The following is a 57671-nucleotide window of genomic DNA, read 5'->3' as shown; positions in this document are numbered from 1 at the left end:
CAATAAGCTATCCCTAGCTACTATGTTAGGTGTTTTAGCAGTATCACCTGGTGTTTATTCTGCAGATGCACCTGATATTTCCGGATCCTATAAATGCTCCTATCATGATCCCTTTACCACTCCCAATGACGGAACAGAAACTGTAGTTTTCAAAAAAAATGGCGATGTTTACAAAATTTCAGGCATTCCTACTGGAAGCGTATTTCCCTATTACATTGGTAAGGGCATAATGAATAAAAATGTTCCTAATGCGATTGGTTATATTTTTTGGCAACCCAAATCTCCAACTGTAACGACAATCCAGATTTTTACAATTAAACCGGATGGCTCTCTGGATGGGGTTTTTGCAGAAAGCAACAAGGATAAGGGTGGCACTGAAACCTGCACCAAATCGGCACAACAATAGAATTTACTCTAATAAAAGGTGATGATGAGAAAAGGAATTTATTATGAAAACTGCGATTAAGAATGTCTATTTAGTTACTGCATTATCTCTATCAACTTTATCAGCGTATGCGGATAACCCAAGCAGTTCCACAACCAATACGAGCACCACAAGTACGGAAACAAGTAGCACGACCAGTGGTACCTCATCTGTTCTGGGGAATTACCAATGCCAAAGAGCCGATGCTTCAAATAATACAGCTTCCTATCCTATGAGCATAACCAAGACAGGCGATACATATACTTTAGAATGGGATAGTAGTGCTGGAGATCCTGTTCTCTATGGCACAGGGGTTATGCATCCTAATGCGACTAATGTTATTGCTGCATCCTTCTGGGATCCCAGAAAGCCGGACACAATTGGAATTCAAATGATTGAAGTTAAATCAGATGGTTCTTTACAATCCAACTGGGTGTTGCAATCAGATAACCAAATAGGAACAGAGACTTGTACTAAAAGCAAATAAAAATATTTATCTGGAAGGTTACTTATCAAGGTAACCTTCCTGCTGAATTTGCTTTATATCAAAATATAAACTGGCTTTACTATTCATAATTGATTTCTCACCTTATAGTACATAATGGCAAGTGGTTCTTTCAGGAAATAACGCGACAGGTATTTATGTTTCGTCCAGCATATACTTTTTGTTGCTGGGGAACTTACCGCTTCAAGCCCAAATTTTTTTGCTACTAACAGAGCTCTGGGAGCATGGAAAGGTTCCGTAACTATAATAATGCGCTTATATTTTTTAGCCTGGAATATTTTTTCAGAAAAAAGCAGGTTTTCATAGGTAGTAGTGGAGGCGGATTCAAGAAGGATATCCTTGGCAGGCACCCCTAAAGACAGGGCAATTTTTTTCATTGTCAGGGCTTCATTTGCTCCATCTTCTATATCGGTCCCCCCTGAAAAAAGAAGATTGGGGGCATAATGGGCCTTATATAAATTCACTGCATGTTTCACCCGGGCGACGAGACATGGGTTGTATGAGTTTTCACGATAAGCTTTTGCACCAAGAACCAGAATCACATCCGCTTGTTTTTTCTCATCAGTCTCGGCATTTTTTATAACATAAATAGCCAAAGATGAATAAACAAGAAGTGATATGACAAAGAAAAAAACACCTAATTGCAGAAACAGTTTCATAAGCCGTTTATTTACCTTTGATTGTTAAGAGGTAAAATTCTAGCAGATTATCTTTATATATATGAGGCCAAAAAGGGTTTAAGGTTGATCTCATTCATTTGCGATGGACATTGAAGCTCTCCGTTCGCGGGGAGCTTCAAAATGGTAGCAAAGCGGGATTAAAAAATTTGTGAAGATTGTTCAGGTACATCCCTTGAGTTTTTACGCATGTAATTGATAAAAGTGCATGAAGGTAACGATTAATAATGTTGATGATATCGTGGGTAGGGTGTTCCATTTTCTACTACAATATAATCTCTGGGGGGGATCCACCGATGAATATTTTTCCATCTTGAATGATGGTGGTGGCGGAAATATTTGAACCGTGGATAATCATCATGGGTATGATAATAAGCAAAACCTGCGTTGGAAAATAAGGCAGCTGCACCTAATATAGTGCTCACCAAAATTTTTTTAAACATCTTGTATTCCCCTCTGATTGTGTTCTTTGAGGCTTAGTTTAATTATTAAATGTAACAGGGATATATCAAGAGCTTTTGAAATTGTAACAAGATTGTTACATAAGAAAGGATATGAGTGTGCAGCAGAGCCGAAGAGGAATACAAAAGTTTTTCAATTTCCGAAATAAGCTGCACGCGATCCCTTCAATGACCGTCTTTTTATACAGATAAAAAGCCTCGCTGGTGATTTGATTCAATGTCAGCTAACTCTTTTTCCAAATCAATAGGCTCATTGCGTACTCGAGGGGCGGCGCAGTGTGCCATTGCTTTTGACAAATAATGAGTTGCAAAGGGACTAAAACAAGCCATAACCATAATAGTAGCAGGCATTGTAGCGAGAAAAGTAATGCTTGTTGATGAGGAAACACCACTTGCTTTCATAATATAATAAATACTCATATGGACACCAGCACTTAAAGCTATCAGCGCCAAATAGGTACATTTTCTAAAACACTCGTTTTCATCAAGACGGGAAGTATAATTGGCAATTTTCCGTTTTCGTTTCTCTACGTTGGACAAATAAATTTTTTCCCGCTCATCAATCAGTTTTTGTATTGTGGGATTCACATATTTATTTTCTATTTCAGGAAGGATTTGTTTACTCTTGTAGAAAGAAAAAAAAAGGTGAGGTTTGTGTTCATAGAGCACCTGTGCTGCCAGAGTAATTAATTTAGGAACTTCCTTGGGTTGATTGATAAATGGCATTTAAGAACCTCTATTGTTTAAAAAGGAATTCCATTATATAACAATAACTTAGTGTGTCATTATTTTGAGCAAAAATTTTTAATAAATACCAATAGAATTCCTTGTTCATAATGAATTAAGCTAAGAGGTTGAAGCTATCTGATTATTTTGGAAACGAGGTTGAGGATCAAAGATGAGGAATTTTTTTCTTGGGATGCTTTATCCACTAAAAGGCATCAAATACCTGCTTACTCCAGGATTAAAGCGATTTATCCTTTTACCTCTAGCATTTAATTTGATGATGTTTGTAGGCCTGTTCTATCTTGTCCAGCATTTTGTACTCCCTTATGCTTATTACTACCTGGATAAATTGCCTTCCTGGTTAAGTTTTCTCAGCAGTGTCTTGTTTATCATTTTTGTTCTGAGTTATTTCTTGATGTTCTTGTCCCTGTTCACGGTATTTTTTAATCTGGCTGCCGCTCCTTTTAATGGACTTCTCTCTGAGCGCACACAAAATTTACTTTTTCAAAGTACGATTCCCCCCATACCGTTTCATAAGATGGTGATCCGCAGTATAAAACGGCAAGGTGAATTTCTTGGTTATTTTTTACCAAGATTCCTGATTATGGGTATTTTATTCTTTATACCTTTGCTGCAACCAATTTATCCTTTTTTATGGTTTCTTTTTAATGCCTGGATACTTAGCATTCAATACCAGGATTTTGCGATGGATAATAATTTGGTCAGCTTTAAAGACATGCGGAGAAAAGTGGCTGGAAATAAAATGCGCTCACTGGGATTTGGTTTTTCTATCAATTTGATCAGTTTTATACCCCTTTTAAATTTATTGACCATGCCTACAGCGGTTATCGCAGGCACCTTACTTTACTTTAGGGGCAATGATCATTTGCTCGAAAAACAAAATCCAAACCATAAAAAAATTACATCAAGCCCCACTTATTAAGAGACCAGGCAGAAGGTTCTAGTTTGGCTTTATCAAAGATAGAACCCTCTGGCTTAATGGTTCCAAGAGTAAAGCATCCTAAGGCCTGGTACCGCCGAGGTCTTGTGGAAGAGCCAGCCCTTTAATAAGCTTGCACCACAATTTTTCCTACTGCTTTCCCTGACTCCCATAAGGAATGAGCTTTTTCAATATTTTCAAAATAGAAGAGATGGGGATCAATAAGGGGTTTTAAATAACCTTCATCTGTTAAATTAGCAATTTCGCTTAAAATTTTGCCATGTCGTTCGCGTTGTTCATTACGCAATAAAGGCAATAACATAAAAACAGCATGCAAGCTGGCTGATTGGGCGTGTAATGGCGCAAGATCATGGGTTGAATTAGCCTGAATACTGACCACATTTCCGTATGGGGCAACCGCAGCTAACGATTTATCAAGATTTTCTCCCCCAATAGTATCAAATACTACATCAAATCCTAAGCCTTTGGTAAAGCGATTAACGTAATCCTGGACTGATTCAATACGGTAATTGATCGCTTCTTTGGCTCCAAGGGATTTCGCAATGTCTGCTTTATCGGAAGAAGAAACAGTGGTATATACTTCAGCTCCAGCCCATTTTGCCAATTGAATTGCGATATGACCAACACCGCCTGTGCCGGCATGTATTAATACTTTTTGTCCTGGTTTAATCTGTGCCTTATCGAACAATGCTTCCCATGCAGTGATAGAAACCAGAGGTAATGCCGCTGCTTCAACCATACTTAACTCATTAGGTTTTTTGGCGATCAATCGAGCATCGGCAAGCATAAACTCAGCAAGTGCGCCGCTTTCATTGAGAAAACCACCCGCACACCCATAGACTTCATCACCTACTGAAAAATCAGCAACGTTTTCACCAATTTCTTCGATAATACCTGCTACATCACTGTGCAAAATAGCCGGAAAAGGGGGAGAAATATGGCTGTATTTGCCAGAGCGAACTTTACAGTCAACAGGATTTACGCTGGTTGCTACAACTCGGATGAGCACATAGCCAGGTTTAATTTTAGGTTTGGGAAGTTCAATCGTTTTAAAGACTGAAGAATCACCAAAAGATGATATTGCTTGTGCTTTCATGGCGTCCTCCTAACTTGATGCAGCAGATTTTTATTAAAAAAAGTGATGAGGTAAACTTTACCTTCCAAAAATTAATATATTAAGAAAATCATAGACTAATTTCCAGAACTGTCGATTCGCTTTTTTCGCAGATACCCCAAAGAGCATAACAGATCTGCTCCTAAATACACTATGGTTTTCCTTGACCATTGAGTTTATGATGAATGAAGTTGAGAAAGGATAAGAATATGTGGCAATCAAATCTGGCTGCAAAAATAAGGATAAAATACCCGATTATTCAAGCACCCATGGCAGGCGGGGCCACTACTCCTGAGTTAGTCGCTGCGGTGTCTAATGCAGGTGGTTTAGGCTCATTAGGCGCTGGGTATATGAATCCTTCTGAAATTCGGGAGGCCATAAAAAAAATTCGCGAATTAACCAGCAAGCCTTTTGCCGTTAATCTTTTTATTCCTGGAAAATACAATGCCTCACCAGCCCAGATTCACAAAGCATGTAAAGATATTGAACGCTCCTGCCAGGAGTTAAACATGGACATTGAACCGCTTTCTGAACCTTATGCGCCATCTTTTAATGAGCAAGTAAATGTTCTGATTGAGGAAAAAATACCTGTTTTCAGTTATGCATTTGGTGTATTGGATTGGGGTTGGATCTCCCAATTTAAAAATAACTCCACCTTTTTGATTGGCACGGCGACGTCTCAGGCGGAAGCAAGGGTGCTTGCAGAATCGGGAATTGACGCCCTGGTTGCCCAAGGCAGCGAAGCAGGAGGCCATAGAGGAACTTTTATTGGTAAAGAGGAAGACGGCTTGCTGGGTTTATTCAGTTTGATCCCCCAATTGGTGGATCAAATAAAAATACCCATTATTGCTGCGGGTGGAATTATGGATGGCCGGGGGATTATTGCTGCACGTGCTTTAGGTGCTGAAGGAGTTCAAATGGGAACGGCTTTTCTCAGTTGTTTTGAAGCGGGAATTCCTGATGTATACAAACATACCTTGCGTACTCAAAAACAGGATAACACCGTACTCACGCGCGCATTTTCTGGAAAATTGGCACGAGGCATACGTAATCAATTTATTGAAAGAATGAGTAATAAAACAAGTATTTTGCCCTATCCTGTTCAGAATGCTTTAACAGGCAAGATGCGAAAAAAAGCAAAAGAAAAAAATAATATTGATTTTATGTCTATGTGGGCCGGGCAATCAGCCCCATTATGCAGGAATGTGCATGCCAGTGAGTTAATCAGTGCTTTGGTGCGTGAAACAGAGGCGTTTACATGTGACTTCGAAGATTAGCGGCTTTCTTTTATTTTTCCAGAAATATAGTTGTAAAATGTAGGTAAAGCAGCTTCCATAGTGGGTTGATAGGGACCTGTCTGATTTTCCCCTTGCTCGTAAAGGGCTTTTCTCCCTTGGTGGATTTTTATGCATATTTCTTCATCTTCTAAAGCTGTTTCCAGATAAGCTGCTTGTGCTGCTGCGCATAAGTCGGGGTTAGATAGCAAAATATCCTTGGGATGAAAAAACTCCACGCTATTGATGCATTGATCGATTCCTGTAGGCGATACCATACTAATGACTAGCATAAAAGGAAAGCACTCAATCATAATATTGGGATAATAAGCGAACCAAACTGCACCATACTGAGGTAAATCACCATTAGTTTGCGCCAATAACGCATCCTGGTATAATTTAAAGCAAGCAGAACCCGATTTTGATAAATCGGATTGGATCCCCACATATTGAACGGAGTACTTATCATTGAGGGTCCATTCGAGTTGGCGCACATCTACCAACCGTCTCAATCCATTATGAAAGAAAGGTATATGATAATCATCAAGATATACCTCCATAAATATTTTCCAGTTGAACAAATAGTGTTGGTATTTTGCTTCGGTGAATACATAATCAGAAAAATCAAACACGCTACTTGCCTTGGCATCAAAGACATTTGCTTCTATTTTATTGTTACCTCTGAAAAGAAGCCCATTCCATTCACTTACCACATCTTTTTTTAAATTAAAGCATGGTTTGGGGTCAAATTGCGGTGCATGAATCAATTCACCTTGAGTAGTATAAGACCAACTGTGAATCGGGCAGCGGATTCTTTTCACATTTCCTGAATCGGATAAAATGATTGCCTGACGGTGGCGGCAAATATTAGAGAGTACGCTGATTCCCTCCTCATGATGAATTAACATTTCTTTATCATTACTGCGTTTCAGGACATAGTAATCGTTTAGATTCGGTACCATGAGCTGATGTCCTACATATTCAGGACTGTGCTGAAAAATATATTCTTTTTCAAGCTGATAAATCGAGGGATCAAAATACCAATTGATTGGAATGGGATGATATCGACTGATCATAGAATAGCTCCTCTCCCTATAAATAACGGGCGCATGGTTCGATTCCCTTATAACGCAAAGGATCAATTCTGTTTATAAGATTATAGCCTTAACTGAACCTATTTTGAAAACCATAGTAGACAAATCTGCAGCACGTAATTTGGAGCAATTGTTAGGTTCTCGAATACATTTTGCCAGGATTATCCTGAATGCCGCAGTGGCGTGTGTACAGGCTGCGGCATTCAGGATATATGTTCACAGATTTAGTGTGTATTCATCGTCTTTCATTTCAAAGTCATTATCCATAGCTTGGGAGAAAAATCCCATTCCAGTCTGGCTGACAGGGACTTGGTTCAAGGGCGAACTTGCTTGATGAGTATTTGGTTTTCTTTGTAAATACTCAATTTGTTGCTGCAGATGATTCATTATTTGACCGTCACTTGTCTGGGGATCCTTGATGGCTTCAAGAACTTTAATGACTTGTTTGTAGGTTTCAATAGTTTCCCTGATGAATTGGTTTTGAACCAGGTTTTTTGCTCGTGACAACAGTTGCATTGCCATACTCCGATAAGCCGCATCGCTCGGTGTTTTATCGAGTAAAACAGGATTAAAAGGATTTTTTTCAGCTGCCAGTGACAATTGACTTAGCATTCCTTCAATACTTGTATCAATTTGTTGTATTTCCTTAAGGGATATCGTTTCGAATTGTTCCAGTAGGGCTTCTTGTTGTCTTACCAGTTGTCCTTCACTCAATAAATACTCATGGTTTGCAAATTTGGATGATTCAAGATAGGTATCTGTTGAAAGTTCTCTTTCATAAAAGTCATGGAATTGTTTGAAATTAATTACCGGATCGCCGATTTTCTGCTCCTCGGGAGTTTTATTTTGAATCAGACCAAATGCTTTTATGGCATTTGTCATGGCTTCATTTCCTGCATGCTGTTTCATCGACTCATAACATGCATCGGATAAATTAATATACAATTCTGTTAGTTTTCTATAACTGTCATCATTTAATTTTGTATGGAGCAGATTTTTGATGCCCTCCAGATAACATTCTCCTGCTTTAACATATTCCTTAAGATTAAAATAGAAGGTAGCAAGACTGTAGTAAGCTTCCGTAAGGGCATGCAAATCGTCGGGTGTTTTCTCGCTAATTTGCAAATAAATAGTGATTCCCTGTCCATATTCTTCAATTATTTTTTCTTTTGCTGCCTGCTTCCTTTCCAACTGGTGAGCTCTTTTAATTTTTAATTTGGCAAGTTCTCTCTTTTCTTCCATATGCTGTTCTCCCTTTAATGTGTTCCATTGAATCTATCATCACAGTACCATCAGGAAGTATTAAAACACAATTGGCGTATTCTGGGGTAAAAAGAGGTATCACCCGTATTATGCTGCGCTAATACGGGCATTAATGGAGTATCTTACTTGAGAAGTTTTTTTATGAATTACTCAACGGTAATCAGTGTTGATAATTCCCTCAGGGCAATAAAGAATATCGTGTAATCAATACTCGAACTGCTAAGGAGCATTTCCAGTAATTTTTCCCATCGTTGATGAATAAAACGGTTTTTGGAAAACCAATAGTCAATTAATTTATCTGAATCCAGTTTTTTTTGATCTTTAATTAAAATGACAATGGTTAAACGGCGTTGCAAGTTATCCAGTTCATCCCGCAGGGATAATCGTGCCAGGCTGTTCCAATGACCTTCACGAGAATCATTACCAATTTGATCACGGAACCACACCAGACTAAATTTACTGCCTACTTTAAAATAAACTTCAGCAGTACGGGCCAGATCAAATTTATTTTGTGTCGCTACTTCCACCACATTTAATACAGTATACATAGCGCGAGTTGCGGCAATTTTTTTGGCAGCCTCTTCAGATAATCCAATGCCCATGAACTGGGTGACAATCTTGTCAAGATATTCTTTGGTGACTCCTGCCATTAAATCTGGAATTGATTTTTCGAGCTTGCCAATTGATTGACTGTAATGAGCAATATTATTGGCAATCCCGCCTTCAAGACGTTTATGGTGTAAAAACCATCGTGTTGCCAGATTCATTAATTGCCTTACATGATGAAGCAGCTCATATTGAGTTTGTACCGATACTTTATAATTAAGTGAATCAATTAACTGGTGCAGGTCCTCTATTTTGTAAGCCTTGGCGGCAATAATATAGGCACGGGCAATATCTGATACTGATTGTCCCGTTTCCATTTGCATGCGGTACATAAAGGTAATACCCATGCTGTTAACAATCTGGTTACTCAATTGGGTGGCAATAATCTCTCGTCGCAAGCGATGACTTTGCATTGATTTAGCATAATTTTTTATCAGCAGCGAAGGAAAACCAGTTTGCAGTATGGTTGCAAAATAGGGATCATCAGGCAGATCAGATTTTAATAATTCCCCGGTGATGTACATTTTGGTATAAGCCATAATGATGGATAATTCAGGACGCGTGAGTCCCTGGCCTGCTGCTTTACGTTCCAGAAGATGTTTGTCGTCAGGAAGGAATTCCACACTTCTATCCAAATGGACTACGCTTTCCAATTCTTTGATATAAGCCTGGTATAAACCGCTATAGGGCAGGGAGTTCATGGCAGAAAAGCCTAAAACCAGCGCCTGGTTGTAATTATCTTGTAAGACAAGCTGGGCGACTTCCTCAGTCATTTTTGTCAGTAATTGATTGCGTTTTTTCTCCGTGAGTTTCCCTTGGTTCATTTCCTTATTCAGGAGAATTTTAATATTCACTTCATGGTCTGAGCAATTAACACCTGCCGAATTATCAATAGAATCGGTATTAATCAACCCTCCTGTTAATGCATATTCAACCCTCCCCAGTTGCGTAAAACCAAGATTACCGCCTTCACCTGCAATTTTACAGCGTAACTCATTCCCATTGACCCGGCAAAATTCATTGGTTTTGTCGCCCACATCGGCATGGGATTCGGTTGATGCTTTCACATAAGTACCAATCCCTCCGTTAAATAATAAATCAACTGGTGCTTTTAAGATGGCACGAATCAGCTCGTTAGGGGTAAGGGAGTCATCAGTAATATCCAGGACTTTTTTTACTTCCGGAGTGATGGTAATCGCTTTGCTTGAACGTTTATAGATGCCGCCGCCTTTGGAAATTAATTGAGGATTGAAGTCTTCCCATGATGAAGCGGGCAAATGAAATAAACGCTGGCGTTCCTCAAATGATTGGCGTCCATTAGGATGGGGATCGATAAATATATGGCGATGATCAAATGCTGCAATTAAAAGGGCATGGTGCGTGTAGGTTAATCCGTTTCCGAATACATCCCCGCTCATGTCACCAATCCCCACAACGGTAAAATCCTGTTCTTCAATATTTATGTCGAGTTCACGGAAATGCCGTTTGATGGATTCCCAAGCACCACGAGCAGTAATGGCCATTTTTTTATGATCATATCCAGCAGAGCCACCTGAGGCAAAGGCATCTCCGAGCCAGAATTTGTATTCCTTGGCAATTCCATTGGCAAGATCTGAGAAGGTCGCTGTTCCTTTGTCTGCTGCGACTACCAGATAGGGGTCTGCTTCATCATAACAAACAGTATTTTTGGGGGCGACAACACGATCATCTACCAGATTGTCGGTAAGATCTAATAATCCTCTGATAAAAGATTGATAACAGTGGATTACTTCCTGCTTTATCTGCTCACGATCGAGAAGATAAACTGGTTTTTTTAAAATAAAACCACCTTTGGCCCCGGAAGGTACAATCACTGAGTTTTTTACTTTTTGCGCTTTCATAAGACCCAGAATTTCGGTACGAAAATCTTCTGGGCGATCAGACCAGCGAATGCCTCCACGCGCTACTTTGGCGCTTCGCAGGTGTATGCCTTCAAACTCGGTTGAATATACAAAAATTTCATAAAGAGGCTGCCCAGGGGGTAAATCAGGCACTTTTGCCGTATGGAGTTTAAAGGACAAATAGTTTTTGGGCTCGCCATCTGAATTTAATTGAAAATAGTTGGTGCGTAGTGTGGCTTTGATTAAAGACCAGAAATAACGGATGATATGATCTTCATCCAGGCTGGTGATTGCATCAATGTCAGCCCGAATTTCGTGATCCAGTTCCGCCATTTTGTTTTTAGTAGTTGCATTTTGTTTCAGATTGAATTTTAAATAAAAAAGCTCAATCAGTTTTTTGGCTATTATGGAATATCCTGCGATGGTTTTTTCTATATATTGTTGGCTGAAGCGAAAACCAATTTGTTGCATGTATTTGGCATAGGCACGAATGACTGCGATTTCCCGCCAGGATAATCCTGCTCCCAAAACCAGCTTATTGAAACCGTCGTTTTCACAAGCTCCAACATGAATTTTTATCAACGCCTCATTAAAAAGACTATCTACCTGCTCGAGAGTGAGTAAATTGGGATGGGCGTAGGAAACATTAAAATCGCCAATCCAGACAAATTGATTAGGCTCGAGAGCAATTTTGTAGGGTCTCTCTGTATAGGTTCGTAATCCCATGTTTTCGATCATGGGTAAGATATCGGATAAGGGAATTGAACTGCCGAAGCGATACAGTTTGATGTGCAGAGGATGTTCTCCACGAGATGATTCGTAAAAAACAATTGCTAATGGGTTTTCTGGCGAAAGATTATCTATCTGCAAGAGATCCCCTATTGCCTCTTCCAGGGTGTGTTGCTCACAGTAACTCATTGACAATGCGGGGAGGTATTTCTCCGCCAGTTTTTTTCCCCGTTTAGGACCCAACTGTTTTATCAGTGCCTGATGCAAGTGATCTTTCCATGAGTTTTCCATATTAAAGTCTCGCAAAAGTCGGTGTTATTATTCAATAAGTATAGGACAGGAAATGGAAATTCTCTTGTTTTGACGCAGGGGGAATTAATTGTTCGATAAACTGGTTTTCATACTCCTACTGTATTTATTTCCGGAGAAGTTCATTCCTTCCTTTATTGTTATCCCTTGCAGAGATGTGTTGAAGATTTTGTATTTGCGCTTTTCTCATGTTGGACCTATTTATTGAGTATCGACATATCACCTTAAGCAAGGATCAAATAATACCTCTTTAGTGATTCCATGCGGAAAGGCGCTTGAATGGACTTTACGTTTTTAGCTTATAATGGCGAAAAAACTACTCTCTTGAGATTCATCAACTCTTTTTGGTTTTATATAATTAACTATTTTCCCGAAAAGTCCAAAATTTATGGCCCAAATAGGAGGTGAAAACTGGAAAAATCAGTCCCATTACATGTCCTATTTCCCGGGAGAATTGATGAATATCGAGGGCGGGTAATACATAAAAAACTAACAGTAAACTGACAAGCCAGGTTTGCAGCATCCCAATGCAGTTAACTAATATAAAAAAAATAAGGGATTGGACTAAAGTTTGTCCGCTTTGTTTAAAGACGAATAATTTTCCAAGAATAAAAGCAGTGATCATTCCAGTAATATAAGCCAGAAAAATGGATGTTGAAAAACTGAATGACTCGTTATAGAGAATTCTGCTACAGAAATTGACGGTAAAAGAGATAAATCCTGCAATCAAAAAGGCAATAAACTGTTTGGATTTAAAGTGTTGGATCACAACGCATCTCTTTTGCTTTTTAACCGTCTCAGCAGAATTTCGGTTTATAAGATATCTACTGCATTTTTCATGCCTTCCTGGCTGTGGTGACTGAAAAATAAATAAAATAATCTCTTACTATTTGCCAAAGCCAGAAAGTTTTTTTAAGTTAGGTTTTATTGGATGCACCTAATCTTCGTTTACCTCTGATTAAAACTTTTCCAGATTTTTTTTCCAACCCAAAGGATTACCAAAACAATACAAGCCCATAATAAAATCAAGGGTAAAAAATACACGAAAAATGCGATTAAACCGTAAGTAACATTGCGTAATTGATCTACCAGAGCATGATAAGAGTCAATAAACGTTTCTGTAATTTTCCATTGTTTTTGTTGGTTTGTTTGAATCAAAGGATTCATGCTTAAATTAATATTGATTAACGAAAAAGCGACAGATTCCTTGTAATATTTTATGCGTCCTTGCAGCACATCGATTTGCCCCTGGATGTCATTTAACTGTTTGAATACACTTAAAACATCCGAGGTTTTTGTTGCGCTGGCCATGATTTTTGTTAATTGTTCCTTGGCGGTTTGCAGATTAGTAAGTTGACTTTGTAAATCCACAAATTGTTGGGTAATGTCTTCACCGGTTACTGACTCCTGGATGACTTGTGTCGCCAGTGATTTCAAAGCACTTAATGCATTATTTAGCCCTTGAGCAGGTACCCTTATACTGATATTTGCAGTGGTATTACTGGCGTTGTTATTATCCTGTACTAAATTGGAGTTTACTACATAGCCCCCGGAACTCTCTGCTAATTGCGTGATTTTTTCCATGGTCGAATTAATGTTATTGACCTGTAAGGAAATGTCTGCATTGCGAATAATCATCCCCCGCATCACGTTATCTGGAGTCTGGCTCGAATTAGTCTGCACCTTATCACGCATCATTGCTATGGGACCGCCAGCGTAATTAGGGCCTCCCACTACGGCTTGCATGGGGACAGGAGAAGCTTCATACATTGTCGTACCGGCCCGGTTAAACCATTGAGAAATTATGAATAAAATAGCGAGTACACCAATGAATGCTAAAAAATAAAGAAGAATTTTTTTCATTATTATTTCTGCTCTGCGTAAGTCTCAATTAAAGTGTGGCAAAGGTTTTTTAAATTGTAAAATAAATAGACTCAATGTTTGAATTGAAAAGCAGGATTTGAGGTTTGCATGAAATCATTATACCGTGGTACTGAGAGCTATATCTACCACTCCATTGGGTGCAAACATATCGATAAAATGGTGATAGGTTTGAACGTCATTTCTGTTTTCTGATGCTCGCGAAAAAAATTGCTGAGTATAAATAACAATATCTTCTAGAATGCGTTCACAGCGGTAAAAGGTTAAAAGCATGGGATCGATCTCGGTCTTACCATAACCTTGATAAAAAAGATCTTCCTGATAGGGCAAATTCCAAACATTAGCTACACCACCACCGATAAACATCAAATCCCGTTCTTTGGGGGCCATTATCGGTTCATCCCAATCCACGATATAAAAAGACTGATCAGACGTCAGTAATACATTGCCTGCATGCAGATCAGAGTGACATAAAACCAGTTTGCGTGGACTGTTTTGTACTCTTTGAGCGAGATATTCAGCGCGCTCCACCAGTTTAATAATAATCCCCAACTTCTCTTTTATGAAGGTGAGCAATTTGAATGCAAATTCCTCGACGGCAACTATCCCTTCGATTTGCTTTAAAAATGCGCGTACATTTTTTCTCCATTTCGCAGGATACGATTCTTTTCGAATTCGTTGGGCAATGAAATCGGGACAATTTATTTCATGGATTCGTTTTAAAGTTTTGCCCAGGGTTATCCATTGCTCTTCCGTTAATTCCTGGTTAAAGCCATTTTCTCCTTTAATAAAGGGATAGACGATAAGACAAAACGGATCAATATCAAGAACAGGTTGCTTGGCGCTTGTTGCAATTGGCTGAATAATTTGTTGAATCGCGTTATGAGACAACAGTTTCACAACATCAAGCCCCACATCCTGAAATGTCCCTTTTTTTAATTTGACGAAGTAGGATTGATCTGGTGAGTCTGCTTTGTATAGGGAAGCATTCATATCAGCCCCTAATGCGAGCTGGCTCAGTTTAAGCGCATTGATGCGGTAGGCCCTTCTTAAGCACTCAATGATTTGTTGATCGGTAATGGCCTGTTTATCGAACATTTTTACCGCCAAAATTTATAGAACCAGCAATTTAATGCGGAAAATTGCTGGATTTGAATTCAGTTGCAACATGCCTGTTTATTGGTGCTGGTCACAAAAAGCCACACATACCTTGTGTTCTCTGACTTCGCCACCACAGGCGGAATAACACGCCCTGTAGGTCGACGCACATTGGCAGGAATTGTTACAGCTGCTGCTGCGGTCAAAGTCATTTATTGATTTACTAACGGGTAAGCCCATTCTTTTTTGCTCTTCTTTATAGTGTTTGTATTCAAACAGAGCGTTTTGCTGAGCTCTCATACGACAATTTTCATTGTCTACCCGACAACTTTGTTCACAATCATTTTTTCCCTGGATGCATTGGGCAGTGCACATTTTGGCTATATCTGATTTTGGGGGAACAAAACTATACTCGGTATTATAAATGGGACCACAGGCGGTGATCATGCTCACTAAAACCATAAAAGAAAAGATGAAGAATTTTTTGAGCATATGTTCCTCTATACATGAGTTATAAGGATGCACTAGTTCTGCCGTCAGCTTATGAGGCTCAGAAAAAACAGAACAAATCAGGCGTAGTTTATTGACACACGGTAAAAAAATCAAGCAAATAGCGTAAGGGACATTTCGCATGTTATTGTTACTTTTAATGCATTTATGTTATATAATTAATCAACTTGTGATCGTTACCTGATCCTGCTTTCATAATCAAAATTTAAACTATCTCCATGGACATTTCTTTTTTATTCGGCTTTTTAACTGGCTGCCTTGCTACAGGTCTGGGTGGGTGGCAGGTACAAAAATACAGGACTAACAGAAAAGGCGCTCTCGCCATAAAAAATAAAAAAATACTGGATTTGGACCTGCTTTTTCAAGACTACCCCCATTTCATGGGTCTTATTAAAAATGATATTAATAACCTGGTGTACAAGAATGTCCGGGAGTTTTTTGTTGTCGATAAGGAAGCTCTGATAAATTCATCTGTACCTCGATTTCGATATGAGTTGACTCCTGATATTATGGCTCCTCTGAATAGATTGGAAGAATTAGGTTTTATTGAGAAACTAAAAAACAATTGTCTTCACTATAAAATCGAAGAAGAGTTTATCCAGCAACTGAGAAAGGGATGAGTCAAACTTCAAGAGGATTTGGGGCCTAAATTTTTTTGTAAAGAGGATTAGAAAGCACTCTCGCTCATCATAATGAGGAATAACTCCAAATTTTTACTTTGAATCTGGTACTGAAAAAGGGGTATTCTTTCACTCTTGCCAGTGGGTTGTTCGCGGGTATTTTTTCCTAAGCCGCGGCCATAGATTGAAGCAAAAGGATTGTGTTTATGATGAAAAAAGCAGTTTTTAGTTTTTCTTTTTTATTGAGCCTGATAATTTCCCCTTTATTTGCTAAAGAAAACATTAAAAATTCTGTACTGCAAGGCAATGAGTGTATTGAAAGTATTGAGTCTCATGCCAGTGACGGTGGATTGTTTATGGATCAATGCCATCTGCACGATCGGGATATTCCACATATCGTTGCCTATCTTGACAAACACCCTGAAATTACTCGATTGAGTTTATCCGATAACCAGATTGGATATCAAGGTGCAGAGTTGCTCGCGTCCAATACACATATCCGTTATCTTTTCCTCACAGGAAACCGCATCGGCTCACTGGGGGCTGAGGCTTTATCCCAAAATACTTCTTTGATCTATCTTCTTTTGGGAGAGAACCATATTGGCCCTTACGGCGCTGAAGCATTAGCAAAGAATTCCACCTTGTTTTTCCTTTCACTCGACAGCAATCCTATTGGCGCTTCCGGGGCAAAAGAACTGGCAAAAAATAAAACCCTGATTCACCTTTCTCTAAGAAAAAGTCAAATTGGTGCAGCCGGTGCAAGGGCATTGTTTGCAAATGAAACATTAAAAAGCTTATATCTTGGCAATAACCATTTAGGCAATGAGGGTATAAAATTTCTGGAAAATAACCACTCCATTAATTTCATTGATTTAGAAAACAATAATATTGATCAGGATGGAATTCCAACCATAGTCCGTAAACCTAATTTGTTTTATCTTAATCTGGATAAAAATCCTATACATAATGCGGGGGCTGCTCTTTTGGCTCAAGCCAGTATGGTGAGATGGCTTTCTATTGCGGATTGCAGGGTGGGGATAGAAGGAGCTCAGGCTTTGGCTGCTTTGCATCATCTGGCCATGCTCAATATTGATAAAAATTTCATTGGTGATGAGGGAATTATTGCTTTGGCAAAAATGCGCTCGCTGAATAACCTGTATGCAAATAATAATTCAATCGGCGATGAGGGAGCAAAAAACCTGGCAAATGCAATACAGCTGCAAAATTTGAGTTTGAATCATAATCAAATTGGTGATGAGGGGGCATTGGCATTGGCTGAAACTGCAACACTGTATGCCTTGGACGTGGGTTATAATCAAATCAGTGTTATTGGAGTAAACGCACTGAAAAATAATGAAGCACTTGCTTATTTAAATACCCAGGGTAACCCGGGAGAGAAATAATACGAATTGAGAAAGCATCAATAATCAGAGTGCATACAGACTGAAAAAGGTGGGTGGTGGAGGGTGACTGAAACCCGGACGAAACACCCGGATTAACCAGCGCTAATCCGGTCTAAAAAATAAAACAGATTTGTATTATGACAGGAGTTTTACTATTGCATCAATTGCTCTATCGAGGCTTAGCTGTTGCATTTCTCCCGTTGCCCGATTTTTATATTCAATGCAATTTTGCTCCAGGTTTCGATCACTTACAATGATACGATGCGGGATACCAATTAAGTCCTGATCCGCAAATAATACACCTGCCCGCTCATTACGATCATCAATTAAAACATCGACGCCCAACTCTTTTAAACGTTCATAAAGGGCATCGGCTTGCATTTTAACTGCTTCCGAGCGATGTCCGTTTAAAGGAATAATGACCACCTGGAAGGGGGCGATGTTTTGAGGCCAGATAATTCCCTGCTCATCGTGATGTTGTTCGATAGCTGCAGCAACAACCCGGGTAATACCTAAACCATAACATCCCATTAACATGGTTTCTAATTGGCCTTGTTCGTTAATTACTGAGGCATTCATGGCTTTGGCATATTTATCACCTAACTGAAACACATGGCCTACTTCAATACCACGACAAGAATGCAGGATGCCTTTACCATCGGGGCTAATGTCACCTTCTTTTACGTTACGCAAGTCATATTCCAGATAATCAGTGATGTCTTTATCCCAGGCAGCATATTGATAATGTTTGTCCGGCTGATTGGCGCCACAAATAAAAGAATCCATGGCCAATGCATGATGATCGGCAATCACTGGAATCGATAAATTGACTGGTCCTAATGATCCGATAGGTGCTTTCAAGCTTTTAAGGACTGTCTCTTCATCAATAAATTGTAAGGGAGAATCGACTAAAGGATGTTTGGTTGCCTTGACCTCATTTAATTCATCATCGCCTCTTAAAACCAATGCAACCATGGGATGTTCACTTCCTTTTACAATCAGTGTCTTAACAGTTTGACTGCTGCTTACACCCATAAAGTGTGCTACTTCGGCTATTGTTTTTTGATTTGGGGTATCCACCAAAATCATTTTTTGTTTGGCAGGAATGGCTTTTTCAGGTCTTAAGCTGGTCGCTTGCTCAATATTTGCCGCATAATCTCCTTTATCGCTGTAGAAGATCAAATCTTCTCCAGAGTCAGCCAACACTTGAAATTCATGAGATGCAGAGCCGCCGATAGCTCCTGTATCTGCTTCCACTGCACGGTATTTTAAACCCATGCGATCAAAAATACGGCAATAAGCTTGATACATATCCTTATAAGTGTTTTGCAGGCTTTCCAAATTCAAATGGAACGAATAAGCATCCTTCATGATAAATTCCCGCGCCCGCATTACACCAAAGCGCGGCCTAATTTCATCGCGAAACTTAGTCTGGATTTGATAAAAGCTCGCAGGCAATTGTTTATAGGATTGCAATTCGTTGCGCATGATATCGGTGATTACTTCTTCATGGGTAGGGCCAAAGCAATATTCCCGATCATTGGAATCTTTCATAGTAAGAAGCTGCCCACCAAATGTTTCCCAACGCCCAGTTTCTTGCCACAGTTCTGCAGGTTGTACTGCAGGCATTAGTAATTCCATGGAATGGATGCGATTCATTTCTTCGCGTACTATTTGCTCTACTTTGCGCAAAACTTTTAAACCCAAAGGCATCCAGGTATAAAGTCCTGAGCCCAGCTTCCGAATCATTCCTGTTCTTAGCATTAACTTATGGGAAACAATCTCCGCATCGCTTGGAGTTTCTTTAAGAGTTGCTAAAAACCATTGAGATGCACGCATTTCTGCTCCTGAAGTAGTGATATTCTAGATTGGAAAGCATTATACAGAAGTTTCTTTTCAATAACAGATCATTAAGACAGGCAGGGGGACAGCGAAGCGCAACCTGTTTTATTGGATTACTTTTGCTTCGCTGTCAGGGGGTAAAAACCTGAAAAAGCTTATACCTTAATTTTAGCTTCTTCTAATAAGGCATTTAATTTGGAAGCCAAATGCTCATTCTCCTTTCCACCTAGTTGGCGCAGCTCATGGGCATAATTTTTATAATGAACTTTACCTGTTTGCACGTCATAAACAGCACCCACCATGGCAATATCATTTTCTTCAATCATTTCATGGAGAATTGGGCTTTGCTCATAAATTCCTTGCATTGCATTGGCTACGTTTAACTCGGTAACGTGGTTCACAAAGGTGTTATTTTTACTGTGACGATTTTCAGAGGTTTGAATCTCGGCATTAATTGCAGGTTTAATTTTAGCCAGTAATTCCGTAATATGGCCTTTCTCCACTCCATCACATGCAGACTGAATGGCGCCGCAACGCGAATGGCCAAGAACTATAATAAGCTTAACTCCCACGACATTGCACGCGTATTCAATACTGGCCAATACATCATTATTCACTACATTACCAGCGACACGCACGCAAAAGATATCTCCAAAACTCATATCAAAAATTGTTTCTACAGGCACTCTTGAATCAATGCAGCCAAGTACAATGGCAATCGGGTGCTGTGCCTTGGCTGTATGCTTGATATCCACCTGGTTTGAGCGGTGAATCAGCGTGTCGTTGAGAAAGCGCTGATTTCCTTCGTGGAGAATATTCAATACTTGTGCTGGGGATAAGTGTGATTGCACGTCATAGGTTGTTACATTGATGAAATCAATATAGTTATGCACCTTGTAATGCTCTTTAAAACCAATAAGATTTAGAGCGATTTTTTTATTAGGCGCCTGTTCCTCTTTAAATTCTTTGAGCAACTCTGAAATTTCCTTATCAATGTACTGAGTATAGCGCGCATCAATAATGAGTTGTGACTCTCTGGGTATGGAGTCAAGTTCAGCAATCAGGGCAGCTTTATTAAGAAATGTCATTTGTTGGGGGAGGACCAGACGATTAATTTCCCCAGTAGGATGGATCTCTTTAAGGATATTTATCCGTGCCTGGCTATTTGATTTCAGGATATAGAACAAGCTCACAGCAAGTCCAATTAAAATGCCGGTCAATAAATTGAAGATGATGATACCCATTATGGTGACAATAAAGGGAATAAAGCGGTCGCTTCCCTGGGCATAAATTGAGCGGTAAATAGAGGGTTTATTTAATTTATAACCTGTATAAATCAGGATGGCAGCGAGTGAAGACAAAGGTATTTTATTTAAAGTTCCCGGAATTAACATGACGGCCAAGAAAATGAAAATACCGTGTAAGATAGTAGATATTTTACTTATGGAGCCTGCCTGAATATTAACGGAGGTTCTCACGATAACTGAGGTCACGGGAATTCCCCCGATCAAACCTGCAGTCAGGTTTCCAACCCCTTGGGCAATCAATTCTCGGTTTGTTGAAGGATGGCGGCGTTTTTTATCCAGTTTTTCTCCTGCTTTGAGGTTTAATAATGTTTCAAGCGATGCAACAATGGCTATGATACAAGCATAAATATAGACCTGGGGATTGGAAAGTGCAGACCAATTAGGGTATTCGAGTTTACTAATCAGCTCCTGAAAACCATCCGTATGAGGTATATTTACAAGCTGCGGTGAATTCTGTACCAGACTTGAATCAGTCCATAAAAAAAGTTCATTTAGCAAAACCCCCAAAATCACGACGAGAATCGGGGCAGGTATTTCCTTAAGAATCTTATTTTTCGTCAAATCAAAATAGATTAATGTGGTTATTGAAAGTACTGTAATTAACATCGCCCCAGTGTTGAGGTGATGGTATAAAGCAAGGATAGGGCTTAATTTGATTTCCTCAGTGGTTTCCAGCAAATGAGTTTTAAGTTCATTGAAATCTGCAGAGAGGGTAAATGCGAGGGGTAATTGCTTGATGATTAATAGAATACCTATTGCGCAAAGAAGACCCTGGACCACGTTGGAGGGTACATAGTCCGCGACAAATCCCGCTCTTAAACTTCCTATGATGACTTGAAGGACACCTGCAAGCAATAAAGCAACTAAAAATGAGTTGAAATCGCCAATATGGGCAATAGCAGCTACTACCACAGCAGCCATCCCTGCAGCAGGTCCGCTGACACTGACGTGGGACTGACTTAAAAAACCCACAATGACCCCACCAATAATCCCACTTAAAATTCCAGAAAAAAGTGGTGCCCCAGACGCTAAAGCAATACCTAGGCATAAAGGGATGGCAACAAGAAATACGACTATGGCGGCAATAAAATCAAATTTAAAATAACGTTTGAGATAAATTCGAAATATGCGTGAATCAACCTGTGTATTCGTAAACATTGATTAGGTTCCCTATTAACAAAGTGATAATCAAACTAAGAGAAATGCTTGTAATTTTAGACTAAAGTGTTGTTTATTAAAACATGATTGTAACAAAAATGTTATTAAAATGTTGCGTTTTAGTTAAGACCTTGGTGTTTTGATTTTCTTTTTGATTGAAAATTGATCAATAAGTTTATTTGTTTTTATTCGGGGTTGAATTAACCAGAGGCCAGGAAAGAAATAAAGAGGGGAGGAGGATCCCGGATACATAGCGTATCCGGTTTGGAATTAATTTTAAACTTTAGGTTTTATGTTTCAAGCGGTTCAAATTCCTCTGTACTAAAAACTTCATCCATCGCAGTTACCTGAGGGGTAATTAATCCTTGCTCAAGATTTTTGAAATTCCACATGCTTTGATCCATAAGTTGACTCGGCTTAAGACTTTGCAGCGCATGCAGAATATTGCTTGGAACTTTGGGGTTTTCCTCGGCAAGCTGATTAATTAAATGCGTTACTTTTTTACGCATCAGATTTTCCTGGGATCCGCAAAGAGTACAGGGAATGATAGGGTAGGATTGTTCCTGGGCGAAGGTAATGATGTCTTTTTCCTGAACATAACATAATGGCCTGATGACTATATGTTTTTTATTGTCACTGAGTAACTTGGGTGGCATGGAGCGAATATCACCATTATATAAGATAGACATCATGAGAGTACGAACCAAGTCATCCCGATGATGGCCGAGGGCGATTTTGTTATAGCCCTGTTCCTCTGCATAACGATAAATAATACCGCGTCGCAGGCGTGAGCATAAAGAGCAGTATGTTTTACCTTCTGGAATTTTCTCTTTGACAATGCTGTAGGTATCACGGGTAAGTATTTCATGAGGGATGGCGCGATCAGCAAGCCATTGGCGTAAAGCGGAATCATCCCAACCGGGTTGCGCCTGATCCAAAGTAAAGGAAAAAAGTTCAAACTTATTACCAGAACGCCGACGTAACTGCTCCAGTATAGTTAAAAGAGTAAAGGAATCCTTGCCACCTGATAAACAGACCATGACCCGATCTCCTTTCTGGATCATGTTAAAATCTGCGATGGCTTTGCCTGTATAATGCAATAATTTTTTTTCAACTTGAGACGGATTGGACATGATTTAAAAACCTAAAAAATAGTTATTTGGTGGTTTTGCTTGCAATCGGCAGCTTGGTATTGATTCGAGTTGTTTCTAACCAGGAATTGATTAACTCCAGATCATTCACATTTAATGTTCCGGCCAAGTATTTCAGGGTTAAAACCGCATTAATCAAACTGTATTGATCATTGGCAAGCTGATTTTGCGCTTCAAACAAACGCTGTTGTGCATTTACTACATCCACCATGGTGCGGGTACCCACTTCAAATTGGGCCTCTGTACTTTCCAATGAATTTTGTTGCGATATCACTGTTTGTCTGTCTGCTTTTACTTTGCTAATTCCATCGGTGATCGTATTAAAAGCAATCCGGCTATTGACTACAACATCCCTGTAGGATTGCTCAACGCGTTCGCTGGTTGCCTGGAAGTTATGCTGGGCTTGCCGCGTTTGCGAGCGTACCAGTCCTCCCTGGAATACAGGGAAATTTAAGGCTAAACCCACCGATGATAATTTTTGGGTAGCAGGCAATAAAGGATTCGTTGAGTTTATCTCATTGGATGTTTCAGCTGTACTTCCTTGCAGTGCAATGGTAGGCCAATTCCCTGCCGAAAGCGCTTTCATATTTTCCCGCGCCACTTCCAGATTGTATTTGGCCGACAACAGCTTATAGTTTTGTTTAAGCCCTGTATCAATCCACTGTTCTACAATGTTGGGTTCCGGTTTGATAAGTGGAATTTTTCCGTTTCGCAGCGGTGCTATTACTTCGTAAACATGGTTGGTCAGTTTTCTTAAATTCTCGCTTTGATTAATTTGATTATTACGCGAGGCAATAACTGTAGCTACGGATTGATCGTAGGCCGCTTTTGCCTCATAAACTGAAGTAATGGGATCAAGGCCTACTTCAAAACGCTGTTTTGCTTGCTCATACTGGCGCATGTTGGCGCGTTTTTTTGCTTCAGCAAAATTTAAAGTATCCTGGGCAAAAAGTACATCAAAGTAGGCTTTGGCTGTTCTAAGAATCAAATCCTGGGCTGCATCATTGAAGGTAGCCTGTGCTGCTTTTACGGAAGCTTTTGCTTGTTGGACTCTAGCCCATGCCTGATAATTGAAAATAGCCTGAGAGGCAGAAACCTGCCACATTCTGGAATTGTAATAATCGTCTCGAATGGTAAAAATACCATCGTTTACGTGGAAAACGTTTCGAGTGGCTTTGGCAGTAATGCCAACTTGAGGAAGCAATGCAGCGCGTGCTTGCGGAAGCGCTTCTGCATTTGCCATGTAAGTATCATAAGCATTCTTGAAGATTGGATCGTTTTCCAGAGCCTGATGATAGATATCCATTAAATCTGTTGCAGCAAAAAGGGAGGAGGACAAACCCAAAGTCATGAAAGAGCAGAACAGCAATTTTTTCATTAAACTAATCCCTAGAAAACAAATTCTTTTGGTTTTGATTTATCGATCAGTAAAGGAATGTTTGTTTCAAAAATGATGGTGTCATGCCAATGTTCCTCATGATCCAGTTCATATAAACGACCTTGCATTACAGGTGCTTTTCCTTCTATGGCAAATAACTTGCCTCCAGGAAGAATCTGCAATTTATGGGTTTCGTTTATTTTTTCTACGGCACCGGTGAAAACAACTACATCATAGGGAGCATTTTCTAACCAACCCTGGCTTGCATCCCCAGTGATTAGTTCCACATTATCGCAGTGATGTTTTTTTAGTTGATTTGCCGCATTGGCGGTAAAGTCAGCATAATAATCAACGCTGATTACTTTTTTACATAATTTACTTAATAATGCAGTAAAAAATCCACTGCCGGTTCCGACTTCCAAAACTGTTTCATGACCTTGCAGGTCGAGGGATTGCAAAATTTGCCCTTCTTCCAAAGGGGTTAGCATGCGCTGACCATGATTAAGAGGGATTTGCATGTCTGAGTAAGCAAAATTTACAAATTGTTCGGGAACAAATTCATGTCTGAATACAATTTCATACAAATTAAGTATGGATTCATTTAGAACATCGCCAGTTCGAAGTTGCTGCTTAACCATATTAATGCGTGCGCTTTGATAACTCATTTGCTCTACCGTGTTGATTGTTTTAGATAAAGATTGACTATTCATTTGCTAAAGCCGCCGTTCAGTGACTTATTCGCGGTGATCCACATTTGAAATTTTAGAATCCCCGGAAGCTGTGAAACGAGGTGGCAGAAGCGAATTGTCAACACACTTTTAAAACTTGGGCTCAATCTTAGCAAAAAAATAGCGCATGTGCTAAGAAATAATGTTTGAATCCTTAATTTCGTGGTGACTCTGTTTAAAGTTTGATATGATCCGCAATTTTTAATGGTTTTCTAAATTGATTTGGCCTTATTTCGAAAGCGCCTGTTAAATGGGTTTTGAAATATTGTAATACTTTAACATATAGGAGAATACTGTGCTTGAGCAATTTACAGAATATTTGCAAGCTGAAATAGCGACACTTAAAAGCGAGGGTTTATATAAAAGCGAACGTGTTATTTCCAGTCAGCAACAAGCTGATGTCACAGTAAATCATAAAGAAGTAATTAATCTTTGCGCGAATAACTATCTAGGTTTGGCCAATGACCCCAAACTGATTGCTGAAGGCCAAAAAGCGCTCGCTCAATACGGTTATGGAATGGCCTCGGTACGGTTTATTTGTGGTACACAAACCCCTCATAAACAACTCGAGCAGAAAATAAGCCAATTTTTAAGCAAAGAAGATACTATATTATATTCCTCATGTTTCGATGCAAATACAGGGCTTTTTGAAACTTTACTAGGTGAAGAGGATGCCATCATTAGCGATGCATTGAACCATGCCAGTATCATTGACGGGGTTCGGCTTTGTAAAGCAGCCCGTTATCGCTATGCGAACAACGATATGAAAGCTTTGGAAGAACAATTGATTGCTGCTAAAAATGCCCGATTTCGTTTGATTGCTACAGACGGAGTATTTTCAATGGACGGAATTTTGGCAAATCTTCCAGCCATTTGTGAGTTGGCAGACAAATATGATGCCATGGTAATGGTAGATGATTCCCATGCCGTAGGTTTTATGGGCGAAAATGGCCGCGGAACCCCTGAGCATTTTGGGGTCAGTGATCGTATTGATATCATTACCGGCACCCTGGGTAAGGCTTTGGGAGGTGCTTCAGGCGGTTACACTACCTCAAATCAAACAATTGTTGACTGGTTGCGGCAACGGTCCAGACCCTATTTGTTCTCAAATACTTTGGCCCCAGTAATTGCACACACTTCCTGCATTGTTTTGGATAATTTGATGAAGGATAACCATCTGGCAGAAAAATTAAAGCGCAACAGCCGTTATTTTCGCGAAGGAATGAGCAAATTAGGATTTCAATTAATTCCTGGGGAACATCCCATTATCCCGGTTATGTTGGGAGATGCAAGTTTGGCCGGACGTATGGCGAACCGTTTACTTGAATTAGGCATTTATGTGGTTGGTTTTTCCTATCCCGTAGTACCTAAAGGATTGGCACGAATTCGTACCCAAATGTCTGCGGCGCATGAGTTACATCATTTGGATAAAGCCATTGAGGCATTTGAGATTGTAGGTAAGGAATTTTCTGTTATTTAAAGTAAAGGCATTTTCTCTTAATGCAGAGAAAATCTTTTTTTGAGGTACTTTTATGAAATCATTAGTCAAGGCGAAAAAGGAACCTGGAATTTGGATGGAAGAAGTCGCTATCCCTGAGTATGGCGTCAACGATGTGTTAATTAAGATTAAAAAAACAGCGATTTGTGGTACTGACATTCATATTTATTCCTGGGATGAATGGGCGCAAGCGACTATTCCTGTACCTATGACTGTAGGTCATGAATTTTATGGTGAAATTGTTGCAGTAGGCCAGGAAGTCCAGGGACTCCAGGTAGGCCAACGTGTTTCTGGCGAAGGGCATATAACTTGTGGTTTCTGCCGAAATTGCCGTGCGGGAAAGCGCCATCTTTGCCGTAATACATTAGGGGTTGGAGTTAATAGACCCGGTTGTTTTGCCGAATATTTATCCATACCCGCCACCAATGTGATTGTCCTTCCTGATAATATTACCGGAGAGCAGGCTTCCATCCTTGACCCCTTTGGTAATGCGACTCATTGCGCGCTGGCTTTCGATGTAGTCGGGGAGGATGTATTGATTACTGGTGCAGGCCCGATTGGTATCATGGCCGCTGCTATAGTAAAACATATAGGGGCACGCCACGTAGTTATTACTGATGTGAATGATTACCGTCTGGATTTGGCTCGCAAGATGGGCGGCATCCGGACAGTAAATGTCAAGTATGAAAAATTATCCGATGTTACCGCTGAGCTGGGAATGCTCGAAGGTTTTGACGTCGGTTTGGAAATGTCAGGTAATCCTATGGCATTAAACGACTTGATGAAAGCGATGAATCATGGCGGGCATATAGCCATGCTGGGAATTCCTCCTCAGGAAACAGCCATTGACTGGAATCAGGTAATTTTTAAAGGATTGGTAATTAAAGGAATTTACGGCCGTGAAATGTTTGAAACGTGGTATAAAATGATTGCCATGTTACAAAGTGGACTGGATATTTCACCTGTGATAACTCATCGTTTTCCGGTTGATGAGTATCAAAAGGCATTCCAAATTATGGCATCTGGTCAATCTGGCAAAGTAATTCTTGAGTGGTAGGGCTGTTTCAGACTGAACCTCAAAGGCAATTTTAAAATGACGGAGTAGTTATGTCACAATATATTTTTACCATGAACCGTGTGAGCAAAATTGTAGAAAATCAGCGGTTTATTTTAAAAGACATTTCATTGAGTTTTTTCCCGGGTGCCAAAATTGGTGTATTAGGATTAAATGGTTCTGGAAAGTCCACTTTATTGCGGATTATGGCCGGAGTTGATACCCACTATGAAGGTGAGGCAAGACCACAGCCGGGAATTAAAATCGGTTATCTTGAGCAAGAACCCCAGTTGGATCTGAATAAAACCGTGCGTGAAGTGGTTGAAGAGGGCGTGAAGGAAATGAAAGAAAAACTCGCGCGCTTTGATGAAATCAGCATGCGTTTCGCAGAGCCGATGAGCGATGATGAAATGAATAATTTACTTGCAGAGCAAGGCGAATTACAAAATGAAATTGAAGCAGGCGGCGGCTGGGATTTAGATAGAAAACTTGATGTGGCAGCTGATGCACTGCGTTTGCCCGATTGGGATGCAATTGTGGGTAAACTATCAGGAGGTGAACGCCGACGGGTGGCTTTATGTCGTTTGCTGCTTTCCAATCCCGATATGTTGCTGCTTGATGAGCCAACAAACCACCTGGATGCGGAATCAGTAGCCTGGTTAGAGCATTATCTTGAAAATTTCCCTGGTACAGTCGTGGCCATTACTCACGATAGGTATTTCCTGGATAATGCTGCGGAATGGATATTAGAGCTGGATCGTGGTGAAGGAATTCCTTATAAAGGAAACTACACTTCATGGCTTGAGCAAAAAGAAGCCCGCCTGGAAATGGAGCAAAAGCAAGAAGATGCTCATCAACGTGCGATCAAAGCTGAGTTGGACTGGGTTCGTACATCACCTAAAGGTCGCCATGCTAAAAATAAAGCCCGTCTCGCGCGATTTGAAGAAATGAACTCCAAGGAGTTTCAAAAACGCAATGAAACAAATGAAATCTATATCCCGCCAGGTGAGCGTTTAGGGGATTTGGTTATTGAAGGGGAACAAATTAAAAAATCATTTGGCGAGCGGATCCTAATTGATAATCTGGATTTTAAACTTCCCAAAGGAGGAGTTTTAGGGATTATTGGGCCTAATGGAGCAGGTAAGTCTACCTTCTTGAAAATGATTACCGGTCAGGAAGAGCCCGATGATGGGGTAATTCGAGTTGGTGAAACAGTACAGTTAGCTTATGTAGACCAGTTGCGGGATGAATTGGATCCCAATAAAACCGTATGGCAAGAGATTTCCGATGGCCATGACATTATGCAAGTCGGAAGTTTTCAAATGCCCTCACGCGCTTACGTAGGACGTTTCAATTTTAAGGGCACCGATCAACAAAAGAAAATGGGGCAACTTTCCGGAGGGGAGCGTAACCGGGTCCATCTGGCCAAGCTATTGAAAAGTGGTGGAAACGTGTTGTTACTTGACGAGCCCAGTAATGATTTGGATGTAGAAACATTACGTGCTTTGGAAGAGGCAATTCTCAATTTTCCAGGGTGCGTGATTGTGATTTCGCATGATCGATGGTTTTTAGATAGAATCTGTACCCATCTGATGGCTTTTGAAGGCGACTCACAAATAACCTTTATTGAAGGTAATTACAGTGACTATGAGGCTGACAGAAGACGTCGTTTAGGAGATGCAGCAGACAGGCCTTCGCGTATTAGATACCGTAAGCTCGAATCTTAAGTTTAATTCGCAGTATTGTAAGTACTGCGCCAGCAGGATTTTTTAATCCTGCTGGATTCTATGCATCATCAAAAAACAGGCAATTAGCTTGAAGAAATGTTTAATTAATTGGAGATAAAATTCAAATGAAAAAGTTGTTTTGGGCAGGTTTGTTGCTATGTATAGGTGGGTTAACATCCTGCGTTGAGAATGATCCTTCTACTTTGATTACTGATGATGCGGGTTATGTGCATCGGACAATCCATTATACAAAGGATAAAAGAGGTCGTGATTATTTTCCTCAAAAAATTCAGGCAACAGGCGAAAAACGCTTTATCTTTGATCCGAAAGTTTCAGCATGGGCTGCCTACGATGAGGAAGGCAATCGATTATTAACCGGTGGAGGTTCAGCGGGAGTAGATGTTTGTGAAGAAAATGCAAATCAATCATGCCGAACTGTTACAGGAACATTCAAAGTATATAATCGCAGAGGAGTTGATTGTAAGTCCGGGGAATATCCCGTAGATAAAAAAGGTGGCGCTAAAATGCCATATTGTACCTATTTCTACCAAGGATATACCATTCACGCAGCCTATGAAGTGCCAGAGCATCCATCAAGCCACGGCTGTGTACGTATTTTCCCAAGTGCTGCCAAGTGGTTAAGTGAAAACTTCTTCAAAATAGGCACGAAGGTGATAGTATTGGAATACCCCACTGAAGCAGATCCTAATAAACCTGCCGGAAGACCCTCCTAAAAGAAATAATTCAAGCCATCCTTATCAAAGCCCTGGGTGAAGCGAAAGCAGATATCCGGGATCTCTCAAAAGCCCGGTTCCACTTAAACCGGGCAACATACTTCTCTATGAGAAATAACTATTTTACTAAGGTGTATTAGGGGGTAGAGAAGGTTGAGTAGAACGGCCAGGCAATGTAGGCTGTCCAGGGGTAGTAGCTGGAGTTGGTGTTGATGCAGGATTTGCAGGTGCAGCCGGCTGTGTTGTAGTAGAGGGGGCTGCTGGTGTAGTTGCAGGAGCTGGTGTAGTTGCAGGTGCAGTAGGTGCCGTGGTCGTCGTGGGGTTCATGGTATTCGCTGTATTAGCGCCAGAATCCTGCGGTTTTTCCTGGGTGATTGTTCCTCTGGGGGCTGCAATCATTTGGGTTATTCCCAGATCTCCAGTTAACTTGCGGCCTATAGTTAAATCCACGCTAAGTAATTGGGTTACCTTTTCTTTATCATTTTGGTAGACAACTTGTAAGGGCAAATTAATTTTCCATTGATTGTCTTTTGCTTCTGTTACTACTACTTGTCCATCAACCTGGCTGCTCACTGTAAGTTTTTGTGATTTAATGGCTTCCAAATTCCCTGATTTTTGCAAAGCAGTATTAAATCCAGTCCATCCCTGCTCTGTAAAACAAGGTTGTAATTTTTGTAATTGAGCATCTAAATTGTTTGGATTAAAGTCAAAAGCCTGGGTAACGGCTTTCATCGCCCATTTCATAACCAGGGACTGATCAATTGTTTTAGTCTCGGGCGGTATTTTATACTCACAATTAATAGGTGCTGCGGGTGCTGCTGGATTTACCGAGGGTAAATTTTGTCCAGGAGGGGTGGGCGTTGAAGGAGTTGGTTTTAATGCAGCGGGTTGGGTAGAAGGTGGGGTTGCTGGCTGAGTGGTTTCAGCATGTACTTGAGTACCAAGCAATGCAAAAAGGGTACTCCATAGTAATGTATTCTTCATGAAATTGACTCCTTAAGTAGTATGTAGCAATTCTGCGATAATAAGGGCCGCCAGTCTAGCAGTTTTTTGTTCTTGATCCAAAGGCGGTGACAGTTCAGCAACATCAAAACTAACTACTTTGCCACTTTGAATAATGTATTTCAAGAGCGGTAAAATTTGCCATGGTGTGAGGCCAAGCGGTTGCGGAGCACTGACACCGGGTGCAAAAGACTCTGCTAATACGTCGAGGCACAGAGTCAAATAGATGTGATCCAGGTTGAGCATAAAATCATCAAGAAATGCCAAATGCCATGCAACACTGTTTGCATACAGCTCTTCGGCAGTGAGGTAGTTGACGTTAAGTTCATTTGCTCGTTCAAAAAGGGAGGGAGTATTTCCCATTTTTTGAATGCCGAGACAACAATAATTGAAGGGCTGATTATTTTCTTTACAATAGGCTGCAATTTGTGAAAAAGGAGTTCCGGAAGTGCCTGGCTGATTTTTTTGATGGGGCCTCAGATCAAAATGCGCATCAAAATTAATAATGCCCAATTTGCTGTAATGAGGTGCCAGACCTTGATAATGAGCCCAGGCAATTTCATGCCCTCCTCCCAAAGCAACCGTTTGATGCCCTTGTTGATGGCAAAAACTAATTAAATTGGCAAATTGAGTTTGCGCGGTCTCCAATTCGTCTTCTTCACAAAAAATAGTCCCTAGATCGTAAAGTTGCCTGTCTACTGAGCAAGGCAGTTTTGCCAATTGGGTTTTGATTTGATCTGGCCCAAGTTTTGCTCCGGGTCTGCCCATATTTCGGCGAACCCCCGCATCACTGGCAAAACCTAGGATAACTGTTTTTTTGTCTTTGGTGATGAGATCTGTTTGTTGGGCCGGGAAAATTATTTTTTGAAAGAACCGTTCTCCATTGTTCGTGTCTTTTCTACCTTGCCAAAGGGAAGGATTGGCACGTAGGTAATTGGAAAGATGTTCAAACATTAAATTCTCCCTGGTTTCCTATGCTGTTATTTATACGATAACTTCTGGATAAAAAATAAACCCGGTTCCCCTTTCTTTGTAGTATGTAGCACTGAGTCACCAGATTATATTATTCAAAACCATAATTTTATCTTAGAGCATTTTATAAAATACGCATTCTTTGTGAATTTTACATCTTTTTGCCAAAATACTACTCCCGTTTTTGAAGAGCATTGTCTGAAAACATTTTTTTAAAAAAAGCTAAATGCAATTAATACTCACTACTTTAGAATAATTTTTTTTATAAGTCACATTACAACTTTTGCTCCCATAGGGAAGCTTTTGGATTAATTGAATTTTAGTGCCTGTATACTCGCAAGCTATCCAGATTTCTTGTTTTCCCAAAGACCAGGTTAATTTTTCTTTTTTCGAATCTTCATGATCCGGGGCAAGGCTGGCATGTTCTTTAGGGTGTCCTGAGTAAAATGTAACCCGTTCAAAATAATGAATACTGTTCAAATCATCCTGAAACGCTTCCCATTGATTCAGGTTACCCCGTAATGATTGATTTGTTTGGATGGTTTGCGGACAGTGTATTGGTGTAGCGGATGCTAAAGACGAGAAAGCGACAAAGCCCCAAAGGATAGAAAATCCGGCATAAACTCTCATATAGAGCTCCTAACTATTTTTACTGAGTATACTATGATGTTACCTTATCTGAAAAAAGTTATTCCTGATCTAATTGGTGTGCCATGGATCTCAACATGTTTCGATCAATTTTTCCAGTAAAGCCATAAGGTAACTGGTTTAAAATAATCACTTGGTGAGGGTGTTTGATGGGGGAAAGTTTCCCATGAGCAAAATCCATCAATACCTTAGGAGGCAGGTGCTTCTCCCAGGGTTTTAGTACCACATAAACAATGATGCGGTCATCATTCACTTTATTTATACTGGGTAATGCAATTGCCGCTGCTTCTTTTACTGCATCATGCTTATAAAAAATATTCTCAATTTCTATCGGGGAGATGAGTTGTTTGCCTCGGTGAATAATATCTACTTTGCGGCTTACGAACCAGTAGTATCCCTCTTCATCCCGAAAAGCAAGATCCCCGGTATGAAGCCAACCGTTTTTTATAGTTTGTACGGTTAGAGAGGAGTTCTCCCAATATCCTGAACACATGCTTTCACCACGGACAATAATTTCTCCAGTTTTATTGGGTTTTAAAATGAATTCGCCCTTTTCATCCAGCAGGGCCATCTCCATACCCTCTATAGGAAATCCAATGGACCCTGTTTTCTTTTTCCCATAAGGAGGATTCATTGAATAGATTTGTAATTCAGACATTCCACAGCCTTCGGTGATTGCAATATGGAATAACAAATTGAATTTTTTCTGGAGTGAAATGGGGGTTGCATCTCCCGCTGAAAAACAAAAATTAAGGGTATTGATCTCATACCCCAAAGATTCAGCATGGTTTATAAGTTCAAGATAAAGTTTGGGAAATCCATATATTTTTGTAATTCCATAAGAATGAAGTTTAGCAAGTGCGTTTTCAGGATTAAAGCTGGGTAAGAGCACCACAGTTGCTCCTGCTGCATGAAAAGGTAAAATTTGCGATCCAAGCCCAATCAAATAACATACCGGGAACATCACCAGGGTTTGATCATGATGCGTGATGTGAATTTGTTTTATCTGGTTTATTGTACCTGCAATGAGACTATGATGGCTATGTATCACGGCTTTAGGCAATCCAGTGGTTCCAGAAGTAAAAAAGATCAAGGCGGGATCATCTTCTTCGATGTTCATGGAAGGCGCCGGGGGTACTTTTCCAGGAAAAAGTAAATCCTGGAAATTTAAAACCCCGGAATATCGGGTAGATTCTGAGGTAAGATAACAGTGCTTCATTTCTTTTAGTATGCTTTTATCTCTCAAGAGGTGCTCATAATGAGCAGGCGTGGTTATAAAAATATGGGGTTTACTTTGTTCCAGCGCATAATGAATGAATTCATTATTAAATTGAATGTTCACAGGAACGGCTATTGCGCCTATCATAAAACAGGCATAGTAACATAAAATAATCTCAATGCCGTTGGGTAGAAGAAAAGCAACGCAATCTCCTTTGGAGACTCCTGTTGCTACAAAGGAAACAGCCAAATTCTGCGCCATCTCATGCAGTTTTTTATAGGTATAACTCTGTTGCTCAATAATCAACGCAATTTTATCAGGAAACTTCTCTGCTGATTCAGTGAGCAAGGTATTTAATTGCATCGATAATCCCCAAGGTTGACAGGCTATAAGAATACATAACCCTCATTTCTAAGGATTGGATATTTGAGCCAACTCAAATCTATTGCCTACAATCTATAATAGAGTTCATTGATCAGGCAATGCTATGGCAAAAAGAATTTTACTCGCGATTGATGGAAGTGACATTTCAATGCATGCAGTGCAAGAAACGGTTAAGCTTTTGCAAGGGGAATCAATTCAATTACTCATTATACACGTGGTGGAGGTACATTTTATGTTCCCTGGCATCGATTATATGTCGTTGCTTAATCTCTATAAAAAAGAAGGGATATTGATTTTGGACAATGCACAGAAAATCCTTGCCAATCAGTATGCTATCTCTTGTGATACCAAATTAATTGAACATAATTTATTACAGGGAAGAATTGCAGAAGTGATTGCGAAAGAAGCAAAAACCTGGGGGGCTGATTTAATCGCCTTGGGTACTCATGGACGGCGCGGTTTTAATCGTCTTTTTTTAGGTAGCGTTGCTGAAAATACAGTGCGTATTGCGAGAAGCCCTGTGTTACTTGTACCTCCGCAGATGAGTGCATGAATTGTAACGTCCTTGATTTTTCTTGACGGTTGCAAATACGCATAAAATTATGCCAAGTTTTCCTAATGTCTGGTATCATCCTCGCATGACAAGAAAAAAGTAAGAGGACATTGTGATTGTTATTACCGGTGGAGGCAGTGGGATTGGAAGATCATTGGCTTTTTCTTTGGCAAGACGAAATCAATCAGTCCTGATCGTAGGCAGAAGAGAGAAGCACCTGCAAGAAACTGCAGCTTTTTCAAAGAATATCCAATATATTTGCGCTGATGTCTCGACACTTGAAGGGTTGCAGTCAATCACAAATCGATTGAAGGATGTGCACCAGGTAACGGCACTAGTTAATAATGCCGGAACTTTAAATCCTTTGGGGTCTATGAGAGAAATTCAACCTGAAGATTGGCACCATGCTTTAAATACCAATTTGAATGCAGCTCTTTTTCTTCCCCAAAAGCTCTATGATAAATTGATTAACGGCCGGGTTTTAAATATCGGTTCCGGAGCTGCGTATTTTGCAATTAGGGGCTGGGCTGCCTATTGTGTGTCTAAAGCTGCTTTATCCATGCTGACCAAATGTTGGCAAATGGAATCTGATGAGATCGCTTTTGCCAGTGTAATGCCTGGAATAATTGATACAAGGATGCAAGATATTGCCCGCAGTAGTGAAAACCCTGATTATGAGCGAGTGAATTTTTATAAACGTTTAAAAGACGAGCATCGCTTGGTTTCGCCAGAGACTGTCGCAGAATTCCTGACCTGGCTCTTATTGGATTTGGACAAAGAAACTTATATATCTAAAGAATGGGATATATACGATACCAAGCATCACCAAGCCTGGCTCAAACCTCCCCATCAAGTTCTTCATTGGGATTTTTAATGAATGCTTGTGATAAATTATTAGTCAATGCAACCACTCTTGATGCTCAAGGAAATCAATTGCTTGATCAGGCGATTGCCATTCAAAATGGTATTATCGCCTGGTGTGGGCCCCAGGTGCAATTACCCACTTTATTTACCGGTGTATCACCCACAGAGGACTGCCAAGGACAATTGATCACCCCAGGCCTTATCGATTGCCATACCCATTTGGTTTATGCAGGAAATCGATCAACTGAGTTTCAAATGAAATTGGCTGGAGTGAGTTATGCTGAAATTGCCAAAGCCGGGGGCGGTATACTGTCTACCGTATATCAGACCCGTGCTGCTTCAGAAGAAGAATTAATCCAACAATCGCTGCCAAGAATTCTTGCTTTACGTGCTGATGGAGTGACTACGGTCGAGATTAAATCAGGTTATGGATTGGATTTGGCTAATGAATTGAAAATGCTGCGGGTAGCCAGGCGTTTAGGTGAATTAACGGGCCTAAGAGTCAGAAAAACCTTTCTTGGCGCCCATGCAATAGCCCCGGAATTTAAAGGAAATAGTCAGACATATGTTGATGTTCTTTGTCAGGAAATGCTGCCTGCTCTGTCTGAAGAGCAATTGGCCGATGCCGTGGATGTATTTTGTGAAAGCATCGCCTTTTCCCTGAAACAAACAGAGCAAATTTTTAATGCTGCACGCGAATTGAATTTGCCTGTAAAATGTCACGCTGAGCAATTATCCAATCTTGGTGCAAGTCAGCTTGCAGCCGAGTTTGGTGCCTTGTCGTGTGATCATCTGGAATTTTTGGATGCAAAAGGCGCATCTGCAATGGCTGAAGCGAACACAGTTGCTGTTTTGCTTCCTGGTGCTTATTACTTTCTGCGGGAAAAACAAAAACCGCCGGTAGAGGTGTTACGCCGTGCCGGAGTTAGGATGGCAGTTGCCACTGATTGTAATCCCGGCTCATCGCCAACGGCTTCATTACGTTTGATGATGAGCATGGCTTGCCACTTTTTTTCCTTATCTGTGCCTGAAACATTGCTGGCCGTTACCAGCCATGCGGCAAGGGCATTGGGGTTACAAAACGAAGTCGGTTCCATTGCCAAAGGCATGAAAGCCGATTTGCTATGGTGGTCTGTTAGTGACAGTGCCGCTCTTTGTTATTATTTTGCCTACCCCTTACCCCATCGAATGATGATTGCAGGGCAATGGGTTTCTCCAAAGGATACTTATCAGGAGTAAGATATGTTGAAATCGTTAAAAACAATTGTATCTATATGTATAATTTTATGTTCCTCAGCCTTGTGGGCGGTAAACCCAGTTTCGGTTAAAAAGGAAACCCCGGTTTATATTATTGATGTCAAATACCCCCAGGGATTTAAGGATCCACGCATCAATGCCGCAGTACAATCGTTTATTGAACAAACCAAAAAAAACTTTTTTAAAGAAATTGCAAGTGATACAGATATGCCTGCTGATGTACCTGGAAAATCAGGCTTAAATGTCACTTACTCCTTACCTTATAAAACAAAAAATGCGTTGAGCGTCTCTTTTGATATTTCGACCTATCATCGAGGAGCTGCACATCCTTTTAACACTGTAGCAGTATTGAATTTCATCAATGGGCGTCAAGTCCAGTTGGCTGATTTATTTCGGCCTGAAGTAAATTATTTAAAACCTATCGCCGCATTCTCCAATAAACAAATCAGCAAGAAAGGATTTACAGATACAAAATGGATTGCAGAGGGTACCAAGCCGATAGCTAAAAATTACAAAATTTGGTCATTTTCCTCCACAGGGATAAATATAATTTTTGATACGTACCAGGTCGCTGCCTATGTATATGGGCCACAGACTGTAAAAATACCCTTGTCCCAGATTTCTTCTTTACTGAAACCTGAAATAATGCACAGTGTTTGGGGTCGTTAATGGCTGATACTCCTTTTATAGCTGCCGATAAAAAGGTAGCCGAACTTACTTTTCGAGTTGTTTTGCTTGCCATAATACTTACCGTATTATTGGCAATGTCTAATGCATATCTGGCTTTAAAATTAGGGATATTAACTTCCGCATCAATACCCGCTGCCATCATTTCTATGGGTATTCTGCGTTTTTTTAAAAATTCTACCATCCTGGAAAATAATGCAGTTCAAACTGCTGCATCTGCAGGTGAGGCTGTTGCTGGCGGGATTGTATACACCATTCCAGCTTTGATTATCATCGGTTTTTGGAATCATTTTGATTACCTGACCAATTTTTTTATTGCTGTTTGTGGGGGTATTCTGGGGGTATTATTTTCCATTCCCCTCCGTCGTATTCTGGTCCATGATAAATCTTTAAAGTTTCCGGAAGGGCGAGCAATTGCAGAAGTCTTAAAATCCTCTGTTGAAAAAACAGGCATCAAAGACATATTAATGGGAGGAGCCGTAGGGGCGATTATTGAGTTATTCCAAACCGGTTTTAAAGTAATTGCAAACAGCTGGGGCTACTGGTTTGTTGTAAAGCGATCCCTGTTTGGTCTTGGTGCCGGTTTTTCTGCTACGATGATAGGTGCTGGTTATCTGGTTGGCCACGATATGGCAATAAGTATTTTTCTGGGAGCAGTGATATCCTGGTTAATTGCCTTACCAGCAATCAGTCAATTCTATCCTGAATTCATCAATAAATATCCTGCAGAGCAAGCTGCATCGTTATTATGGAACAGCGAAATGCGCTATTTGGGGATAGGGGCTATGTTGTTTGCCGGGGTGTGGACTTTTTTGAAATTGATCAAACCTTTATCCATAAACATTCAAACGTCGCTGAAAGCATTTATGTACAAGAATAGGAGCAATGTCCAACCTCTTCGCACTGATCAGGACATTCCTTTACCTTATATTTTAATAGGCACCGGGGCATTGGCGGCAATTCTGTTTCTCTTTTTCCAACTTGTGCTGCCTTTACAGCAAGTAGGATTAGACAATGAATATTCGCCTACCTTGATTTTCCTTGCTGTTATTTACGTGTTGTTTATAGGGTTTATTTTTTCGGTAATCACCGCATATTTTTCTGGCATGGTTGGTGTTACTGCCAGTCCTGGTAGTTCCGTTGTTATTTCAGGAATGCTTTTTGCTGCATGGCTGTTATTAGTGGCTGTGGATCATTTATTACCCCTGCCTTTAAAGGCAGAACAGATCCAGGCTGCTGAGGCGATTACTATCATGATAGGGGCGGTAGTAACCGGTATTGCAGCAATAGCCAATGACAATACCCAGGATCTTAAAGTAGGACAGCTGGTAGGGGCAACTCCATGGAAACAGCAATTAATGTTATTGCTTGGCGTAGTGATATCTTCATTGGTCATTCCTCCTGTGATGCAGTTGTTATTTAATGTGTATGGAATCGCCGGGGTAATGCCTCATGAGGGGATGGATATCAGCCAGTCTTTACCTGCACCAACAGCAGCTTTAATGGCAGCGATAACAGAAGCTGTCTTCAGAAATTCGTTACCCTGGACTATGATGTTGATTGGGTCGCTAATAATTCTCACTATTATTTTCCTTAATCATTTTTTTAAATTAAGCCGCTATTTAAATTTATCCATTTTAGGAGTTGCAATAGGAATGTATTTACCGCTTTCCTCTTCCTTTCCTCTGTTCATAGGCGGTATGATTGCATTAATTGTTAAGAAACAACTGAAGCGTTCGATTCATGATGAAGAAGAGGCGGTGCTTCATAAACAAAAAGGAACCCTTATTGCTTGTGGGTTAGTCGCCGGTTCTGCAATTATGGATGTATTGCTGGCAATTCCTTTTTCAATTTTTCAAAGCCCTGACGCTTTACAATTAGTCGGACCAGAATGGAAGGATTTCGGCATTTATTTAGGCGTATTATCCACGTTGGTACTGGGCTGGTGGATCAAGTGCAGAGTAGTTGCCAAATGAAGCGAGATCCATCCTCTGGGCAGCATATGGTTTTTCATGGATAACACCTGGTTGCAAGCAACCAGGCTACTTCGTTCCTCAGGTTTGGCATAAATTCATTTAATAGCTCCCCAAGCCGTGCTGCCCGCAGCCAGGATGTATATTCTTATTGCTCTTTAAGGGATTACGACCTATTTATAGGGATAATATCCTGGCTGCTTGCAGCCAGGATGGGTATGTGCCTTGGTGCTATTACAACGATTCCACTCTTATTTTATGCTGGAGCAATTTTTCCTTGGTTTGTTGTGCCTGTGCTAATTTTTCCCGTTCCTTGGCAATAATTTCTGCGGGGGCTTTATCGGAGAAATTAGGGTTATTCAGCTTCCCTTCAGCAAGACTAATGTCTTTATCCAGTTTGGCTAATTCTTTAGTTAAACGGGCCAGTTCAGCTTCTTTATCAATTAAATCAGCCATGGGTATCAATAATTCGATTTCGCCTAACACAGCTGTCGCAGAGACAGGCACTTTATCGTTTACTTCCAGATAATGGATGTGACTTAATTTGCTTAAGGCTTTTAAAGTATGCTGATACTTTTCCACTCTGTCTTTTAACACCGGGGTGGCATTGCGTATGTAGAGTGGAATAAGTTTGGCAGGTGAAATGGACATTTCACTACGAATGGTACGAACTGCCTGAATCGCTGATTTTAACCATTCCAATTCCTCTTCGACGATATTATTAATAAACTCAGGATTCACTTGTGGATAGGCGCTGGTCATAATGCTTGCGCCGTTTTCACTGGTTAGCTTTGTTGTACGTTGCCAAATTTCTTCAGTAATGAACGGCATTAAAGGGTGCAGCATTTTAAGAATTTGATCAAGGACGTGAATCAAGGTTCTGCGCGTGCCTCGTTTCAAGGCGCTTAGTGCATGCTCATCTTGCAGAACAGGCTTGGATAATTCAAGATACCAGTCACAATATTCATGCCAAACAAACTCATAAATGGTGTTTGATAACAAGTCAAATCGGTACGTTTCAAAATAATGGTGTACTTTACTGATGGTATGTTGCAAGCGCGATAAAATCCATTGATCAGCTGGAGTGTACTGAAAGGCGCCATCATCAAAATCCATTTGCTCTTCATCAGTATTAAGCAATACATAACGGGCAGCATTCCAAAGTTTATTACAAAAGTTTCGATATCCCTCAACCCGGCCTATATCAAAACGGACATTTCGTCCTGTAGATGCAAGAGAACAGTATGTAAAACGCAAGGCATCCGTTCCATAAGCACTAATCCCATCAGGGAATTCCTTACGGGTGTTTTTAATGATGCGGTCGCGGACAGAAGCCAACATAAGATTTGAAGTTCGTTTTGCGATTAAAGATTCCAGATCAATCCCATCGACTATATCTAAAGGATCAAGCACATTTCCTTTGGATTTAGACATTTTATGACCTTCACTGTCTCGAATTAATCCGGTAATGAAGACTTCTTTAAATGGAATTTTGCCTGTAAATTTTAATCCCATCATGATCATGCGTGCGACCCAGAAAAATATGATATCAAAGCCGGTTACCAGAACTGAAGTCGGATAGAATTGTTCCAGTTCGGGCGTTCTCTCAGGCCAGCCTAGAGTTGAAAAAGGCCAAAGTGCTGAGGAAAACCAGGTATCCAGAACATCTTCATCTTGTTTCAATACAGTTGAATCTTTGATTTTATATTTAAACCGGACATCATTTTCACTGTAGCCTACATAGACATTACCATTGTTGTCATACCAAGCTGGAATTCGGTGGCCCCACCATAATTGGCGGCTAATGCACCAGTCTTCGATATTATCCATCCATTGGAAATATGTTTTGCTCCAGGTTTCGGGAATAAAGCGGATTTCCCCATTTTTTACTGCAGCGATTGCTGGCTCAGCAAGAGGTTGTGTTTTCACATACCATTGATCGGTCAACAGGGGTTCTATAATCACATTTGATTTTTCACCACGGGGTACTTTCAGCTTGTGAGGTTCAGTTTTAATTAAAAAACCTTCCTCTTCCAAATCCTTGATGATTTGTTCCCGAGCCACGAATCGATCCATGCCTTGGTATTTTAAAGGGGCATTCTTATTGATGGAGGCTTTTTTAGTTAAAATGTTGATAACTGGAAGTTTATGGCGTTTGCCCACTTCGTGATCGTTAAAATCATGTGCGGGTGTGATTTTAACGCAGCCGCTGCCAAATTCTTTATCTACATATTCATCAGCGATAATGGGTATGGTTCGTTCACAAAGAGGAAGATGAACCTCTTGTCCGATAAGATGTTTAAAGCGCGGATCTTCAGGATGTACGGCAACTGCTGTATCTCCTAACATGGTTTCAGGGCGAGTGGTAGCAACTGTAAGGGACTCAGTAGAATTTACAATGGGATAACGAATATGCCAGAGGAAGCCATCTTCCTCTTCAGAGAGCACTTCAAGATCAGATACAGCAGTTCCTAGTTTAGGATCCCAATTCACCAAACGGGTCCCGCGATAAATTAGCCCTTCGTCATAGAGTTGGACAAAAACTTTTTGCACGGCAGCAGACAAACCTTCATCCATAGTAAAGCGCTCACGGCTCCAATCCACAGAAGCACCTAAACGTCGCATTTGTTGGGTGATGGTATTACCGGATTCATTTTTCCATTGCCAGACCCGCTCTAAAAATTGTTCACGGGTGAGATCCTTTCTGGAAATTCCTAAGGCTTCAAGTTGACGCTCAACAACAAGTTGAGTTGAAATTCCTGCATGGTCAGTACCAGGTTGCCATAAGGTTCGATCACCCAACATTCGATGATAACGGGTTAAAGCATCCATAATGGTATGCTGGAATCCATGCCCCATATGCAGACTTCCAGTGACATTAGGAGGAGGGAGCATAATGCAATATTTTTTACCGTCACCATGAGGTTGGAAATAATGATGATTTTCCCAGTTTTTATAGCATGCTTTTTCGATTGCTTCAGGGGAATAGATTTTATCCATGATTAAACCTGTACTGATAAAAGCCCGAATGGTATCACAAATTGAATGATAAGTTGAATTAAAGAGGCATCAATAAATAGGAATTACCGGTTGGGTGCTACACCATGGAGCAAGAGGTTTATAATCAGGAAGAACCATTTTGCCCCGGGTTTAGAAAACCTGCACCCGGGGTGGAATTTTAAAGTTTGTGATGCGCTACATGTACGTCGGGAATTTTTGCTTCTTCAAATTGGGGTTCCGATTTTTTTGAGCGGTGATCCTCGGCGATGTAGGTATATAAAGTGGGTACTACAAACAGGGTAAATCCGGTTCCAACCAGTAATCCAGTTGCGATAACCAAGCCGATGTCAAAGCGGCTGACAGCTCCCGCACCACTTGCAATGAGTAGAGGGAGTACGCCAAATACCATTGCGGCGGTGGTCATAAGGATAGGTCTTAGGCGAATTCCGGCTGCTTCTTCTACTGCAGCCCTTTTATCCAGATTTTTTTCTCGTTGTAAATGATTGGCAAAATCAACGATCAAAATTCCATGTTTGGAGATTAACCCGATTAGGGTTATCAGACCTACCTGGGTATAAATATTAATGCTTGCCAACCCTAAATTCAGGGGAATTAATGCCCCGCATATGGACATAGGTACACTAATAAGCACAATAAGTGGATCACGGAAACTTTCATATTGTGCAGAAAGTACCAAAAAGATAATAATAACTGCAAATACGAAAGCAAATAATAAGGCGCTGCCTTCCTGCATGAACTGCCTTGACTCTCCGCCATAATCGTAGGAAAAACCTTTTGGCAAAGTATCTTTGGCCGCTTCTTGTAAAAATTGCAATCCTTCCCCCAGAGTTTTTCCGGGCATCATAACTGCCTGAATGGTGGCAGAATTCATTTGCTGGAAATGGGAGGCTGCATTAGGTGCAGTTTTTTCCTCTGCAGTGACAACCGTTGAAAGAGGGACCATGGTACCGCTAATGCTTTTAACATATATTTGCCCTAATTGAGCAGGGCTCATACGAGACGAACGGTTAAGTTGGGGAATAACCTGATAACTACGTCCTTCCAGATTAAAGTAATTAACATAATTTCCTGATAAGGCACTGGTTAAGCTGCTTCCTATCGCTTGCATGTCCAAGCCCATTTCAGAAGCTTTGGAGCGGTTAATATCCAGGATGATTTGGGGTTTGTTAAACTTAAGAGAATTATCTACATAAATAAATAAACCGCTGTTTCTAGCTTTATCAGTCAGCTTATTGGACACATCCAATAAACTTTGAAAGTCATTTGTGGTTTTAATGACAAATTGGACAGGTGTTCCACCGCCTCCTCCAGGCAGGGGAGGTGGTACAATGGCAAAGGCATTTAATCCGGCTACATTGGATAATTTATCTTGCAAGGGTTGTTTTAAAGCAAACTGATTTTTACTGCGTTGGTTCCAGGGTTTTAAAACCATCCCTGAAATGGTTTGGCTGCTGTTGTTTACGGTAAAATAATTTTCTGTCTCGGGAAAACTCTTATATATCTCATCAAAAGGTTTGGTAAAAGATTCGATATAATTAAGGGTTGCAAATGGGGGAATCATGGCCATGACGAAAAAGAAGCCCTGATCCTCATCGGGTGCAGTTTCTGCTGAAGTATGGGTGTAAAGATAAGGCAGCATGAGGATAACAACTGCTGCAAAATACAACATAATTACGCGTGTGTTTAACAAGCTGTGTAATGCTTTTTGATATCTCAGTTTGAGTCGATTGAAGAAATTATCGAGAAAATGTACAAACTTGCCGCTACTAATGTCTTTAGATAATACCTTGGAGCACATCATGGGGGAGAGGGTGAGTGCGATAATCCCCGAAATGATTACGGCGCAGGCTAAAGTAAAAGCAAATTCTTTAAACAAAGCACCGGTCAGGCCACCCATGAAGCCAATAGGTGCATATACGGCGGCGAGAGTAATGGTCATGGCAATGACCGGGGTAGCTATCTCGCGAGCGCCGATTAAGGCTGCATCCAGTGGCGTTTTTCCTTCTTCTATATGGCGATGGACGTTTTCTACAACCACAATAGCGTCATCGACTACCAGGCCGATGGCCAGGACAAAAGCGAGCAAGGTAAGTAAATTGATACTGTATCCCAGCATAAGCATTAAGGTGCACACGCCAATTAATGAAAGAGGAATAGTAACAATTGGAATGAATACCGAACGAATTGAACCCAGGAACAGGAAAATGACCACAATTACAATGAGACCTGCTTCGATAATAGTATGGGTCACTTCATCCAGGGAGGCTCTAATAAACGCCGTTGCATCATAAACTATGGTTCCAGTCAGTGAAGGAGGAAATTCCCTGATCACCGAGGGAAGTATTTTTCTCACATCACTGATTACTGTAAGTGGATTCGCTGTTGGTGTCGGAGTAATGGAAATAAATACTGCTTTTTTTCCATTGAAGGTTACAGAGGTATCATAGTCTTGAGAACCTAATTCAACTCTCCCAATATCGCGTAATCGGACTATAGAACCTTTATCGCTCTTTACAATGAGATTACTAAATTGAGTGGTATCGTTAAGATCGGTTTTTGCAGTGATGTTAATGGCGACGTACTCACCTTTGGTATTGCCTGCCGCGGTCAGGAAATTATTTTTAGCAAGCACCGCCGATACGTCGGATGGGGAAACACCCAATGCAGCCATTTTTATCGGATCCAGAAAAATCCGCATGGAATAGGTTGCGCCACCCAGGATTTCCGCTTTCGCAACACCATCAACTGTTTGTAGCTGTGGCTGCACCACACGGGTTGCGTAATCAGTTATTTGTTGGGGTGTCATTTCTGTACTATCGAGGCTGATGTACATTAATGCCGTTGAGCTGTCAGAAGTTTTCAAAATGACCGGTTGCTGCGATTCCTTGGGCAATTGGTTTAAAGTTTGCTGTACTTTACTCATTACATCAGTAAATGCCACCTGCGGATCAAAGTTTAACTTAATGTTTAAAGTAATGGTGCTTAAACCTTGTGTGCTCGAAGAGGTCATGTAATCAATCCCTTCGGCACTCGCTACTGCTTTCTCCAGAGGAGAAGTGATAAAGCCCGCAATCAGATCGGCATCTGCGCCTGGATATCCCGTCATGATGGTAATCACGGTATTATCCATACGAGGGTATTGGCGAATTTGCATGTTGTAGATGGAATTAATGCCAAAAAGAAAAATGAGCAAACTAATTACCATGGCAAGTACGGGCCGTTTGATAAAAAGATCGGTGAATTTCATAACTTTTCCTGATTAAATAATTTTACACTTTAGGCCATGCCCAATCGAACATTGTCTGGGCCGAGGAAGGTTACCCATTAGGGTTAAACTCCCCAGTCCGCGCCCCAGGCCTGCCAGGTTTAATGCGCTGGTTTTATTCACCCAGCATATCTGGTTTACTGACTTCATTGAGTTTGACATCATTATTGATTACAACGGGCGTTCCGTTTTGTAATTTAATTTCTCCGGCGCTCACTACCAGTTGTCCTGCCTTAACTCCCTTTTTGATTACTGTATAATTTCCATGTTGTTCGCCTGTACTTACAAAGACGCGTTTTACCGTCAGCAGATCAGAACCGTCAGGGTTTTTCTTACCCTCTGCATTTTTCTCAATAATGTAAACTGCATTACCATATAAGCTGTAAGAAATAGCGGTTGAAGGAACAATGACTGTATTAGGCTCAGCAGGTTGACTGATTTCAATCGAAGCGAACATTCCTGGGACAAAAGTAAAATTATGGATTTTATTTTTGCTGTTTAATTCGGTATCGCAACTGATTATGCGTTTATTTCCCATAGGTTCTTTTCGTATTTTCAGCAGGGGTGAGTTCTCAGGGTCTTTGATAGCCGCAGTAGGGCAATTGGCAAGAGTGCCCTGGACTAGCATATTGTGGGTGTTGATATCTACTTTGGAGTTAATTGCAGTGACTTTTGCTTCAAAGAGCGCATTAGGAAACCCTTCAACAGCAAAGGTGATGGTTTGATTGGGGCGGATGCGTTTGTAAAGCTGTTCGGGAAGATAAAATTCCAAATATAAAGGATCCAGGGATTGCAAGGAAACAATGGTGGTTTGACCTGGGCTGATAAATTGACCCAGATTAACTTGTCGTATCCCTAATTTTCCTGCAAAGGGGGCAGTAATGTGTTTTTGCCTAATTGTTGCCTGGGTTTGTTCGAGTTTAGCTTGGGCTTGATCGAGATTTGCCTTTGCTTCGTCAACACTGGAAATAGGTGCTGCCCCTCGTTTATATAAATCATTTTGACGTTGATAGCTTAGGTTTTTTAGAGTGAGCTCTGCCTGATTAAATTTTAATACGGCTTGGTCCACGCTGTCATCAATTGTAATTAACGGTGCATCTTTATCTACATATTGTCCAGACTCAAAATCAATTTTAACTACATTACCAGATGCCTGGGAACCTACATCCACACCGTTTAGCGCAACGAAGCTGCCTACTGCATTAATGGTTGGCTGCCAATCTACCGCTTGGGCAACCGCAGAAGCAACAGAAACTGCAGGCGGTTGATAGCTTGCAAAGAAACGCTTAATCATTATTGACTTGATCATGTTAAAAGCAATGATCCCACCGAAAACAATCAGTAAGGCTACTCCCATGATGATCATTCGCTTTTTCATTAAAATTCCCCTGAGTGCTGAAAAAAAAAACAGTAAATAAAAACCCGCCAAATATAACACGAAAGAAGAATATTATTACCCTCATTGTGTTTATAAGTTTCAATTTTATTTATTTCATGGTTATAAAAATATCCTATTGACTAAATACAACACTTTGTTACTATGCAGCTTTCATTAAATCGAAGGAGAAACCATGAAGTTGAAGTCCTTGTTATTTGCTCTTTGCGTTAGCTTGATTGGTCAAACTTTTGCAGCAAATGCACATTTGCATCCAAAAGCTACTGAAGCTGATAAAGCACCTGGTAAGTCCATGATGTACCCAGGTTATTGTGAAATTGAAATCATCAACGACAGCCTAGATAATGTTCGTGTATACGGTTCTTTTGATGATTTATCTGCCTTAGAGCCTTTCACAATATTCTATTATGATGCACCTCACTACATCAGCTTGCACTATTATGGTTACTGCCATTCTGGTATGAATTTGTTAATTCAATCTCCTTATGGAACAATTTACTCAGGTTGGACTAACGTACACAGTACAGTACGTATCGTTAATTACCTGAATAAAGGAATTAAGAGCCAAAAAGTTGAAGTTACAGCAAAAAAATAAGTAATATCTAAAAATAAGTAATCGCTTATTAATGATAGGGAAGTTGCATGCATTGCATCTTCCCTTTTTTGTTTTATGTTTCAGGAGTTGTTCATGAAGCGTTTAATCCCTTGTCTTGTCCTAATCCCTTTTTTGACTTCATGTGAAATGGTCGAGCCCGAATATTATGAGGCTGGTTATTATCACTCCATGCCTCCCCGAGCAGAAGTTTATGGTTTCGACGAGCGCCCGCATGATTATCGCCATCCTTCCCGGGACCATCGATCTTATAAAGAAATGCATGGAAGTCCGAACCAGACGAAAGCCCATGGCCATGATAGTCAGGCACATGGACATAAAAAACATCAGCAACAAGTGGTTGTAGATAATAAACATAAAAAACAAGAACATCCTCAGGTTAAAATGATCAAGAAAAAAATCGGCTGGTGAAACGAATAACCTGTTTAATTGTTGATGGTGCGGCAAGATTTTTAATAAAGTTTTCTTGCCGCAGCACAGGGGAGGTTGGAAAAACTCGGGCTCGTTTCTTAACCGCTCAGAAGCAACCTCCAGGTTCTATACACAATTCGTAAGTAGATAAATTTTGTGGTAGTCTTATGACGTTTTTTCTTTAGGGGGTTTTTGGATGCGTAACTCACTTAAAATGCTGTTTGTAGGACTTTTATCTATAATTATCATAGCATGTGTTGCTTCTCCAGGTACTGAAAGCACTGGAGAGTTTTTGGATAGCTCAACGACCACTGCTAAAGTAAAAGCAACATTAGTGAATCAACTAGGGCGTACAGGTTTGGCAGTACAAGTAAAAACCTTCAAAGATGAAGTACAATTGAGCGGGTTTGTTGCTACTCCAGGATTGAAGCAAAGAGCAGGGATTATCGCTGCGAATGTAGATGGTGTGCGAACGGTTCGTAACGACATCATCGTTAGACCTTAATTCATTTTCCCAAGGATTACTCATGTTTGATCAAAGCTACACTATAGAAAATTTTGATGATGAATTATTTCAGGCTATTGTTGATGAACAACGCCGGCAAGAAGAACATATAGAACTGATTGCCTCTGAAAATTATGTGAGTCCGCGTGTTTTACAGGCTCAAGGTTCTGTATTAACGAACAAATATGCTGAGGGATATCCTGGGAAGCGCTATTATGGCGGTTGTGAGTATGTTGATGTTGCTGAGGAACTGGCAATTGCCCGTGCAAAAAAACTTTTTTCTGCAGATTATGTGAATGTTCAACCGCATTCGGGTTCCCAAGCCAATGCTGCGGTAATGATGGCTTTATTAGCCCCTGGTGATGTAGTTTTAGGAATGGCATTACCTCATGGGGGACATTTAACACATGGTTCCAAGGTCAATTTTTCCGGTAAGATTTATCAAGCTGTCTCTTATGGCGTCGATGCACAAACTGGTCTAATTGATTATGATGTTTTGGAACAATTGGCACTTGAGCATAAACCTAAACTGATAATTGCCGGCTTTTCTGCCTATTCCCGTGTTCTTGATTGGCCGCGATTCAGGGAAATCGCAGATAAAGTGGGTGCCTATTTGATGGCGGATATTGCCCATGTCGCGGGCTTGATTGCAGTAGGCCTCTATCCTTCACCGATTCCTTATGCAGATGTAGTGACCACAACCACGCATAAAACGCTTAGAGGACCCCGAGGCGGAATGATTCTATGTCGTGCGAATGAAGAAATAGAGAAAAAATTAAACTCTTCTGTTTTTCCCGGCAATCAAGGTGGTCCCCTGATGCACGTAATCGCAGCGAAAGCGGTTTCTTTTGCCGAGGCGTTACTGTCCGATTTTAAAGAATACCAGCAACAAATATTAGTGAATGCTAAAACTATGGCTGATGTGCTGATGGGACGGGGTTATAAGATAGTTTCTGGCGGCACCGATAACCATTTAATATTAGTTGATTTAATAGACAAGAATATTACAGGTAAAGATGCTGATGCTGCATTGGATAAAGCAAACATCACGGTAAACAAGAATACCGTTCCTAACGACCCCCGCTCACCTTTTGTAACAAGCGGTTTGCGTTTAGGGACTCCGGCGGTTACAACCAGAGGATTTAAAGAAAAAGAAATAACACTACTGTCCAATTGGATAGCTGATATTCTTGATGATATTAACAATGAAACGACTATAGCAAAAGTTAAAGAACAGGTTTTGCTGTTGTGTCGTGAGTTTCCGGTTTATAAATAATTATGTATTGCCCATTTTGCCATGCAGAAGAAACAAAAGTAGTGGATTCACGCCTGGTTGCTGAAGGCGCTCAAGTGCGTAGAAGGAGGGAATGTCTTATATGCCATGAACGCTTTACTACTTTTGAAACAGCCGAATTAATCATGCCCCTGGTTGTTAAGCGTGATGGCCGTCGAGAGCCTTTTAACATTGATAATTTACGATCAGGCATGTTACGTGCTCTCGAAAAAAGGCCTGTGAGTGTTGATGCATTGGAAGCATCAATTATTGCAATTACACAGGAAATCCGCCGCCGAGGGGAGAGGGAGATCGATTCTCAAATTATCGGCGAATTGGTAATGAAGGAATTATATAGTCTGGATCATGTTGCTTACGTGCGATTTGCGTCTGTATACAAACGCTTCAAAGACGTGAGTGATTTTAGGCAAACCATTGATCAGATGCATAAAGACTAGGATGTAGTAACAAAGCACTTGTCGATGTAACACGACTTGTTCCTGAGAACAGACACAAATTAACAGAGAGTATAGGCATGAATCTGTGAGCACTTCTCAGGTGCAAATTGCGGCACGTAAACCCTGATGGGGTGAGCCAAGTACTTCTATTTTTTCACTCCCTAACAAGAGAGTGAGCAGTATTGATATTTAAAAGAATTCAAGAGGTTATGGTGGAAAAGCAGTCAATTAGTGGAAAAAGAAAAGCGAGAAAACTAGCACTTCAGGCCCTTTATCAATGGTTCATGTCCGGAAATGAATTACATGAAATCGAAGCAGAATTTCGAGTTATTAACAATATGGCCAAAGTGGATGTGGATTATTTTTGTCGTATTTTGCATGGGGTTCCAGAACAGGTCGCAACTTTGGACGAGCGCATTACCCCTTTTCTTGACCGGGAAATTACAGGCCTCAATCCCATTGAATTAACTGTACTGCGTATTGGTTCTTTTGAATTATTATATTGTCCTGAAATTCCCTATAAAGTGGTTCTTGATGAATCCATTTCATTAACTAAAGAATTTGGTTCTCAGGATGGGTACCGTTACGTTAATGGGGTATTAAACAGCTTGGCACAGCAGGTGCGCGCAATCGAAATCAATCATAACTATGGATGAATTTTCACTTATTGATCATTTTTTCAAACCACTTGCCAGCAAGCGTGAAGATGTTTTGTTAGGTATTGGTGATGATGCTGCGTGTGTGCGCGTTCCTCAAGGAAAGAACTTACTGGTAAGCACGGACACCTTAGTTGCTGGTGTGCATTTTCTTCCACACTGGGATGCCTATGATATAGCGTGCAAATCAGTTATGGTCAATGTAAGCGACATGGCGGCGATGGCTGCCGAGCCTTGTTGGGTTACACTGGCTTTAACTTTGCCTGAACTCGATAAGAATTGGCTGGCTTCATTTGCCCGAGGGTTGAAAGACTCATTTAGCCCATATAATTTAACGTTGATTGGTGGTGATACAACCCATGGGCCTTTATCGATTACCTTAACGATTTTGGGTACTGCAGCAGAGGGACAAACTGTTTTGCGCAGTGGGGCAAAACCAGGCGATATTATTGTACTTTCAGGTGATTTGGGTGCTGCAGCTCTGGCGATTAAATTTCTGGATCATAAAGAACTTTCTCAACCTGAAAAAACTGAGTTAATGAATAAATTGCTTCATCCCGTTCCCCGTGTTGATTTAATTAATATTTTGCGCAATTATGCAACTGCAGCAATAGATATTTCGGATGGACTTAGTGCCGATTTAAATCATATTTGTGTTGCAAGTGGGGTGGGCGCATGCCTCAATAAGGAAGCAATTCCAGTACATCGCTTGCTTAAAAAATATTGTGCTGATGAGGCGGTTGACTTGGCATTGACGGGGGGCGATGATTATGAATTGTGTTTTACAGTGCCGGAGCATCGACTCAGTTCATTAATGAACGAGTTTCAGAATGCACACTTACATTGCTATCCAATTGGCGTAATAGAAAAAGCTTCTGGTTTAAGAATAAAAGATGCTAACAATCAGTGCCATAACTTGATACCTGCTGGCTACACACACTTTTAAGAGGGAAATGCAAGAAAACAAATAATAATTTGGGCACATTCAGTGAAGCAGGTTGAGCCAACCTTTAAGATGAGCACGCTAAGAGAAGAATAAAATGAAACAGATAAATTTAGCAAAAAATGTTTTCCAGGATCCTCTTTACTTTATTGCCTTTGGATTTGGCAGTGGCTTAATGGCTACTGCTCCAGGCACTTGGGGAACATTGGCTGCAATCCCTCTCTATTTGTTGCTTATGGGCACTCATTGGGCAGTTTATCTTGCTATTACCCTGGCAGCATTTATATTGGGGGTCTGGGTCTGTGATAAGGTGACTCAGGATTTAGGTGTACACGACTATAAGGGAATTGTCTGGGATGAGGTTGTTGGCTACTTATTGACCATGTTTATGGCCCCGAAAGGAATATTCTGGATGATTTGCGGTTTTATTTTGTTTCGAATTTTCGATATATGGAAACCCCAGCCAATTGATTATATTGACCAGAAAATCCGCGGGGGTTTTGGAATTATGCTGGATGACGTACTTGCTGCAGTACCTTCCTGGATATTGATGCAATTATTAGCCTGGAGTTTTGTTTAATGAATGAGAATCATAAAGAGCTCATTAGTATAGGCTTGACTATTGGAATTGTAATTATCAGTTTATTTATTATCCATCGGTTTATTCCTTCTCTGATATGGGCGTCGATAATTGTTATAGCTACTTATCCCTTATATGAAAGATGGCGTAAATTTTTTGGAAACAAACATAATCTTTCTGCCTTACTGTTCACATCATTAATTGGATTGTTGTTTATCCTTCCTCTAAGTTGGCTATTGGGAATTTTGATTAAAGAATTACAAATATTTATTAATTTTTTGCAAAGCTTAAATCAGCAAGGCGGTGCTGCCCCTCAATTTTTAAAAGATTTTCCTTTTATAGGAAATGATTTGGTAACCTATTGGGATAATAACATTGGCAAACCGGGGATGATTAAGGGATTTTTATCCAATATCCATTTATCCTTAGCACCCACAAGCTACTATGTGAAGCAGGTGGGCTCAAATCTGGCGCATCGAAGCGTTCAATTGGGTTTTACTCTGTTAAGTCTGTTTTTCTTCTACCGTGATGGGGATGTATTATTGTCGCAAATTTACCAGGTAGGGGAATATTGTTTGGGTAAAAGATGGTTTCGCTATGCGGACAGACTTCCCAGAGCATTGAGAGCCACCGTGAATGGAACTATTGTTGTAGGCCTTGGTGTGGGTATCTTAATGGGCATTTGTTATGGTTTGGTGGGTTTCCCTGCGCCTACCTTGGTAGGTTTTATCACTGCCCTTGCCGCAATGATCCCGTTTGTTGTTCCTATTGTTTTTATTACAGTTGCAATAATTCTATTTTCATTTGGCAGTATGATTGGGGCAATTGTGGTTTTGGTTTGGGGAACTTTAGTCATGTTTGTTGCAGATCATTTTGTCAAACCTGCGCTCATCGGTGGGGCAATAGAGTTGCCTTTTCTGGCAGTACTGTTTGGAATCCTGGGCGGGGTTGAAACTTTAGGGCTACTTGGATTATTTGTAGGACCGTTAGTTATGGTTCTCTTTATGACTTTGTGGCAAGAGCCGCAAATTTTAGTCGCTGCAAAAAAACATCCTGCATGTTAAGGACAAAATTTAGGTTGGGTTTGCAAGAGGTAATCTATAGCCCAACCTGATAAGCCCAAAATTGCAATTACTTGTAATTGCAATAATCAAAGCGATAAACAATACCTACATCACCCATTTGAGCCTGGTATTTTTCCACGTGATCGGCATCGCTGGTTGCCAAATAACGATAGGAAGCATTCAGTGCCCAATTTTCTTCAAAGTTAAAAGTGAGCCCGGCAGTTCCTTGATAGGCAAATACGCCCTTTTTGACATCCACGAAAGTTCCTCCAATAGGCCCAGTATCTGTAATCTTGGTATGCACATAGGCATAACCAATACCCGCACCTATGAAGGGATAAATCGTTGGGAGGATGCCATCAGAAAAATCAAAATAAATATTACCCATTCCGACATTGGCGTTGGTTTTCCTTTCTAATTCAAGTAAGCCGAAGTCAAATTCCTTGTTTTCAGGTTGAATATAAGTGTATTCCACTTCAAAGCGAACAGGATTGGCTTGATAACCCAGGCGAAGTCCGGCGTTGAATCCATCGGAGGAAAGGGTTTCAGAAAAGGTCAGGCCCAAGATGGTTTTGGACACTTTCTCGGATAAATGGGCATAACCACCAAATATACTGGAATACCAACCGTTCACGGGAGTTGCTGCTGCAGCTATACCACTTGCTAGTAAACTAGCAGAAAAAAATACAAATTTCATAACATCCCTTCGTTTTTATTATTTTTTTTGTCGAATCATGTTAACGTGTTACTTTAAATTTGCAAGTATGCAAAATGTAAATTTTTTTGAAAAAGAAATATTTAGATGGTTTGCTACTCAAGATATTTTTTTATTTTTTTAGGATGTTCTATACAATTAATGACGTATTCCTCAATGCGCCTCCTGTCGCATGTAGGCTTTCATTTTCAGGGCCCAGTAATACCTAGTGGCAGGATCAGAAACAAAGACTATACTTCCCAAGGGATATCTTTAGACTTCCGAGAAATAAAATACCATAGTGCAAAACCCATATTAAGCGGCTGTGCAAGGTTCTCAAGCTAAAACGAATCAATTTATCTTTTTGGAAGAGGCTAGTCCAAACTCCTGAACTAATGGAAAGTGATGATCTTTGGAGTGTAATTATTATAATTTATCGTGGTGTTGAAAATTAAACATGTCTATATTATGAGATCAATTTAGCATAATAATTTTCCACTTGTATAAAATTAACATTAATGCAATGATAAATTTTGCATCATGAAAAGGAGTTTCAAAAAATGCCCAAAAAAAAACCAATGGAAGTATCGAAAGAATTTATTGAGCAAGTATTGGCTATAATTGCGAATGAGACAAAAGAAGGGCGCGAGAAGATTGTGGCCATTGCTCGCAGAGCGGAAAATAAATATGAACTTCCAGTGAGGTCATGGATAACCGGTTGGATCTATCAATACACCAGAACTCGTGGGGAAAAAGTAGATCAATCCATAAATGTAATGGAAAACTTTCCTGATGCATATACGCGGTTGCAAGAATTTAAGCTGATGATCAGTGAAGGTGAATGGAATGCTGGCTCCTATAATTATTATCTCTTTCTTGAGTTAATCGCTGCGGTCCCCGATTACCAGCCTTTAGATGAATCTATTATGCCTGTATTTATTACGGAGCTTAAGGAGCAAGTACTCAAACAAATTAATAGCTTCATGGCCCAATATAAAGCGGTATTGGAGGATGTAAAGGTCAGGGAAATGGAGCGTCAGGCTGCGCGCGAAAATGCCCGTCAATTACTTGAAAATGTAGTGGTTTTTAATAATCTTGAAGCTGCGAAAGCATCTTTATCCAAACGTCCGGATAAAACTACCTTTACTCTGAGTTATAAAAATAGCCAATGGCAACTTTTTTGGGTGGATGCCACTGGCGAGGTTTATCCATTAACTCCAGGCGAAGAGTTGGCACAGAAACTGGAAACGTTAAATGATCCGGATATAGAAAAATTAAATCCAGTGCATTTAAGAAGGATTAAAGGGGGCTGCCTCAAATCAAGAGAGCAATATCTTACCAAGGTTCAGGTTCATATTAATCCACACAATATCAATACTCATGTTGAACTGAGCAATGATGATCTTGTCGCAAAAGGAATTACATCAGCTTTTGTTGTACGTTTTAAGGAGAAAGTTGCGCGCCTTTGGTGGATAAATAGTATAGGAGTGGCCAATGAAATTTCTTTAACTGATCATCCTCGGTTGACTTCCTGGTTGGCTTCTCATCAAGATTCATATAGTGAAGCGGACATTATGCAGTTAAAGGCATTTTTATTGCAATTAAATACAGCACAGTCAATTGCCACCTCTAAACTTGAAAAAATGAATACCATGTTGTCTAAGGTATTGGGAAAGAAAGACAAACAGTTTTTAATGGAGAAGAACCATTCAGAACCGGTCGATGCAGTTCAGGCACCTGGGAAACTTGATCCCAAGGGATTTGCCTTTCTTGAAGAGCATATGAAAACTCGTGTGGAGAAAATGGCTCCCAAGAAGCTTTCTCACAAGGAAGAAGCTTCTGAACCTTCAGAACCATTACCACCTTTGGAAGAAACTGTCGCTGAGCTGCAGCAACAAAAGTTAAGTCCAAAGAGATATGAGGCTCTCTCACAATTACCAACTTTTTGGGAACGTCGTAAAATAGTAATGGAACAATTGGTGCAGGATGAAATCCGCCCCTTGACACCTCCCTAAGCTTAGCCCGGGTGTAACGCAGGTGAAACCCGGGAGTTCACACATGTTCAAAACAATAGATTAAAAACCGTTCGTGATCGGATATCGCCAGTCTTTACCAAAAGCAGTAGGGCTTATTTTTATTCCTGGTGCAGCTTGACGGCGTTTGTATTCATTGCGTTTGATTAATTGAATCACTCTAGCTACAGTTTCTGGGGCATAACCTTGCTGAATTATTTCTTCTGGAGATAAGTATTTTTCCATATAGGCAACGATAATCCCATCAAGCGTGGGATAGTCAGGTAAACTGTCTTGATCAGTCTGATCGGGTCTCAATTCAGCTGATGGAGGACGAGTGAGTACACGGGTAGGAATGATTTCTGAAAGACTGTTTCGATGATGAGCCAGGGCATAAACCTGCGTTTTAAGTACATCTTTTAATACAGCAAACCCTCCAGCCATGTCTCCATATAAGGTTGCATAGCCTACGGCAGTTTCACTCTTGTTCGAAGTGGTGAGGACCATTTTACCCGTCTTGTTGGACAAAGCCATAATCAACAATCCGCGAATCCGCGCCTGAATGTTTTCTTCTGTGCTGTCTGGTGTTAATCCTTTAAACTCGGAAGCAAGGGTAGTCATTAACGCATTAAAGGCGGGTTCAATGGATAAGATGGAATACGATACCTTCAGCTTTTCGATTTGGATTAAAGCATCCTCGTTGCTCATTGAGGCCGTATAACGTGAGGGCATAAGCACAGCATGTACCCGCTCTGCACCCAATGCATCGGCCGCTACAGCCAACGTTAATGCAGAATCAACCCCTCCAGAAAGTCCGACCAAGACGCCTGGGAAATGATTTTTAGTGACATAATCCCGAGTACCGCAAACCAATGATTTATAGATTAACGGTTCAAAATCAAGAAGGGGGGAAACCTCTCCTCTGACCTGGTGAGCCTCGATTACAACGGTGCGTAAATCCTCTTCAAATGCAGGAGACCGTGCACATACGTTAGCGTGTGAATCAATTGCTAATGATTGCCCATCAAATAAGAGTTCATCCTGTCCCCCGATTTGATTCACATAAATAATTGCAATACCGCATTTTGCATAAGATTTTAAGAGTGACT

50 protein-coding genes (2 of these 50 cut by a window edge) are annotated in these 57671 nt (G+C 40.5%); 25 read left to right on the top strand and 25 right to left on the bottom strand.

Features of this window, described 5'->3' with window-relative positions; all coding sequences use genetic code 11:
* Positions 1 to 406, top strand: partial view of a hypothetical protein gene (locus tag KYQ_RS08290; protein WP_010653037.1) — the 3' portion only. Its footprint begins 11 nt before the window's first position; the window shows 406 of its 417 coding nt (coding positions 12-417); its start codon lies beyond the left edge, outside the window; it ends in the stop codon at positions 404 to 406.
* A gap of 43 nt (positions 407 to 449) precedes the next feature.
* A complete protein-coding gene (locus tag KYQ_RS08285) occupies positions 450 to 911 on the top strand; it encodes a hypothetical protein (RefSeq protein ID WP_010653038.1) in 462 nt (153 codons plus the stop codon).
* 83 nt (positions 912 to 994) lie between these two features.
* On the opposite strand, the gene KYQ_RS08280 is transcribed toward KYQ_RS08285, so the two are convergent.
* The 3 genes from KYQ_RS08280 to KYQ_RS08270 all read right to left on the bottom strand — a co-directional run bounded on the left by KYQ_RS08280 (position 995) and on the right by KYQ_RS08270 (position 2793).
* Positions 995 to 1588 (bottom strand): YdcF family protein, encoded by a 594-nt coding sequence (locus tag KYQ_RS08280; protein WP_010653039.1) that lies wholly within the window; start codon positions 1586 to 1588, stop codon positions 995 to 997.
* 239 nt (positions 1589 to 1827) lie between these two features.
* Positions 1828 to 2049, bottom strand: a complete 222-nt coding sequence (locus tag KYQ_RS08275) for a hypothetical protein (RefSeq protein WP_010653040.1) — start codon at positions 2047 to 2049, stop codon at positions 1828 to 1830.
* Positions 2050 to 2247: 198 nt separating this feature from the next.
* Positions 2248 to 2793, bottom strand: coding sequence for a hypothetical protein (locus KYQ_RS08270; protein WP_010653041.1), 546 nt, complete (start codon positions 2791 to 2793; stop codon positions 2248 to 2250).
* A gap of 172 nt (positions 2794 to 2965) precedes the next feature.
* Between KYQ_RS08270 and cysZ the strand changes: the two genes are divergently transcribed.
* Positions 2966 to 3736, top strand: a complete 771-nt coding sequence (cysZ, locus tag KYQ_RS08265) for a sulfate transporter CysZ (RefSeq protein WP_010653042.1) — start codon at positions 2966 to 2968, stop codon at positions 3734 to 3736.
* Between the two features lie 121 nt (positions 3737 to 3857).
* Here the strand turns inward: cysZ and KYQ_RS08260 are convergent, their stop codons facing one another.
* A complete protein-coding gene (locus KYQ_RS08260) occupies positions 3858 to 4850 on the bottom strand; it encodes a zinc-dependent alcohol dehydrogenase family protein (RefSeq protein WP_010653043.1) in 993 nt (330 codons plus the stop codon).
* Between the two features lie 227 nt (positions 4851 to 5077).
* On the opposite strand from KYQ_RS08260, the gene KYQ_RS08255 reads away from it, so the two are divergent.
* Positions 5078 to 6145, top strand: a complete 1068-nt coding sequence (locus KYQ_RS08255; RefSeq protein ID WP_010653044.1) for an NAD(P)H-dependent flavin oxidoreductase — start codon at positions 5078 to 5080, stop codon at positions 6143 to 6145.
* On the opposite strand, the gene KYQ_RS08250 is transcribed toward KYQ_RS08255, so the two are convergent.
* The 7 genes from KYQ_RS08250 to KYQ_RS08220 form a co-directional block, all read right to left on the bottom strand.
* The gene (locus KYQ_RS08250) at positions 6142 to 7218 is read right to left on the bottom strand and encodes an aromatic ring-hydroxylating oxygenase subunit alpha (RefSeq protein ID WP_010653045.1); all 1077 of its coding nucleotides are present in this window, start codon (positions 7216 to 7218) and stop codon (positions 6142 to 6144) included. The genes KYQ_RS08255 and KYQ_RS08250 overlap by 4 nt on opposite strands.
* 234 nt (positions 7219 to 7452) lie before the next feature.
* Positions 7453 to 8478, bottom strand: coding sequence for a tetratricopeptide repeat protein (locus tag KYQ_RS08245; protein WP_010653046.1), 1026 nt, complete (start codon positions 8476 to 8478; stop codon positions 7453 to 7455).
* Positions 8479 to 8645: 167 nt separating this feature from the next.
* Complete coding sequence (locus KYQ_RS08240) at positions 8646 to 12005, bottom strand: NAD-glutamate dehydrogenase (protein WP_010653047.1); 3360 nt, start codon at positions 12003 to 12005, stop codon at positions 8646 to 8648.
* 376 nt (positions 12006 to 12381) lie between these two features.
* A complete protein-coding gene (locus KYQ_RS08235; RefSeq protein WP_010653048.1) occupies positions 12382 to 12792 on the bottom strand; it encodes a GtrA family protein in 411 nt (136 codons plus the stop codon).
* Between the two features lie 179 nt (positions 12793 to 12971).
* Positions 12972 to 13886, bottom strand: coding sequence for a DUF4349 domain-containing protein (locus tag KYQ_RS08230; RefSeq protein WP_010653049.1), 915 nt, complete (start codon positions 13884 to 13886; stop codon positions 12972 to 12974).
* Positions 13887 to 14003: 117 nt separating this feature from the next.
* A complete protein-coding gene (locus KYQ_RS08225; protein WP_010653050.1) occupies positions 14004 to 15002 on the bottom strand; it encodes a phosphotransferase in 999 nt (332 codons plus the stop codon).
* Positions 15003 to 15080: 78 nt separating this feature from the next.
* Entirely contained in the window at positions 15081 to 15494 is a 414-nt protein-coding gene (locus KYQ_RS08220; RefSeq protein ID WP_010653051.1) for a hypothetical protein, read from the bottom strand.
* 236 nt (positions 15495 to 15730) lie between these two features.
* Here KYQ_RS08220 and KYQ_RS08215 point away from each other — a divergent pair, with 236 nt between their 5' ends.
* Both KYQ_RS08215 and KYQ_RS08210 read left to right on the top strand, forming a co-directional pair.
* Entirely contained in the window at positions 15731 to 16132 is a 402-nt protein-coding gene (locus KYQ_RS08215) for a hypothetical protein (RefSeq protein ID WP_010653052.1), read from the top strand.
* 206 nt (positions 16133 to 16338) lie between these two features.
* The gene (locus tag KYQ_RS08210; RefSeq protein WP_010653053.1) at positions 16339 to 17535 is read left to right on the top strand and encodes a leucine-rich repeat domain-containing protein; all 1197 of its coding nucleotides are present in this window, start codon (positions 16339 to 16341) and stop codon (positions 17533 to 17535) included.
* A gap of 135 nt (positions 17536 to 17670) precedes the next feature.
* Here KYQ_RS08210 and KYQ_RS08205 read toward each other — a convergent pair whose 3' ends face one another.
* The 5 genes from KYQ_RS08205 to KYQ_RS08185 all read right to left on the bottom strand — a co-directional run bounded on the left by KYQ_RS08205 (position 17671) and on the right by KYQ_RS08185 (position 25036).
* Positions 17671 to 19374 (bottom strand): proline--tRNA ligase, encoded by a 1704-nt coding sequence (locus tag KYQ_RS08205; RefSeq protein ID WP_010653054.1) that lies wholly within the window; start codon positions 19372 to 19374, stop codon positions 17671 to 17673.
* 158 nt (positions 19375 to 19532) lie between these two features.
* A complete protein-coding gene (locus KYQ_RS08200) occupies positions 19533 to 21842 on the bottom strand; it encodes a SulP family inorganic anion transporter (RefSeq protein WP_010653055.1) in 2310 nt (769 codons plus the stop codon).
* 290 nt (positions 21843 to 22132) lie between these two features.
* The gene (ttcA, locus tag KYQ_RS08195; protein ID WP_010653056.1) at positions 22133 to 22975 is read right to left on the bottom strand and encodes a tRNA 2-thiocytidine(32) synthetase TtcA; all 843 of its coding nucleotides are present in this window, start codon (positions 22973 to 22975) and stop codon (positions 22133 to 22135) included.
* A 22-nt stretch (positions 22976 to 22997) separates the two neighbouring features.
* Complete coding sequence (locus tag KYQ_RS08190) at positions 22998 to 24371, bottom strand: TolC family outer membrane protein (RefSeq protein ID WP_010653057.1); 1374 nt, start codon at positions 24369 to 24371, stop codon at positions 22998 to 23000.
* Positions 24372 to 24382: 11 nt separating this feature from the next.
* On the bottom strand, positions 24383 to 25036 hold the full coding sequence (locus KYQ_RS08185) for a protein-L-isoaspartate O-methyltransferase family protein (RefSeq protein WP_029489015.1): 654 nt from the start codon (positions 25034 to 25036) through the stop codon (positions 24383 to 24385).
* Between the two features lie 358 nt (positions 25037 to 25394).
* On the opposite strand from KYQ_RS08185, the gene KYQ_RS08180 reads away from it, so the two are divergent.
* From KYQ_RS08180 to KYQ_RS08165, 4 genes are all read left to right on the top strand, one after another.
* Positions 25395 to 26579 (top strand): glycine C-acetyltransferase, encoded by a 1185-nt coding sequence (locus tag KYQ_RS08180; RefSeq protein WP_010653059.1) that lies wholly within the window; start codon positions 25395 to 25397, stop codon positions 26577 to 26579.
* Between the two features lie 52 nt (positions 26580 to 26631).
* Entirely contained in the window at positions 26632 to 27654 is a 1023-nt protein-coding gene (gene tdh / locus KYQ_RS08175; protein ID WP_010653060.1) for an L-threonine 3-dehydrogenase, read from the top strand.
* 50 nt (positions 27655 to 27704) lie between these two features.
* On the top strand, positions 27705 to 29378 hold the full coding sequence (ettA, locus tag KYQ_RS08170; RefSeq protein ID WP_010653061.1) for an energy-dependent translational throttle protein EttA: 1674 nt from the start codon (positions 27705 to 27707) through the stop codon (positions 29376 to 29378).
* A 125-nt stretch (positions 29379 to 29503) separates the two neighbouring features.
* Positions 29504 to 30112 (top strand): L,D-transpeptidase, encoded by a 609-nt coding sequence (locus KYQ_RS08165; RefSeq protein WP_010653062.1) that lies wholly within the window; start codon positions 29504 to 29506, stop codon positions 30110 to 30112.
* Positions 30113 to 30238: 126 nt separating this feature from the next.
* Here the strand turns inward: KYQ_RS08165 and KYQ_RS08160 are convergent, their stop codons facing one another.
* The 4 genes from KYQ_RS08160 to KYQ_RS08145 all read right to left on the bottom strand — a co-directional run bounded on the left by KYQ_RS08160 (position 30239) and on the right by KYQ_RS08145 (position 34316).
* On the bottom strand, positions 30239 to 31096 hold the full coding sequence (locus KYQ_RS08160) for a DotI/IcmL family type IV secretion protein (RefSeq protein WP_010653063.1): 858 nt from the start codon (positions 31094 to 31096) through the stop codon (positions 30239 to 30241).
* Between the two features lie 12 nt (positions 31097 to 31108).
* Complete coding sequence (gene hutG / locus KYQ_RS08155; protein ID WP_010653064.1) at positions 31109 to 32068, bottom strand: formimidoylglutamase; 960 nt, start codon at positions 32066 to 32068, stop codon at positions 31109 to 31111.
* Positions 32069 to 32308: 240 nt separating this feature from the next.
* Complete coding sequence (locus tag KYQ_RS08150) at positions 32309 to 32716, bottom strand: STY0301 family protein (protein ID WP_010653065.1); 408 nt, start codon at positions 32714 to 32716, stop codon at positions 32309 to 32311.
* A gap of 58 nt (positions 32717 to 32774) precedes the next feature.
* Positions 32775 to 34316: a class I adenylate-forming enzyme family protein gene (locus KYQ_RS08145; protein ID WP_010653066.1), complete on the bottom strand. Its 1542-nt coding sequence runs from the start codon at positions 34314 to 34316 to the stop codon at positions 32775 to 32777.
* A gap of 124 nt (positions 34317 to 34440) precedes the next feature.
* Between KYQ_RS08145 and KYQ_RS08140 the strand changes: the two genes are divergently transcribed.
* The 5 genes from KYQ_RS08140 (at position 34441) to KYQ_RS08120 (ending at position 39674) form a co-directional block, all read left to right on the top strand.
* Positions 34441 to 34890 carry a universal stress protein gene (locus KYQ_RS08140; RefSeq protein WP_010653067.1) on the top strand — a complete coding sequence of 150 codons (450 nt, stop codon included), beginning with the start codon at positions 34441 to 34443 and terminating at the stop codon, positions 34888 to 34890.
* A 112-nt stretch (positions 34891 to 35002) separates the two neighbouring features.
* A complete protein-coding gene (locus KYQ_RS08135) occupies positions 35003 to 35764 on the top strand; it encodes an SDR family NAD(P)-dependent oxidoreductase (protein WP_010653068.1) in 762 nt (253 codons plus the stop codon).
* Positions 35764 to 36993, top strand: coding sequence for an imidazolonepropionase (gene hutI / locus KYQ_RS08130; protein WP_010653069.1), 1230 nt, complete (start codon positions 35764 to 35766; stop codon positions 36991 to 36993). The genes KYQ_RS08135 and hutI overlap by 1 nt, the downstream gene beginning before the upstream one ends.
* Before the next feature lie 3 nt (positions 36994 to 36996).
* Positions 36997 to 37680 carry a DUF3298 and DUF4163 domain-containing protein gene (locus KYQ_RS08125; RefSeq protein WP_010653070.1) on the top strand — a complete coding sequence of 228 codons (684 nt, stop codon included), beginning with the start codon at positions 36997 to 36999 and terminating at the stop codon, positions 37678 to 37680.
* Positions 37680 to 39674 (top strand): OPT family oligopeptide transporter, encoded by a 1995-nt coding sequence (locus tag KYQ_RS08120; RefSeq protein ID WP_010653071.1) that lies wholly within the window; start codon positions 37680 to 37682, stop codon positions 39672 to 39674. Before KYQ_RS08125 ends, KYQ_RS08120 begins: the two co-directional genes overlap by 1 nt.
* 231 nt (positions 39675 to 39905) lie before the next feature.
* Here KYQ_RS08120 and KYQ_RS08115 read toward each other — a convergent pair whose 3' ends face one another.
* The 3 genes from KYQ_RS08115 to KYQ_RS08105 all read right to left on the bottom strand — a co-directional run bounded on the left by KYQ_RS08115 (position 39906) and on the right by KYQ_RS08105 (position 47335).
* Positions 39906 to 42671: a valine--tRNA ligase gene (locus KYQ_RS08115; protein ID WP_010653072.1), complete on the bottom strand. Its 2766-nt coding sequence runs from the start codon at positions 42669 to 42671 to the stop codon at positions 39906 to 39908.
* A gap of 178 nt (positions 42672 to 42849) precedes the next feature.
* Positions 42850 to 45939 (bottom strand): efflux RND transporter permease subunit, encoded by a 3090-nt coding sequence (locus KYQ_RS08110; protein WP_010653073.1) that lies wholly within the window; start codon positions 45937 to 45939, stop codon positions 42850 to 42852.
* A gap of 133 nt (positions 45940 to 46072) precedes the next feature.
* Positions 46073 to 47335 (bottom strand): efflux RND transporter periplasmic adaptor subunit, encoded by a 1263-nt coding sequence (locus tag KYQ_RS08105; protein WP_010653074.1) that lies wholly within the window; start codon positions 47333 to 47335, stop codon positions 46073 to 46075.
* A gap of 193 nt (positions 47336 to 47528) precedes the next feature.
* On the opposite strand from KYQ_RS08105, the gene KYQ_RS08100 reads away from it, so the two are divergent.
* The 9 genes from KYQ_RS08100 to KYQ_RS08060 all read left to right on the top strand — a co-directional run bounded on the left by KYQ_RS08100 (position 47529) and on the right by KYQ_RS08060 (position 53856).
* Positions 47529 to 47948 carry a hypothetical protein gene (locus KYQ_RS08100; RefSeq protein WP_019349847.1) on the top strand — a complete coding sequence of 140 codons (420 nt, stop codon included), beginning with the start codon at positions 47529 to 47531 and terminating at the stop codon, positions 47946 to 47948.
* A gap of 93 nt (positions 47949 to 48041) precedes the next feature.
* Positions 48042 to 48377, top strand: coding sequence for a hypothetical protein (locus KYQ_RS08095; protein ID WP_019349846.1), 336 nt, complete (start codon positions 48042 to 48044; stop codon positions 48375 to 48377).
* Between the two features lie 196 nt (positions 48378 to 48573).
* Complete coding sequence (locus KYQ_RS08090; protein ID WP_010653077.1) at positions 48574 to 48882, top strand: BON domain-containing protein; 309 nt, start codon at positions 48574 to 48576, stop codon at positions 48880 to 48882.
* 22 nt (positions 48883 to 48904) lie between these two features.
* Positions 48905 to 50158 carry a serine hydroxymethyltransferase gene (glyA, locus tag KYQ_RS08085; protein WP_010653078.1) on the top strand — a complete coding sequence of 418 codons (1254 nt, stop codon included), beginning with the start codon at positions 48905 to 48907 and terminating at the stop codon, positions 50156 to 50158.
* Positions 50159 to 50160: 2 nt separating this feature from the next.
* A complete protein-coding gene (gene nrdR, locus KYQ_RS08080) occupies positions 50161 to 50613 on the top strand; it encodes a transcriptional regulator NrdR (protein WP_010653079.1) in 453 nt (150 codons plus the stop codon).
* A 212-nt stretch (positions 50614 to 50825) separates the two neighbouring features.
* The gene (nusB, locus tag KYQ_RS08075; RefSeq protein ID WP_010653080.1) at positions 50826 to 51269 is read left to right on the top strand and encodes a transcription antitermination factor NusB; all 444 of its coding nucleotides are present in this window, start codon (positions 50826 to 50828) and stop codon (positions 51267 to 51269) included.
* Positions 51262 to 52215 carry a thiamine-phosphate kinase gene (thiL, locus tag KYQ_RS08070; protein ID WP_010653081.1) on the top strand — a complete coding sequence of 318 codons (954 nt, stop codon included), beginning with the start codon at positions 51262 to 51264 and terminating at the stop codon, positions 52213 to 52215. Before nusB ends, thiL begins: the two co-directional genes overlap by 8 nt.
* A 94-nt stretch (positions 52216 to 52309) precedes the next feature.
* Positions 52310 to 52792, top strand: a complete 483-nt coding sequence (locus tag KYQ_RS08065; RefSeq protein WP_010653082.1) for a phosphatidylglycerophosphatase A family protein — start codon at positions 52310 to 52312, stop codon at positions 52790 to 52792.
* Positions 52792 to 53856 carry an AI-2E family transporter gene (locus KYQ_RS08060; RefSeq protein ID WP_010653083.1) on the top strand — a complete coding sequence of 355 codons (1065 nt, stop codon included), beginning with the start codon at positions 52792 to 52794 and terminating at the stop codon, positions 53854 to 53856. Before KYQ_RS08065 ends, KYQ_RS08060 begins: the two co-directional genes overlap by 1 nt.
* 67 nt (positions 53857 to 53923) lie before the next feature.
* On the opposite strand, the gene KYQ_RS08055 is transcribed toward KYQ_RS08060, so the two are convergent.
* The gene (locus KYQ_RS08055) at positions 53924 to 54553 is read right to left on the bottom strand and encodes an outer membrane protein (protein ID WP_010653084.1); all 630 of its coding nucleotides are present in this window, start codon (positions 54551 to 54553) and stop codon (positions 53924 to 53926) included.
* 557 nt (positions 54554 to 55110) lie between these two features.
* Here KYQ_RS08055 and KYQ_RS08050 point away from each other — a divergent pair.
* Positions 55111 to 56565: a hypothetical protein gene (locus tag KYQ_RS08050; RefSeq protein WP_019349844.1), complete on the top strand. Its 1455-nt coding sequence runs from the start codon at positions 55111 to 55113 to the stop codon at positions 56563 to 56565.
* A gap of 60 nt (positions 56566 to 56625) precedes the next feature.
* Here the strand turns inward: KYQ_RS08050 and KYQ_RS08045 are convergent, their stop codons facing one another.
* Positions 56626 to 57671, bottom strand: the 3' portion of a protein-coding gene (locus tag KYQ_RS08045; RefSeq protein WP_019349843.1) for an NAD+ synthase. It continues 553 nt past the right edge of the window; only the last 1046 of its 1599 coding nucleotides appear in the window; its start codon lies beyond the right edge, outside the window; the stop codon is at positions 56626 to 56628.

Origin of the sequence: Fluoribacter dumoffii NY 23 (assembly GCF_000236165.1) — a bacterium.
Classification (GTDB): Bacteria; Pseudomonadota; Gammaproteobacteria; order Legionellales; family Legionellaceae; genus Legionella; species Legionella dumoffii.
The sequence above is the reverse complement of the archived record's forward strand: the minus strand, read 5'-3'. Positions and strand labels throughout refer to the sequence as shown.

Coding starts and splice junctions, on each gene's coding strand:
- KYQ_RS08285 (WP_010653038.1), top strand. CDS start 450: ATGAAAACTGCGATTAAGAATGTCTATTTAGTTACTGCATTATCTCTA.
- KYQ_RS08280 (WP_010653039.1), bottom strand. CDS start 1,588: ATGAAACTGTTTCTGCAATTAGGTGTTTTTTTCTTTGTCATATCACTT.
- KYQ_RS08275 (WP_010653040.1), bottom strand. CDS start 2,049: ATGTTTAAAAAAATTTTGGTGAGCACTATATTAGGTGCAGCTGCCTTA.
- KYQ_RS08270 (WP_010653041.1), bottom strand. CDS start 2,793: ATGCCATTTATCAATCAACCCAAGGAAGTTCCTAAATTAATTACTCTG.
- cysZ (WP_010653042.1), top strand. CDS start 2,966: ATGAGGAATTTTTTTCTTGGGATGCTTTATCCACTAAAAGGCATCAAA.
- KYQ_RS08260 (WP_010653043.1), bottom strand. CDS start 4,850: ATGAAAGCACAAGCAATATCATCTTTTGGTGATTCTTCAGTCTTTAAA.
- KYQ_RS08255 (WP_010653044.1), top strand. CDS start 5,078: ATGTGGCAATCAAATCTGGCTGCAAAAATAAGGATAAAATACCCGATT.
- KYQ_RS08250 (WP_010653045.1), bottom strand. CDS start 7,218: ATGATCAGTCGATATCATCCCATTCCAATCAATTGGTATTTTGATCCC.
- KYQ_RS08245 (WP_010653046.1), bottom strand. CDS start 8,478: ATGGAAGAAAAGAGAGAACTTGCCAAATTAAAAATTAAAAGAGCTCAC.
- KYQ_RS08240 (WP_010653047.1), bottom strand. CDS start 12,005: ATGGAAAACTCATGGAAAGATCACTTGCATCAGGCACTGATAAAACAG.
- KYQ_RS08230 (WP_010653049.1), bottom strand. CDS start 13,886: ATGAAAAAAATTCTTCTTTATTTTTTAGCATTCATTGGTGTACTCGCT.
- KYQ_RS08225 (WP_010653050.1), bottom strand. CDS start 15,002: ATGTTCGATAAACAGGCCATTACCGATCAACAAATCATTGAGTGCTTA.
- KYQ_RS08220 (WP_010653051.1), bottom strand. CDS start 15,494: ATGCTCAAAAAATTCTTCATCTTTTCTTTTATGGTTTTAGTGAGCATG.
- KYQ_RS08215 (WP_010653052.1), top strand. CDS start 15,731: ATGGACATTTCTTTTTTATTCGGCTTTTTAACTGGCTGCCTTGCTACA.
- KYQ_RS08210 (WP_010653053.1), top strand. CDS start 16,339: ATGATGAAAAAAGCAGTTTTTAGTTTTTCTTTTTTATTGAGCCTGATA.
- KYQ_RS08205 (WP_010653054.1), bottom strand. CDS start 19,374: ATGCGTGCATCTCAATGGTTTTTAGCAACTCTTAAAGAAACTCCAAGC.
- KYQ_RS08200 (WP_010653055.1), bottom strand. CDS start 21,842: ATGTTTACGAATACACAGGTTGATTCACGCATATTTCGAATTTATCTC.
- ttcA (WP_010653056.1), bottom strand. CDS start 22,975: ATGTCCAATCCGTCTCAAGTTGAAAAAAAATTATTGCATTATACAGGC.
- KYQ_RS08190 (WP_010653057.1), bottom strand. CDS start 24,371: ATGAAAAAATTGCTGTTCTGCTCTTTCATGACTTTGGGTTTGTCCTCC.
- KYQ_RS08185 (WP_029489015.1), bottom strand. CDS start 25,036: ATGAGTTATCAAAGCGCACGCATTAATATGGTTAAGCAGCAACTTCGA.
- tdh (WP_010653060.1), top strand. CDS start 26,632: ATGAAATCATTAGTCAAGGCGAAAAAGGAACCTGGAATTTGGATGGAA.
- ettA (WP_010653061.1), top strand. CDS start 27,705: ATGTCACAATATATTTTTACCATGAACCGTGTGAGCAAAATTGTAGAA.
- KYQ_RS08165 (WP_010653062.1), top strand. CDS start 29,504: ATGAAAAAGTTGTTTTGGGCAGGTTTGTTGCTATGTATAGGTGGGTTA.
- KYQ_RS08160 (WP_010653063.1), bottom strand. CDS start 31,096: ATGAAGAATACATTACTATGGAGTACCCTTTTTGCATTGCTTGGTACT.
- hutG (WP_010653064.1), bottom strand. CDS start 32,068: ATGTTTGAACATCTTTCCAATTACCTACGTGCCAATCCTTCCCTTTGG.
- KYQ_RS08150 (WP_010653065.1), bottom strand. CDS start 32,716: ATGAGAGTTTATGCCGGATTTTCTATCCTTTGGGGCTTTGTCGCTTTC.
- KYQ_RS08145 (WP_010653066.1), bottom strand. CDS start 34,316: ATGCAATTAAATACCTTGCTCACTGAATCAGCAGAGAAGTTTCCTGAT.
- KYQ_RS08140 (WP_010653067.1), top strand. CDS start 34,441: ATGGCAAAAAGAATTTTACTCGCGATTGATGGAAGTGACATTTCAATG.
- hutI (WP_010653069.1), top strand. CDS start 35,764: ATGAATGCTTGTGATAAATTATTAGTCAATGCAACCACTCTTGATGCT.
- KYQ_RS08125 (WP_010653070.1), top strand. CDS start 36,997: ATGTTGAAATCGTTAAAAACAATTGTATCTATATGTATAATTTTATGT.
- KYQ_RS08120 (WP_010653071.1), top strand. CDS start 37,680: ATGGCTGATACTCCTTTTATAGCTGCCGATAAAAAGGTAGCCGAACTT.
- KYQ_RS08115 (WP_010653072.1), bottom strand. CDS start 42,671: ATGGATAAAATCTATTCCCCTGAAGCAATCGAAAAAGCATGCTATAAA.
- KYQ_RS08110 (WP_010653073.1), bottom strand. CDS start 45,939: ATGAAATTCACCGATCTTTTTATCAAACGGCCCGTACTTGCCATGGTA.
- KYQ_RS08105 (WP_010653074.1), bottom strand. CDS start 47,335: ATGAAAAAGCGAATGATCATCATGGGAGTAGCCTTACTGATTGTTTTC.
- KYQ_RS08100 (WP_019349847.1), top strand. CDS start 47,529: ATGAAGTTGAAGTCCTTGTTATTTGCTCTTTGCGTTAGCTTGATTGGT.
- KYQ_RS08095 (WP_019349846.1), top strand. CDS start 48,042: ATGAAGCGTTTAATCCCTTGTCTTGTCCTAATCCCTTTTTTGACTTCA.
- KYQ_RS08090 (WP_010653077.1), top strand. CDS start 48,574: ATGCGTAACTCACTTAAAATGCTGTTTGTAGGACTTTTATCTATAATT.
- glyA (WP_010653078.1), top strand. CDS start 48,905: ATGTTTGATCAAAGCTACACTATAGAAAATTTTGATGATGAATTATTT.
- nrdR (WP_010653079.1), top strand. CDS start 50,161: ATGTATTGCCCATTTTGCCATGCAGAAGAAACAAAAGTAGTGGATTCA.
- thiL (WP_010653081.1), top strand. CDS start 51,262: ATGGATGAATTTTCACTTATTGATCATTTTTTCAAACCACTTGCCAGC.
- KYQ_RS08065 (WP_010653082.1), top strand. CDS start 52,310: ATGAAACAGATAAATTTAGCAAAAAATGTTTTCCAGGATCCTCTTTAC.
- KYQ_RS08060 (WP_010653083.1), top strand. CDS start 52,792: ATGAATGAGAATCATAAAGAGCTCATTAGTATAGGCTTGACTATTGGA.
- KYQ_RS08055 (WP_010653084.1), bottom strand. CDS start 54,553: ATGAAATTTGTATTTTTTTCTGCTAGTTTACTAGCAAGTGGTATAGCT.
- KYQ_RS08050 (WP_019349844.1), top strand. CDS start 55,111: ATGCCCAAAAAAAAACCAATGGAAGTATCGAAAGAATTTATTGAGCAA.